Source organism: Bacillus swezeyi (assembly GCF_001969815.1).
GTDB classification, from domain to species: domain Bacteria; phylum Bacillota; class Bacilli; order Bacillales; family Bacillaceae; genus Bacillus; species Bacillus swezeyi.
The window spans coordinates 1-57,671 of the sequence record NZ_MRBK01000002.1 but is presented as its reverse complement, the minus strand read 5'-3'; the positions used below and the strand labels follow the sequence as shown (position 1 = coordinate 57,671).

General features: G+C 45.6%; 42 protein-coding genes and 2 pseudogenes (1 of these 44 running past the window's edge). 28 read left to right on the top strand and 16 right to left on the bottom strand.

All coding sequences use genetic code 11. The features are described from left to right. Together BTA30_RS01665 and BTA30_RS01660 are read left to right on the top strand one after the other, a co-directional pair. Nucleotides 1-697, top strand: the 3' end of a protein-coding gene (locus tag BTA30_RS01665; RefSeq protein ID WP_076758455.1) for a YndJ family protein. 923 nt of this gene lie to the left of the window's left edge; only the last 697 of its 1,620 coding nucleotides appear in the window; its start codon lies off the left edge, out of view; the stop codon is at nucleotides 695-697. A 58-nt stretch (nucleotides 698-755) separates the two neighbouring features. Further along, nucleotides 756-1,241 carry a DinB family protein gene (locus BTA30_RS01660; protein WP_076758452.1) on the top strand — a complete coding sequence of 162 codons (486 nt, stop codon included), beginning with the start codon at nucleotides 756-758 and terminating at the stop codon, nucleotides 1,239-1,241. A gap of 138 nt (nucleotides 1,242-1,379) precedes the next feature. Here BTA30_RS01660 and yqeK read toward each other — a convergent pair whose 3' ends face one another. Further along, nucleotides 1,380-1,997 (bottom strand): bis(5'-nucleosyl)-tetraphosphatase (symmetrical) YqeK, encoded by a 618-nt coding sequence (gene yqeK, locus BTA30_RS01655; protein ID WP_076758450.1) that lies wholly within the window; start codon nucleotides 1,995-1,997, stop codon nucleotides 1,380-1,382. A 150-nt stretch (nucleotides 1,998-2,147) separates the two neighbouring features. Here yqeK and BTA30_RS01650 point away from each other — a divergent pair, with 150 nt between their 5' ends. From BTA30_RS01650 to BTA30_RS01640, 3 genes are all read left to right on the top strand, one after another. Further along, nucleotides 2,148-2,639: a MarR family transcriptional regulator gene (locus tag BTA30_RS01650; protein WP_076758513.1), complete on the top strand. Its 492-nt coding sequence runs from the start codon at nucleotides 2,148-2,150 to the stop codon at nucleotides 2,637-2,639. A gap of 151 nt (nucleotides 2,640-2,790) precedes the next feature. Beyond that, nucleotides 2,791-3,396 carry a TetR/AcrR family transcriptional regulator gene (locus BTA30_RS01645; protein WP_076758448.1) on the top strand — a complete coding sequence of 202 codons (606 nt, stop codon included), beginning with the start codon at nucleotides 2,791-2,793 and terminating at the stop codon, nucleotides 3,394-3,396. Between the two features lie 12 nt (nucleotides 3,397-3,408). Further along, on the top strand, nucleotides 3,409-3,810 hold the full coding sequence (locus BTA30_RS01640; protein ID WP_076758446.1) for a DUF5367 family protein: 402 nt from the start codon (nucleotides 3,409-3,411) through the stop codon (nucleotides 3,808-3,810). A gap of 74 nt (nucleotides 3,811-3,884) precedes the next feature. Here the strand turns inward: BTA30_RS01640 and aprX are convergent, their stop codons facing one another. Beyond that, a complete protein-coding gene (gene aprX, locus BTA30_RS01635) occupies nucleotides 3,885-5,213 on the bottom strand; it encodes a serine protease AprX (RefSeq protein WP_076758444.1) in 1,329 nt (442 codons plus the stop codon). A gap of 263 nt (nucleotides 5,214-5,476) precedes the next feature. On the opposite strand from aprX, the gene csaA reads away from it, so the two are divergent. Continuing rightward, the gene (gene csaA / locus BTA30_RS01630) at nucleotides 5,477-5,809 is read left to right on the top strand and encodes a chaperone CsaA (RefSeq protein WP_076758441.1); all 333 of its coding nucleotides are present in this window, start codon (nucleotides 5,477-5,479) and stop codon (nucleotides 5,807-5,809) included. A 131-nt stretch (nucleotides 5,810-5,940) separates the two neighbouring features. Here the strand turns inward: csaA and BTA30_RS01625 are convergent, their stop codons facing one another. The 3 genes and pseudogenes from BTA30_RS01625 to BTA30_RS01610 all read right to left on the bottom strand — a co-directional run bounded on the left by BTA30_RS01625 (nucleotide 5,941) and on the right by BTA30_RS01610 (nucleotide 10,235). Then, nucleotides 5,941-7,926 (bottom strand): methyl-accepting chemotaxis protein, encoded by a 1,986-nt coding sequence (locus BTA30_RS01625; RefSeq protein WP_076758439.1) that lies wholly within the window; start codon nucleotides 7,924-7,926, stop codon nucleotides 5,941-5,943. Between the two features lie 141 nt (nucleotides 7,927-8,067). Beyond that, a pseudogene (locus BTA30_RS23610) lies at nucleotides 8,068-8,862 on the bottom strand (GerAB/ArcD/ProY family transporter). Between the two features lie 272 nt (nucleotides 8,863-9,134). Beyond that, nucleotides 9,135-10,235, bottom strand: a complete 1,101-nt coding sequence (locus BTA30_RS01610; RefSeq protein WP_076758432.1) for a GerAB/ArcD/ProY family transporter — start codon at nucleotides 10,233-10,235, stop codon at nucleotides 9,135-9,137. 156 nt (nucleotides 10,236-10,391) lie between these two features. Here BTA30_RS01610 and BTA30_RS01605 point away from each other — a divergent pair, with 156 nt between their 5' ends. The 9 genes from BTA30_RS01605 (at nucleotide 10,392) to BTA30_RS01565 (ending at nucleotide 21,960) form a co-directional block, all read left to right on the top strand. Further along, the gene (locus tag BTA30_RS01605; protein ID WP_076758430.1) at nucleotides 10,392-11,969 is read left to right on the top strand and encodes a spore germination protein; all 1,578 of its coding nucleotides are present in this window, start codon (nucleotides 10,392-10,394) and stop codon (nucleotides 11,967-11,969) included. 43 nt (nucleotides 11,970-12,012) lie between these two features. Further along, nucleotides 12,013-12,246: a hypothetical protein gene (locus BTA30_RS01600; protein WP_076758427.1), complete on the top strand. Its 234-nt coding sequence runs from the start codon at nucleotides 12,013-12,015 to the stop codon at nucleotides 12,244-12,246. Nucleotides 12,247-12,280: 34 nt separating this feature from the next. Next, nucleotides 12,281-13,480, top strand: coding sequence for a Ger(x)C family spore germination protein (locus BTA30_RS01595; RefSeq protein ID WP_076758425.1), 1,200 nt, complete (start codon nucleotides 12,281-12,283; stop codon nucleotides 13,478-13,480). 314 nt (nucleotides 13,481-13,794) lie between these two features. Next, entirely contained in the window at nucleotides 13,795-15,504 is a 1,710-nt protein-coding gene (gene abc-f / locus BTA30_RS01590) for a ribosomal protection-like ABC-F family protein (protein WP_076758511.1), read from the top strand. Nucleotides 15,505-15,788: 284 nt separating this feature from the next. Next, entirely contained in the window at nucleotides 15,789-17,357 is a 1,569-nt protein-coding gene (locus BTA30_RS01585) for a spore germination protein (protein WP_076758423.1), read from the top strand. 22 nt (nucleotides 17,358-17,379) lie between these two features. Beyond that, complete coding sequence (locus tag BTA30_RS01580) at nucleotides 17,380-18,483, top strand: spore germination protein (RefSeq protein ID WP_076758420.1); 1,104 nt, start codon at nucleotides 17,380-17,382, stop codon at nucleotides 18,481-18,483. Nucleotides 18,484-18,535: 52 nt separating this feature from the next. Further along, nucleotides 18,536-19,627, top strand: a complete 1,092-nt coding sequence (locus BTA30_RS01575; RefSeq protein ID WP_076758418.1) for a spore germination protein — start codon at nucleotides 18,536-18,538, stop codon at nucleotides 19,625-19,627. Next, the gene (locus BTA30_RS01570) at nucleotides 19,624-20,823 is read left to right on the top strand and encodes a Ger(x)C family spore germination protein (protein WP_076758416.1); all 1,200 of its coding nucleotides are present in this window, start codon (nucleotides 19,624-19,626) and stop codon (nucleotides 20,821-20,823) included. Before BTA30_RS01575 ends, BTA30_RS01570 begins: the two co-directional genes overlap by 4 nt. Before the next feature lie 39 nt (nucleotides 20,824-20,862). Further along, nucleotides 20,863-21,960, top strand: a complete 1,098-nt coding sequence (locus BTA30_RS01565) for a spore germination protein (protein WP_076758414.1) — start codon at nucleotides 20,863-20,865, stop codon at nucleotides 21,958-21,960. Between the two features lie 12 nt (nucleotides 21,961-21,972). On the opposite strand, the gene BTA30_RS01560 is transcribed toward BTA30_RS01565, so the two are convergent. Then, nucleotides 21,973-23,415, bottom strand: a complete 1,443-nt coding sequence (locus tag BTA30_RS01560; RefSeq protein WP_239693654.1) for an MDR family MFS transporter — start codon at nucleotides 23,413-23,415, stop codon at nucleotides 21,973-21,975. Nucleotides 23,416-23,616: 201 nt separating this feature from the next. Between BTA30_RS01560 and BTA30_RS01555 the strand changes: the two genes are divergently transcribed. Further along, nucleotides 23,617-24,096 (top strand): MarR family winged helix-turn-helix transcriptional regulator, encoded by a 480-nt coding sequence (locus tag BTA30_RS01555; protein ID WP_076758410.1) that lies wholly within the window; start codon nucleotides 23,617-23,619, stop codon nucleotides 24,094-24,096. Nucleotides 24,097-24,152: 56 nt separating this feature from the next. On the opposite strand, the gene BTA30_RS01550 is transcribed toward BTA30_RS01555, so the two are convergent. Together BTA30_RS01550 and BTA30_RS01545 are read right to left on the bottom strand one after the other, a co-directional pair. Next, a complete protein-coding gene (locus BTA30_RS01550) occupies nucleotides 24,153-26,192 on the bottom strand; it encodes a molybdopterin-containing oxidoreductase family protein (RefSeq protein ID WP_076758408.1) in 2,040 nt (679 codons plus the stop codon). A 352-nt stretch (nucleotides 26,193-26,544) separates the two neighbouring features. After that, the gene (locus tag BTA30_RS01545) at nucleotides 26,545-27,975 is read right to left on the bottom strand and encodes an MDR family MFS transporter (RefSeq protein ID WP_076758407.1); all 1,431 of its coding nucleotides are present in this window, start codon (nucleotides 27,973-27,975) and stop codon (nucleotides 26,545-26,547) included. A gap of 1,057 nt (nucleotides 27,976-29,032) precedes the next feature. On the opposite strand from BTA30_RS01545, the gene BTA30_RS01540 reads away from it, so the two are divergent. Next, nucleotides 29,033-29,749, top strand: a complete 717-nt coding sequence (locus BTA30_RS01540; protein WP_076758405.1) for a 3-ketoacyl-ACP reductase — start codon at nucleotides 29,033-29,035, stop codon at nucleotides 29,747-29,749. A 43-nt stretch (nucleotides 29,750-29,792) separates the two neighbouring features. Here BTA30_RS01540 and BTA30_RS01535 read toward each other — a convergent pair whose 3' ends face one another. Continuing rightward, nucleotides 29,793-30,986, bottom strand: a complete 1,194-nt coding sequence (locus tag BTA30_RS01535) for a cytochrome P450 (protein WP_076758509.1) — start codon at nucleotides 30,984-30,986, stop codon at nucleotides 29,793-29,795. A 385-nt stretch (nucleotides 30,987-31,371) separates the two neighbouring features. Between BTA30_RS01535 and BTA30_RS23605 the strand changes: the two genes are divergently transcribed. Together BTA30_RS23605 and BTA30_RS23600 are read left to right on the top strand one after the other, a co-directional pair. Next, the gene (locus BTA30_RS23605; RefSeq protein ID WP_239693652.1) at nucleotides 31,372-32,328 is read left to right on the top strand and encodes an alkaline phosphatase D family protein; all 957 of its coding nucleotides are present in this window, start codon (nucleotides 31,372-31,374) and stop codon (nucleotides 32,326-32,328) included. After that, nucleotides 32,285-32,938, top strand: a complete 654-nt coding sequence (locus BTA30_RS23600; RefSeq protein ID WP_239693653.1) for an alkaline phosphatase D family protein — start codon at nucleotides 32,285-32,287, stop codon at nucleotides 32,936-32,938. Before BTA30_RS23605 ends, BTA30_RS23600 begins: the two co-directional genes overlap by 44 nt. 54 nt (nucleotides 32,939-32,992) lie before the next feature. On the opposite strand, the gene BTA30_RS01525 is transcribed toward BTA30_RS23600, so the two are convergent. The 4 genes from BTA30_RS01525 to BTA30_RS01510 all read right to left on the bottom strand — a co-directional run bounded on the left by BTA30_RS01525 (nucleotide 32,993) and on the right by BTA30_RS01510 (nucleotide 38,729). Continuing rightward, nucleotides 32,993-34,819, bottom strand: coding sequence for an ABC transporter ATP-binding protein (locus tag BTA30_RS01525; RefSeq protein WP_076758403.1), 1,827 nt, complete (start codon nucleotides 34,817-34,819; stop codon nucleotides 32,993-32,995). Beyond that, nucleotides 34,816-36,543, bottom strand: a complete 1,728-nt coding sequence (locus BTA30_RS01520; protein ID WP_076758401.1) for an ABC transporter ATP-binding protein — start codon at nucleotides 36,541-36,543, stop codon at nucleotides 34,816-34,818. The genes BTA30_RS01525 and BTA30_RS01520 overlap by 4 nt, the downstream gene beginning before the upstream one ends. Continuing rightward, complete coding sequence (locus BTA30_RS01515; RefSeq protein ID WP_076758399.1) at nucleotides 36,540-37,016, bottom strand: MarR family winged helix-turn-helix transcriptional regulator; 477 nt, start codon at nucleotides 37,014-37,016, stop codon at nucleotides 36,540-36,542. The genes BTA30_RS01520 and BTA30_RS01515 overlap by 4 nt, the downstream gene beginning before the upstream one ends. Nucleotides 37,017-37,157: 141 nt before the next feature. Continuing rightward, nucleotides 37,158-38,729, bottom strand: a complete 1,572-nt coding sequence (locus BTA30_RS01510) for an alkaline phosphatase family protein (protein ID WP_076758397.1) — start codon at nucleotides 38,727-38,729, stop codon at nucleotides 37,158-37,160. A gap of 157 nt (nucleotides 38,730-38,886) precedes the next feature. Here BTA30_RS01510 and BTA30_RS01505 point away from each other — a divergent pair, with 157 nt between their 5' ends. Beyond that, the gene (locus BTA30_RS01505) at nucleotides 38,887-40,812 is read left to right on the top strand and encodes an electron transport protein (RefSeq protein ID WP_076758395.1); all 1,926 of its coding nucleotides are present in this window, start codon (nucleotides 38,887-38,889) and stop codon (nucleotides 40,810-40,812) included. 76 nt (nucleotides 40,813-40,888) lie between these two features. Here BTA30_RS01505 and BTA30_RS01500 read toward each other — a convergent pair whose 3' ends face one another. Continuing rightward, the gene (locus tag BTA30_RS01500) at nucleotides 40,889-42,520 is read right to left on the bottom strand and encodes a PhoX family protein (protein ID WP_076758393.1); all 1,632 of its coding nucleotides are present in this window, start codon (nucleotides 42,518-42,520) and stop codon (nucleotides 40,889-40,891) included. A 243-nt stretch (nucleotides 42,521-42,763) separates the two neighbouring features. Next, entirely contained in the window at nucleotides 42,764-43,666 is a 903-nt protein-coding gene (gltC, locus tag BTA30_RS01495; protein WP_076758391.1) for a glutamate biosynthesis transcriptional regulator GltC, read from the bottom strand. Nucleotides 43,667-43,813: 147 nt separating this feature from the next. On the opposite strand from gltC, the gene gltB reads away from it, so the two are divergent. The 8 genes and pseudogenes from gltB (at nucleotide 43,814) to BTA30_RS01455 (ending at nucleotide 56,448) form a co-directional block, all read left to right on the top strand. Continuing rightward, the gene (gene gltB / locus BTA30_RS01490; RefSeq protein ID WP_076758389.1) at nucleotides 43,814-48,379 is read left to right on the top strand and encodes a glutamate synthase large subunit; all 4,566 of its coding nucleotides are present in this window, start codon (nucleotides 43,814-43,816) and stop codon (nucleotides 48,377-48,379) included. A gap of 16 nt (nucleotides 48,380-48,395) precedes the next feature. After that, entirely contained in the window at nucleotides 48,396-49,877 is a 1,482-nt protein-coding gene (gene gltD, locus BTA30_RS01485; protein WP_076758388.1) for a glutamate synthase small subunit, read from the top strand. 365 nt (nucleotides 49,878-50,242) lie between these two features. Next, nucleotides 50,243-50,323, top strand: a pseudogene (locus tag BTA30_RS24365) (hypothetical protein); the annotation flags it as partial. A 200-nt stretch (nucleotides 50,324-50,523) separates the two neighbouring features. After that, nucleotides 50,524-52,224 (top strand): DUF6044 family protein, encoded by a 1,701-nt coding sequence (locus tag BTA30_RS01475; protein ID WP_076758385.1) that lies wholly within the window; start codon nucleotides 50,524-50,526, stop codon nucleotides 52,222-52,224. A 24-nt stretch (nucleotides 52,225-52,248) separates the two neighbouring features. Next, nucleotides 52,249-53,265 carry a glycosyltransferase family 2 protein gene (locus BTA30_RS01470; RefSeq protein ID WP_076758383.1) on the top strand — a complete coding sequence of 339 codons (1,017 nt, stop codon included), beginning with the start codon at nucleotides 52,249-52,251 and terminating at the stop codon, nucleotides 53,263-53,265. 92 nt (nucleotides 53,266-53,357) lie between these two features. Continuing rightward, the gene (locus BTA30_RS01465) at nucleotides 53,358-54,620 is read left to right on the top strand and encodes an MFS transporter (RefSeq protein ID WP_076758381.1); all 1,263 of its coding nucleotides are present in this window, start codon (nucleotides 53,358-53,360) and stop codon (nucleotides 54,618-54,620) included. A gap of 13 nt (nucleotides 54,621-54,633) precedes the next feature. Then, on the top strand, nucleotides 54,634-55,740 hold the full coding sequence (locus tag BTA30_RS01460) for a mandelate racemase/muconate lactonizing enzyme family protein (RefSeq protein ID WP_076758380.1): 1,107 nt from the start codon (nucleotides 54,634-54,636) through the stop codon (nucleotides 55,738-55,740). A gap of 84 nt (nucleotides 55,741-55,824) precedes the next feature. Beyond that, nucleotides 55,825-56,448, top strand: coding sequence for a YitT family protein (locus BTA30_RS01455; protein ID WP_076758378.1), 624 nt, complete (start codon nucleotides 55,825-55,827; stop codon nucleotides 56,446-56,448). 17 nt (nucleotides 56,449-56,465) lie between these two features. Here BTA30_RS01455 and BTA30_RS01450 read toward each other — a convergent pair whose 3' ends face one another. After that, a complete protein-coding gene (locus tag BTA30_RS01450; protein WP_076758376.1) occupies nucleotides 56,466-57,230 on the bottom strand; it encodes a phosphosulfolactate synthase in 765 nt (254 codons plus the stop codon). Nucleotides 57,231-57,671 lie beyond the last annotated feature (441 nt).

The window sequence follows — 57,671 nt, the reverse complement described above, 5'->3', positions numbered from 1 at the left end:
AATCGGAGCTGATTTTTTAAACAGACAGCGCCTGAAAAGCAGGGCATCTTATCAAGGGCTTGCCGATGACATGGGTATTTTCCGGACAAGCGAGTTCAGGCCTGAAATGCTTCCTCCTATGATGATCGATTTCTACGAAAATACGGCCAATTATGTTTTAAAAGCGGAGATCGCCTGGCGGCCATGGTTTAAGCCGTTTGCTTTTATCTACCAAATGTTCTCAGCCAGGATAGGCCAAATCCATCTGGGGATGAAATCGGGCTGGCAGGCTATGAACGGCTCGATTATCGGCGTCGATTCAGACAAAGACGGAAGGGAGAATGTGCGCGCCTGGGTTAGAACAAATGAGGAAGGGGAGACCATTTTTGTGGCGCTGTATTCCGTTCATACCCATGAGAAGACCACATACATGAACATTGCCCTGCCGCTCCCTTTTTCTCATATGACAGGGATTTTAAAACCAAAGGCAGAGGACGGCTGTCTCATCTTGACCAGCAGGGAGCCGCAGTCTGCTCGAGGTGATGAAGGCATTTTCCTTTCCACAAGGGCTGGAACATTTAAACTGCCTCTTGCAGAACGTTTTAAAATTAAAGCAGCGGGGCAGGACAGGCTCTTTGCGTTTCATCGCATGTGGTTATTTGGTATACGGTTCCTCGATATTCAATATGATATTGAAAAAAAGGATTCCGCATCATGAAGAGCGAAGTTAGCAAATGAAAAAGAGGACACAAATCGAATCGAACTGGAGGGTATTTATGCTGAAAAATGTCTTACTTGAACAGTTTAAAGCGTGCTATAACGAAACGACTTGGTTTGTTTGTTTTCAAACGGCTGCCGCAGATCTTACCGAAAGCCAGGCAAAGCAAAAAGGAGAAGGTGCGGAAAATTCGATTTTAGAAATTGTCAATCATTTAATTTTCTATAATGAGCGGTATTTAAAACGGTTTAAAGGGATTCCCGTCCCGGCATTTGATTATACGATCGATGACACGTTTGTCAACAAGAGCGGTCTTGGCTGGAAAGAAAGCAGCCAGGAGCTGGACCGCATCTATTCCGATTGGATCCATACGATTGCAGCATGTGAAGAATCGGTGCTGACACAGCCGGCAGAACACGATCCAAACGCTACATGGGCGGACATTTTATCCTGCCTGATTCTCCATAATGCCTATCACTTGGGACAAATCGTCCATATGAGAAAGCAGCAGAAAAGCTGGGATCCATCCAAAGGCGTGAACTAGCGCCCGCCCAGCTCCGCGTAAGGTACTATGGCGGTTAAGGGCGCACTTGCCCGGCCGCCTGCACCAAGTCATTTGACAGATTAGCATGTAAGCGATCCTTTTCTTTCCTATTGTGCGTCGGGAGCATGTGCCGCTGCCCTAACCGATTTTTTCTTTTAGATTGTGGTAGGCATCTCTCAGCCAAGGATGGACAACCTTCAGTTTGTCTCTTTCATTCCACAAATATTGAATATATTGAAAAGCACCATACTCCAAGGAAATCTCCAGCGCTTCCTGAAGTTCTTTGATGTAAGGCGGCCTCCCGGACTGATCCCATTCTATTTTATCTGCTGCAAACACCACAAGGTCGAGGGGAGAGGGATTAGCTTTAAGTGTTGTATGACATTCTATGGCATTTAAAATATCTTGATCTTGTGTATGAAACAAATCCCGGGCCAGCACTTTTGACAGCTTTTGATGGATGATCATCGGAAATACCCGTTCTTCGGGCAGGATATCAATGCCGAGCGCTTCAGCAGCAGCGATCCTTTTCTCATTTGGAATGACGGCGCTGATGTCATGCAAAATCCCGGCTATTGCGGCTTTTCGCATAGGAACATGAAACGATTTGGCCAATGTTTCAGCCGCTTTTTTGACCCTTATTGAATGTTCTGCCGTTCTATCTTGATGGTGGTGATAAAAAAATTCTAAAGCATCTGTATATACACTGCCGGTGAAGCGAATGCCCTTCTGCAAATCTTGTTCATAAACGTTCATCAGTATCTCTCCCTCTTTATGATGTTTAATCATAAACAAAAACAATTTTCTTTTTCATGATTAGTTTACCATAAGGTTGACAAGCCCTGATAAATGGAATTAAAATATTTTGTTAACTGGAAAAGAAAAAGAAAGGAATGTCGATGGACAATGTCTGAACTGGCAAAACAGCTGATCTATGATATGTATGTCAAACTGCTGCACCTTAATGAACAAAAAGCGGATACAGATCTCAAAGCGCTTCTGAAGCAGGCGGATGAGGCTGACGTCAAGCGGCTGCCCGGGAATATGACAACCATTCATGTCATCAGCTGCATCGGTCATAGTGAACCGATCAATAATACCGGAATTGCAAAGAAAATGAATTTATCTAAAGCAAATATTACAAAAATCAGTTCAAGGCTCTTAAAGGAGGGGTTGATCAAACGTTTTCAACTGACAGACAACAAAAAAGAAGTCTACTTCCGGCTGACGCCAAGCGGGAAGCAAGTATTCGAGCTACATGAAAAGCTCCATCAGAAAAAAGCGGAAACGTTTGACCAGTTTCTCGATTCTTTTTCAGAGCCGGAACAGAGCGCCATTTTGAAATTTCTTCAAGGATTGACGGTCATGGCAGGAAAAAAACAAGACGTGAATAAATAAAAAGCGGAAAAAAGAGATGTTGAGTCAATGATTTATCATAATGATATTATGTAAACTAATAGTATGAAATTTGAGGATTGACACGCAATGATTTCCATATTAAAATTTAATCAAATAAGTTAGTTATCTGAATAACTGAGAAGGTGAATGAATGGCAAGGCCAAATGTGACATCAAAAGAGATGCTGATTGAAGCGGCTAAACGACGCATTGCAGAGCGCGGGTTGGAAAATCTGACGTTAAAGGCGGTTGCAGAAGATGCAAATGTGACACAGGGAACTGTTTACTATCATTTTCGCACAAAAGAGCAGCTTGTTTTTGAAGTGGTTCGGGATGTTTGCTGCACGTCTTGGGAGAGTTTAAGGGCAAATCAAAAGCCTGCGGCTGAAAAAATGAAGGATGGATTAGCTTCTGCAAAGGCAAGAACTCAGGAAGGTGCATATTATCATCAGCTATTTTTAGAATTGGTCGTCTTTGGTTTTCGAAATGAGAGGATAAACAAACAATTGGGGGAGCTTTTGGACGATGAAAATACGTTTTTAGCAGATCAGCTTTCTGGGTTATGGAAGCGATCTCCTGTTGAAGGGGTCTCACTTAAAACGTGGAGCATACTTCTCAATGCACTGATCGACGGCCTTGCCCTGCAGTCTTTTATTTCATCTGAGTTTTCTTCTGATGAAATCTATCAAGAACTGGAGCTTGTGCTGCAGAAGCTGACGGAAGACGCTTTAAAGCAGCATGAAAAGGCGGATCAGTAAGGGGGATTGGCAATGTTTACGCAAAAATTAGGTTTGACTCTTCTTTTTTCTTTCCTTGTCTGGCTGGGGGCAACCATGTTTTTTGTGCTGTTTGGCGATTCAGTTCTTGCCGAACCTGGACAACATACTTTTTGGATTCATTTTTTGCTTTTGGAAACAGGAACGTTTGTTGTTTTGTATACAGTATTGCTGTTTTATCAACAACTTGATAAATCACCGTTTGCGGCCTTAAAACTCGGGATTTGGGGATCGGCGGTCGGTTTGTTCCTTGACACTTTTTCTGTATGGAACCATCCGCTGATTTTCCCTGCATTTTCCGAGGGGCAAGTGATTTCATTTGCGATTTGGATGGTATGCGCCTATGCCATGTATTTGATGATTCCGCTGATGCTGACAAGAAAAAAAGCCGCTTGAATATTGATGTATATTCGCCCGTTTAACATAGAATGAAAACGGGCGAAAGCGTTGTTCAGATTTTAGGATGCCGGTCAGTCTAGGGGAATGGAAATTTCAGCATTAATGTAACCTGCACCGTAAATATTTGGGTCTCTATCTTTCCACCAATCGGCTCCGTCCATTAAAAGCCTTTTGACTTCATCGGGTGCAGTGTCAGGGGCTTGCTGGAGAAGGAGTGCGGCAATACCTGCACAAATCGGCGTAGCCATTGATGTTCCAGACAATGTCATATAATCTGTGCCGACCCGGTTGGCTTTTTGCAGTTTATCAAGAAAAGATCCGGGTGAGCGCAGTGAAATAATATTGGTTCCCGGTGCTAAAATGTCTGGTTTGACCTGGCCATAAATGGTCGGTCCTCTGCTTGAATATGATGCGACATTATCGTCATCCCGGCTGACGGTATCGCGGTCATCCAAAGCTCCGACTGTAATAATTTTGCGGCTAACACCCGGACTGGCGATCGTTTGGGCATCAGGTCCTGAATTTCCAGCGGCAGCGCAGACGACAATTCCCGCGTCCCAAGCTGTATTAACGGCTTTGACGACAGGGTCTTCTTCTTCATTTTCATAGGAAAGAGCATCTGAACCAAGCGACATTGAGATAATATCGATCGGATCTTCCGGATGTTCTTCATTAAACTGTATACACCAGTCTATCCCTTGAATCACAGTTTCGAGCGAGCCGGACCCCATTTTGTCCAACACTTTGACACCAATCAGTTCGGCTTCAGGAGCGGGTCCGCGGTATTCTCCGGAAGAAGCGGCTCCGTTTCCTGCAACATCGCCGGCGCAATGGGTGCCATGCCCATTGTCATCATATGGTTCAGCTTTTTGGTTGACAAAGTCGGCAAAAGCTTTGATCCTTCCTTCGAGGTCTGAATGCGGATATATTCCGGTATCCACGACAGCTACCGTAACACCTTTTCCTGTCAATGTCTGATTGTTTCTGACGACTTTCTTAGCATTGCTTGATTCGACCGCAACATCGAGAAGCGCTTTAACAGTCCGATTTAAATAAATTTTTCGGATGTCGCTGCACTGTGATAGAAGCGATTGCAATACAGAAGGGGTAACTTCGGCGCTGCAGCAGTTGATCTTGGCGAAATGATGCTTTATTTTGTTCCGTCTTTGATTCGCGGCCATCTCTTTTACAAGCTGATAGCCTTTATGATGACAGTCTTTTTCGAACTCAATAATGATAGATATTTTTTTGTTTTTCATAAGGAATTTTTCAAAAAGGCCGTGCAGAAAACATGGCGTCCATTTGAAAGGTTTATAGAGCTTCAATACGCTTTCTCTCAGGGGACGGTCTAATTTATGGGCGTTGGCCCGAACCATTTGAACCATGTAGGAACCGAACATCGAGATCCACCTCTTTTAAGTTATACTTTCTGATAATCTATGAAGGAAAGGGAGATCCCGTAAAGTTGGTTGTCCTGAACAGCTGGCAAAAGGGGCCGGTTCATTATTGAAAAGCGGCTGATAGATTGATGCCAGAGTCCTTCTGACTCGCGTGCAAAAAAGAGATGTCTGTTTAAACGAAGGGGGGAGACATGGTATTCTATTCTTGTCCATGTATACTAGGGAAACAGGGAGAATAGGTCATGATGAAGGAGGAGAAAAACATGGCAGTAATTGAAGACTTTTTAAAGCTCGATATTCGGATTGGAACGATTTTGAAAGCGGAAATCTTTGCGGAAGCGAGGGTCCCGGCGATGAAGCTGGAGATCGATTTCGGAGATGAAATCGGTGTCAAGCGGTCGAGCGCACAAATCACAAAGCGCTATACGCCTGAAAAGCTTGAAGGCCGGCAGGTAACAGCAGTGGTCAATTTTCCGCCGCGGCGTATTGCCGGATTTAAATCAGAGGTTCTCGTTCTTGGCGGTGTTCCGGAAAAAGGCGATGTGATTTTATTAAGGCCTGATGAAGAAGCGCCAAATGGAACGAAGATTGGGTAATACATAAAAGGGCAGCGTATCGACAAATCCTCGCGTTCTTTGTCAGGCCTGCCTGAACGCCGCCGTCAATCACGTCTAAAAGTGATGACAAAATCTGAGAGAGGCTCCTATTCAACAGGAGCCTCTCTTTTTTAATTGACCTTAAATTTTTTCGTCAACTCGCGCAGATCTTCAGCCATTTGTTCAAGTGTGGCAGAAGATGAGCTGATTTCTTCCATTGATGCCAGCTGTTCTTCTGCCGATGCGGCAATATCCTGTATACCCGCAGTGCTTTCTCTTGAAACTTCGGCAATGTCTTCAACAGCTCCAGAGACTTCATGCGAGCCTTTTGACAGCTGCTCGACGGCTGTGTTCAGCGTTTGCAGTTTCCCGGCAATCTCATTTGTCATGTCGCTGATCTGGTTAAAGCTCTCATCTGTTTTCTCGGTAATTTTCAAACCGGACTGCACTTCATGATTGACCGATTTAAACATGTTGAGTGAGTGCTCGATTTCTTTGACGATTTCCTGAATCAACGTTTCGATTTCTTTTGCTGAGTCCGCTGATTGGGCGGCCAGTTTCCGGACTTCTTCAGCGACGACGGAAAAACCTCTGCCCGACTCTCCGGCGCGCGCGGCCTCGATTGCGGCATTCAGTGCCAGCAAATTTGTTTGGTCGGCAATTCCGTTAATGACGCGGAGGATCGAAGTAATGTCTTTTGATTTGGCTTCAAGTCCTTTGACAACACCTTCAGCTTGTTTGACCGATTGATCGATCGAATTCATTTGGCCGACGGTTTTTTGAACAAGCTCGCCGCCTGTCTCAGCGACTTCTGTCGATTTGATTGATGATGTTGTGATCGATTTTGATACCTCAGTCATTTCACTCAGCCTGTCATTCATTTGACTGAGCTGATGAGAGCTTGTTTCGACTTTCTCACTCTGGCTTTCAGCACCGCTTGAAAATTGCTCGATCGCTGAAGTGATGTGTTCTGTCGCTTTGCTCGTCTGATCTGCGCTTGCAGTCAGCTGTTCGGAAGAAGCGGCGACATTATCAACCGATTCTTGAATCATGCCGATCAGAGTGCGGAGCGATTCGGACATATCGTTAAAGCTTTTACCGAGCTGTCCAAACTCATCGTTTGACTGCACTTCGATTTGCTGTGTCAGATCTCCGCTGCTGATGCTCCTAGCAGATGAAACAAGCTGAGTCAACGGTTTGCTGATCGTACGAATAATAAAGTAAATAAGAATTCCGCCAAGCGCAACCGCTCCTGCAAATACGATAAGAGCCATATGAAAGGCCGGCTTTGCTGCATTTGTGATTTCATCTGCAAACATCGTTCCGGCGATTTTCCAGCCGGTCAGTTTGTTTGTCGCAAAAGTTATTTGCCTGTCTTTCCCTTGAAACGTATACTTGTACTCGCCTTTTTCTTTGCTGTAGACTTGCTCGACCCAGTCGCCTTCTCCTTCAGTACCGGCTTTAATCGTCGGGTGTGCAATATATTTTTTATCAGCGCTTGAAATGAACGCGAACCCGCTTTTTCCGATTTTGACATCGTTGGTTGCTTTAATCAGCTCGTCAATGTTCAAGCTGAGTGCGGCAACTCCTGATCCGTCATCATTTTGTCTGGCGATTGTGATGACCGTATTGCCTGTCGCGGCAGATTCATACGGTTCTGTGACAATCACTTCGCCTTTTTTCTCAGAGGCCTCTTGATACCAGCCTCTTTCAACCGGATCGTAGTCATCGGGCATTTTGGTATAAGGGTGCTGGACATATACGCTGTCTTTTGACCCCGTGAAGATCGCTTCTACATCTTTGTTTTGTTTTGCGTATTGTTCAAATTTTTCTCTTAATGAAGTCCGGCCTTTTTCCTTGTACGTCTTTTCGTGAATCACTTCGCTAAAATATGTAATTGCATCCGCCTTTTTTTCGACGTTTTGATCAATCATTTCATTTAATTGGTCGACACTGTTTCTTGCGCTTCTCATGATCTCATCTTCCAGCGAACTGCTGGCCTGATAGACAGAAGCAATTGAAAGGATGAGTATGGGCACAGTTAAAATCAATAAAAATGAGATCGTTAATTTTTTTGAAAGAGACGGACGCTTGATCCAGTCCAATATTTTTTTCATGGCCAAAACTCCTTTTTCTAGTTTACGACATTAATATCGGACAATTATCATATTTTTGCATTAATTTTTAGAATTTTGGCTTCGAAATAAAGTAACAGGATAAAAGGCGGCCGCTCCCAGCATGATAAGTGGTAAACAGCCTCATCGAGACGGTATAGGCGATGGCCGTCCGATTTTTTCATAGCCCGCATCTGGAAAAATGAATGTCGAAAGGTGAGGGCGATCATACCTAATGGCAAGGTATGAGGACGGACGCTTTTCAAATTTAAAATTTGCAGAAGCGTAAAAATAAAGCTCCCTCTTCGTATAGATAGTCATCATCCACATGCTGGTCATGATCACTTCGATTCTCGTCAAAAAGTTGCCGATCTGAATCTTCTCGGCTAACGCATCACTCGGATACAGCAGTCTGGCTGTAGCGTCCGCAAAATACTGAGAAAGGTCGTGATTAAAACGATCACCCCGCCAATGACACTCCCGATGATAAAAAGATTTCGAGCTTTTTCAGGCTCATTGAGAAAAACTGGGTAAATCATTAATAACACGACGGAATGGATAGAAGACGTAGGGCACCATGTCCATGGAAGCCCACAGTATGGTTTTCAGATCTGTTTCAAAAATGGGCTGAATGTTGTTAAAGTCGATTTCCGGTGTGATCAAAACCATAAAAATGATAAACAGCGCGATGAACAAGACGACGAAGATTTCAACGGCGCGGCTGATCGTCTCAAATCTGACCCGCACGCCCAGCAGCAAAATGACCGCCATTAAAATCTTAAGTGGTGTGATCGGTGTTTCCGGCATCATTTCCGTCTTGACAACATTCCCCGCTGAATACAAGAGATCGGCTGTATCAATGAGCGGCATGGTCACAAATAGAAGAGAAACCGTCTTGCCTATCCATTTACCAAACAGTTTTTCATTGATTTCGCACAAAGGTAAGCCAGGGAAACGGACGGGATAAGGCGATAAACAGCCATATGACGCATACCCCGATTCCAATCCCCATTATCGCTGCAATTCAGACATCCTGTTTTGCCTCCGCGGGCCAATCCCGCCGGTATCTCTAAAATACTTGTTCCAACCGTAAATAAAATCACTAAAGTCAGAAATTGACTGTAATTGATTTTAACATCGGTAATGCCTTTCACCTCAAAATCGCGAAGTATTGGCAGTGTAACCGGATTTGGACCATAGCCCCAGAAGAGCTAGTGCTGATTGCCGCCGCCGACACGCTTCCGAACAAAAGCGACCGTGACTAACAGCAATGGGATAATAAATGCAAACAGGGGAAAGATCGAATATAGTGCAGCTTTTCCCTGTTCAATATGTGCTGCATAGCTGCCAGCAATGATCACTGAGAGAGCTAGGATCACCAGCCCGATCGGCAGGATAAATTTACTGGAATTTTTAACATGAAATAAATCTGCTGAACAAGCCACTGCTGCATAGGAAAAGACTGTCACCTTAACAAAATCCCCCACAATGAGTGCGATCATTGCAACTCCTTGTAACCCTTGTATAAATCCGCCAAAATTTATCTTTTCCACAAATTTCAAAAATGGGAAGGTAGAAGTTGACCATCCATGAACACCTAATACCGCGATTTCCATGATTATTGTCACCGTTAAAACCAAACCGCTAAAAATGGTGGCAGCCAGCCCAAATGCCATCCCCATTTTCTGTTGATTTAAGTAAGGTAATATCGTAGTGAAGCATATTAATTCACCGTAAGGGAAAAAAACACGTTCAGGAAAAGCGGTTGTGATAACAGGCTTCCACCCATTTTCTAAGACTGGGAGCAAATTTTCAAGACGGATAACATTTGAACCGATTATGGAGAAAAAAGTCACTAGGATCATGATAAATACCAGTCCAAAAATAATTTCTCCAGTTCTTGCCAACGTCTCTATGCCTTGATAAAGAGCATAGCAAACAATAACCATTAAGACCCCGCTCAGGATAAACATCGGGGTTTGATCATATTGAAGTAATAAAAGTTCGCTGGCGTCACGAAGATCTCTTGATGCTCCATAGATAAAAAATGCAATATATAAAAGACCTATTAAATAACCAATGGATCTTCCTAATATATTTTGTATATAACGAGTCAATAGCATATTCGGATACTGCCTGTATAGATAATAGTAGTGGAGCAATAGTATGATACCACCTGTTAAACCAAGCAATTCTGCCAGCCATGCGTCCTGTTTCGCTTCTACTCCCAATGGAACAATCAGCGCAGTTCCAAACTCGAATAATACGATCAAAGAAAATAGCTGGTGAGGGCTGATTTTGGCTTTCTCCATTTTCCCGCCTCCCAAAACCAACTTTTGTATAAACATACTTAGTCATTAACAAAAGAGATTCATTATAAACACCATCCTCAAGGTATAAAAAAATTGAATCAAGGCAAATTAAAACCAAATACAGGAAACCTCTATGAACAATGGCAGGGGGAAGTTATGAGATTTTTTAAAAACCGATACTATCAACCCTTATCAGGAAAGCATTCCGAAGATCGAGTTTCTGATGAGAAGGATGGGCTGAAAGCAAACCTTAAAGAGAATGTCCAAAAAGTCAAAGAAATGCTCGGGGGCAGCGATGATATTATCGTCCGGGAGTTTCGAATCGGAAAAGACGGGGATTTGAAGACGGCGATCATTTATACGGACGGCTTAATCGATGAGTCAGCGGTTCAAAATTTTATACTTGAATCTTTAATGTTTCATATTCAGAAAGGCGACATGTCTGCTGAAGAAAGCTCATTCAGCCGGTTAAAAGACTCTGTTTTGACTGTTGCCGACTTAAAAGAATTTTCCGATTACAGCACGCTTTTCAGCTCGCTGTTAAGTGGGAACGTCATTTTTTTGCTGGACGGCTATCCTCAGGGATTAGCTCTTGGAATGAAAGGCGGCAAAGACCGCGGCGTAACCGAAGCGACAGTTGAAAACACAGTGCGCGGTCCAAAAGAGGCTTACTCGGAAAGTCTGCGGACGAACACGGCGCTGCTCCGGCGCATTATCAACGACCAAAATCTCTGGTTTGAAACAAAGAAGCTCGGCACCGTTACAAAAACGAATGTATCGATTGCTTATATAAAAGGAATCGCCAATAACAAAGTGGTCGAGGAAGTTCGAAAACGGCTTGATCGTATTGAAATTGACAGCATTCTAGAAACCGGCTATGTCGAAGAGCTGATTCAAGATGAAACCTACACGCCATTCCCCACCATCTTTCATACAGAACGCCCTGATGTCACGGCGGCGAATCTGCTGGAGGGGCGGGTCGCTATTTTTGTTGATGGAAGTCCAAATGCTCTGCTGGTTCCGTCCCTGTTTGTTCAGTTTTTTCAAACCGCTGATGACTATTATCAGCGCGCGGATATCACAACTCTGCTCCGTTTTCTCCGTTTTGTCGGCTTTTTTATCGCGCTGCTCGGACCATCGCTGTATATCGCCATCACGACGTTTCACCAGGAAATGCTGCCGACGCCGCTGCTCCTTAATCTGGCAGCACAGCGCGAGGGCGTGCCTTTTCCAGCTTTTGTTGAAGCTCTTTTAATGGAGGTCACTTTTGAAATTCTTCGCGAAGCCGGTGTCCGAATGCCGAAAACGATCGGACAGGCGGTTTCGATTGTGGGGACGCTTGTCATTGGGACGGCGGCGGTTGATGCCGGAATCGTTTCCGCTGCCATGGTTATCGTCGTCGCGATAACGGCGATTTCAAGCTTTATCGTCAGCTCGTTTAATCTATCGATTTCCGTGAGAATGCTTCGGTTTATTTTTATGGGACTGGCAGCTTCGTTCGGATTATTCGGAATAATCGTCGGCTTGATCGCTCTCACTCTTCATTTATGCAGTCTGCGGTCGTTTGGAGTGCCGTATATGTCTCCGTTCGGCCCCTTCATTGCCGAAGATCAAAAAGATGCGATTCTTCGGATGCCGCGGTGGAGATTATTTTCTCGTCCGCGTTTAATCAGCCAAAAAAACGTCGAGCGCGAAGACACCGCTTCGCCAAAGCCGCCGAATTCGAGAAAATAATTCCGGTTCAACAGAATCCGGGAAAAGCAAGGAGCTGTCTGATATGCAGGTTGTCGCAGGAATTCTTCTCATAGCGGGTTTGATCATCCTTCTGGAGCTGCCGACGCTATGGAAGAAAAAACAGAAAAAAGAGATATGGGTCTTTTCGCTGCTGCTCGCATTTGGCGTTGCGCTAAACATTACGGAGGGGCTTGGTGTTGAGGTTCCAAACCCCCTCGATTGGCTCGCTGTCATTTATAAACCGCTCAGTGATGCAATCATGTCTTTATTGAAGTGAGCAGGAAGAGAGGGCGAAGAAAGGAGGTTAAGACTTGCGGAAACACATCGGTTTGTTTGCTGTTCTCTTCCTTACCGTTATTGTGTTATCAGGATGCTGGAATCGGCGGGAATTAAATGAGTTGGCCATCGTGGGCGCAATGGCGTTCGACAAGTCGGATGGTAAGCAGGTTATAACCACTCAAGTCATCGATCCCGGGCAGGTTGCAGCCAAGCAGGGCAAAGGCCTAGAAGCACCGGTTATCACATATCAGGAAAAGGGAGACACGGTCTTTGAAGCGATCAGAAGAATGACAACCCTGTCAGCCAGAAAACTTTATTTTTCCCATTTGCGTGTTCTCGTCATAGGTGAGGAAGTGGCTAAAGAAGGAATCGGCGACACGCTTGATTTTTTATCAAGGGATCATGAGCTGCGGCCCGATTTTTTCATCGTTGTCGCCAAAGATGCCAAGGCGGAAAACGTACTCAAAGTGATGACGGGACTAGAAGACATTCCCGCAAACAAACTGTTTACGTCGCTTGAAACATCGGAGAAGGCGTGGGCTCCTTTGATGACCGTCACATTGGACAAACTCATCTCCGATATCGTCAGTGAGGGGGTACAGCCCCATTTGACAGGACTCCGGCTGTTAGGGGATGGAAAAAAAGGTGAGAGTAAAGAAAATGTTCAGGAAATTGATCCAGATGTCAAACTGAAATACAGCGGGTTGGCGGTTTTTAAAAGCGATAAACTGATCGGCTGGCTGAATGAAAGGGATAGTAAAGCTGTTAACTATGCGTTGGGAAATGTCAGAAGCACGATCGGTGAAGTGCCTTGTCCAGACGGCAAAGGAAAAGCGGCAATGGAGGTCGTTCGCACAAAATCGGAACTGGCGGTCGACGTCAAAAACGGCTCTCCGAAGGGAAGCGTTCAGATCAATGTGGAAGCCAATGTCGGAGAAGTGCAGTGCAAGCTCGATTTGACGAAATCCAAAACAATCGCCGAGCTGGAAAAGGAGGCGAATAAACGGGTAAAAAGTCTGATGGAAAAGGCGCTCAAAACGGCTCAGGAAGAGTACAAAGTCGATTTTTTCGGCTTTGGCGAGGTGCTTCACCGTTCAAACCCCGACTATTGGAAGAAAGTCAGGAAAAATTGGGACGAGACATTCACGACGATGCCGATCGACATTAAAACAGACGTACAAATTCGGCGTGTCGGCACAATCGGAAAATCGCCGCTTGAAGGTTTGAAGTAAATGGCTTGCATATTGACAAAGCACTCCTCCGTTTCATATACTGTTTGATAAATACAGTGAAAGGAACAGGTATAGGGGACATGAAGCAGTAATCTTATTTTCCGTCGTTTTTTGAATATGAAAAACGGAAACTTGGAGAATAGGATCAGTCTGCCCTTTTATACCTTGCATCATCTCTTATGTTTATTTGCCGTGCAAATGAAAAGAGGCCAGTTCATACTGCTTTCACGATGCACGTTTTGGCATGATATCCTCTCCGGGTTTCCGTGAGAGGTTTTTTGTTGTCAGCCAAAAACAAAACAGAGGTGAGCGGTATGACGATTCTAATGAAAATAAGAGGCTTGCAAAAAAGCTTTGGTGAGCAAACGGTTTTAAAAAATATCGAATTTGACATATCAAATCAAGAGCGAATCGGTTTAGTCGGATATAACGGCGCGGGGAAAACAACCCTTGCAAATATTTTGTCCGGTCACACCGAAGCAGATCAAGGCACAGTGCAAACAGAACGGACGCTTAAAATCGGATACCTTCTTCAATCGATTGAGTATTCCCTCAACGATTTCAGCAGCATTTTAACCGGGGATGAGAGCGGGACATTATATCAGCTGACGAGCCGGCTGGGCTTGTCAAAGGTGCAAAGCTGGAATGCCGAACGGCTAAGCCATATGAGCGGCGGGGAAAAACTGAAGCTCGCACTGGCACACGTCTGGAAAACGATGCCCGATGTCCTCATCCTGGATGAGCCGACAAATCATTTGGATGTAAAAGGGATCAACTGGCTCCTTGAAGAGCTGGAAAAATATCAAGGGGCCGTATTCATCATTTCCCATGACCGATACTTTTTGGATCGATCGATTTCCAAAATATTGGAGATTGAAGATGGAGAATTGCACACTTATCAAGGAAACTATACTGCATATCGCCAGGAGAAAAAACGGTTAAATGAAGCCCGCATGCATCAATACGAAGTCCAGCGGAAGCACAAAGAAAGAATCGAATCACAGATTGCAGGTCTCAGACATTGGTCGCAAAAAGCCCATCGCGACTCCACAAAAGAAGGAACGACGGGCTATAAAGAATACCACAGGGTAAAAGCCAAAAAGCTCGATAATCAAGTCAAATCAAAACGAAAGCGCCTTGAACAGGAGCTTGAAAAAAACAAAGCGGAAAAGCCAAAAGAAGAAGGAGCAGTCAGGTTCCAATTTTCTTCAGGAGAAAGAAGGGGAAAACGAATCATCGAAGCGCAGGACCTGACAAAATCATTTCACGGACGAACTTTGATTAAGGACAGCCATTTTTACATCAAATACGGGGAGAGAATGGCGCTGGTCGGAGACAATGGATGCGGCAAAACGACACTTGTCAAAATGATGTTAGGGATAGAACCTGTGACTGACGGAACGCTATGGAAAAGCCGGTCTGTCAAAACCGCGTATTTGAGCCAGGATGTCAGTGACTTAAGAGCTGACCAAACAGTGGCAGAAGCGCTGAACTTGTCTGACAGGGACGATATTGCAAATGCGCGGACAATTTTGGCCAGTATGGGCATCAAAGAAGACCGCTTTCATCAGGAGATCGGGACGTTCAGCCTCGGGGAGCGGACGCGGATCAAATTGGCCGGTATGATTTTAAAAGATTACGATCTGTTGATTTTAGACGAACCGACCAACCACCTTGATTTACCGAGCAGGGAGCAGCTCGAGCAGACATTGCTGGAATTTCAGGGAACGATCATCATTGTTTCGCATGACATGTACTTTACGGAAAAATTGTGTGATAAGCTTCTTGTTTTTGAACAACAGCGCATCACCCGGATCGAAACCGGACTGAAAGACTACCGGAACAGGAAGAAACAGATCCATGCAAAAAGCGGTGAAGAGGAGCGGCTGAAGATCGAAAACCGAATGACCGCGGTGCTCGGAGAGCTGGCCGGGCTTTCTCCTGAAGAGCAGAGATATCATGAACTCGATCAGGAGTTCTCAGATCTGCTGAAGCGTAAACAAGCGCTTTTAGAAAAAGAATAAATAAAACAAAGCCATCTGTGTCAAACACAGGTGGCTTTGTTTTATTTGCTAAAGGAGCATGTGGTTTAAATTACCACAAATTATAGATGTCATCCAAGGCAATAATAGGATAAAAAAGATGGACTTACTAAAGCAATGAAAAAGGGTGATAAACATGTGGAAAACCATTGTTTCTTATTTTCCGGACTGGCCGATCTTGTTGCAGGCTTTTTTTGTATTTTTTATTCCCTATGCCATTTCAAAATTTTTTCTTTGGATTCGCGCGGCAGAGGGTGAGTGAGTAAATGAGATGGTGGAAATCGAAAACGCGGAGAATGACGCAGCCGTCCAATAAGCGCGACACGCCAAAGGAAGAAGTGCCGTCTTTGGAGTCAACCGGTTACTTTACCGGTGATTTCAATCATGATCTGAAAATGGTCAAAACAGCTATGGAGAATAACTCAGATGTTAATTTTCGCCAATTTAACTTAGGGCGCACCGGCATAAGTGCGGCAATTATGTTTATCGATGCGCTTTCCGATAAAGATCTTATCGACAAACATATTATGAGGTCGCTGATGGCCGATTTTGCCGAGGAATATAAAATTGATCCCTCTTCATTAAACAACAATGCGCCTGAATTGATTAAAAAGCAGATTTTATCAATTAGTGAAGTGTCAGCGGTAAAGCATGTCGGTGAAGTGGTGCCGGAAGTTTTGATGGGTTCGACCATGCTGTTGATCGATGGTTCAGCGGAAGTCTTATTGCTGGGCACCATCAAGAAAAACACGAGAAGCATTGAAGAGCCTGTATCAGAAGCTTTGGTAAGAGGAGCGCGGGTAGGCTTTACAGAAACTTTGGGAACAAATACCGCGCTTTTGAGGCAGCATGGGAAAAATCAAAGCTTGTCCATGAGTCAGTTTCAAGTGGGAAAAAGAGTCGTCAAAAATCTTGTCGTGGCCTATATCAAAGATGTGGCCGAACCGGGGCTGGTGGAGGAAGTCAAGAAAAGAGTCAAAAGGATTAATATCGATGATGTCCTTGAATCCGGCTATGTCGAACAGCTGATTGAAGACAATTATCTCAGTCCGTTTCCGCAGGTGCAAAGCACCGAGCGTCCCGACAGGGTGATGAGCGCTTTAATGGAAGGCAGGGTGGCCATTTTACTGGACGGGACGCCTTTTGTTTTAATCGTTCCGGTTACATTCAGCATGCTGCTGCAATCGCCTGAGGATTATTATGAACGATGGCTTCCAAGTTCTCTGATCCGCATTTTGCGGGTAGGCGCAGCCGTGATTTCTTTGCTGGGACCCGCTTTATATATTTCTTTTATCTCGTTTCATCCCGGCCTGATTCCGAGCGAGCTGGCGATCTCCATCACCGGGACGAGGGTAGGGGTGCCTTTTCCATCCCTGATAGAGGCGCTCATTATGGAAGTAGCGATCGAAATTTTGCGTGAGGCCGGCCTGCGGCTGCCAAAACCGATTGGTCCGGCGATGGGGATCGTCGGCGGTATCATCATCGGAGAGGCTGCCGTACAGGCAGGCATCGTCAGTCCGATCATGGTCATCGTCGTTGCGGTCACCGCCATTTCTTCATTTGCGATTCCGCAATACAGCGCCGGAATATCACTGCGTATGCTGAGGTTTGCGGCGATGTTTTGCGCAGCTGTATTTGGATTGTACGGTGTGATTATGTTTTTTCTCATGCTTGCCAGCCACGCGGTGAAGCTGAAAAGTTTTGGTGTTCCATATGCCAGTCCAGCCGTCCCTTATCGTTTAGGCGATTGGAAAGATTTCATCGTCCGCATGCCGATACTGATGATGAAAAAGCGGCCGAAAATGATGAAAACAGACGATTCGACACGCCAATAGCATAGAGAGGAGGAAAACATTCATGATGATCGGGGCGAATGAGCGCATCACCACTTTACAAACAGCAGTCATCATCACCAATTTCCTGCTTGGGACAGGGATTTTGACGCTGCCGCGAACGTCTGTCGATGAAGTCAAGACACCTGATGTCTGGATCACGCTCGTTTTAGGGGGGATGATCGCACTGGCAGCATCGATCATCATGGTGAAGCTGAACCATCAGTATCCTGAAAAAACCTTTTATGAATACACCCAGGATATCATCGGCAAATGGATCGGCGGGTTGATCGGCCTGTTTTTCGCTTGTTATCTGTTGGCCCATTCCGGTTTTCAGGTTCGCTCAATGCTGGAGATTATCCACTTTTTTTTACTGGAAGGAACACCCCGCTGGGCAACCGCAATGATTTTTTTGTGGGTGGGGCTATATTTGATCATCGGCGGCTTAAGCTCGATTGCCCGTCTGTTTGAAATCGTTTTCCCTATTACAGTCATCCTTTTTCTGCTGGTCGTTTTGATGAGTTCAGGAATTTTTGAAATGGACAATTTGCGTCCTGTGCTAGGGCAAGGGATTGGGCCTGTATTAAAAGGAATAAAAGTAACCGCCCTCTCCTTTTCGGGGATTGAAATCGTCCTGATTCTGATGCCTTTTATGAACCAGCCGCATAAAGCCGTTCAAACGGTTGTCATCGGAACGGCCATCCCATTGCTTTTCTATATGATCACCGTCGTAATGGTCATCGGCGCACTGTCCATAGACGGGGTGGTTGCACGAACATGGCCGACAATTGATTTGATGCGAAGCTTTGAACAGCCGGGGCTCATATTTGAACGGTTCGAATCATTGCTTTTGGTCATCTGGATCATGCAGCTTTTCAACACGTTTGCCATCTCTTTTTATGGTGCGGCATTGGGGCTGTCCCAGCTCTTTAAAACAAATATTCAAAAGGTAATGTTCGTTTTGCTTCCGGTGATTTATCTCATTGCAATGGGTCCGAACAATATCAACAACATGTTTGCGTTTGGAGACTTGATTGGAAACAGCGGCGTTTATTTAGGCGGCTTGATACCGATTTTGCTACTGGTGATTTCAAGGATCAAAAGGGGAAAACATAGGACCAATCATTAAAAATGAGGATCTCATACCGGCTGACAATTGAAAAGGAAAGGGGCCCCTACCCATGGTAATCAGTCAACAAGACAAAATTACCGTTTCACAAACCGTCATTATCGTCACGAATTTTCTTCTGGGAACGGGAATATTGATACTGCCGCGGACATCTGTAGAAGCAGTCAAAACGCCGGATGTCTGGCTGTCCGTTATATTCGGAGGACTGGTTGCCATCATGGCGGGCTTCATCATGGTGGAATTAAGCAGGGAATATCCTGGCAAAACCTTTTATCAATACAGCCGGGACATTATTGGCAAGTGGATGGGTGGTGTGATCAGTCTTTTGTTTATTTGTTATTTCCTTGCAACATCGGGGTTTCAAGTTCGATCAGTGACTGAAGTGATCCAGTTTTTTTTGCTTGGAGAAACCCCGATCTGGGCGACGGCGATGATTTTTTTATGGTGCGGGATCTACCTTTTAGTCGGCGGTATCAACCCGCTCGCCCGCCTCTATGAGATCGTCTTTCCAATTACGGTTCTCATTTTTTTAACGGTTGTGTTTATGAGCGCAGGTATTTTTGACGTGGATAACCTGCGTCCTGTCTTAGGAAAAGGAATCACGCCGGCGATCCAAGGGATCAAGACGACGACTCTCGCTTATACAGGCATTGAAGTCGTCATGATCATCATCCCTTTTATGAAAAAGCCGGATAAAGCGTTTAAAGCTGCTTTAATTGGTGTTTGTTTTTCTGTCATCTTTTATGCGATAACCGTCATCATGGTCATCGGGGCACTGTCGATTGACGGAGTGAGTACAAGAACATGGCCGACGCTCGACTTGATGCGAAGTTTTGAACTGCCGGGGCTTATATTTGAACGGTTTGAATCATTGCTGCTTGTTATATGGATTATGCAATTATTTGCAAATTTTACTATTAGTTGTTATGTCGCTGCTTTAGGACTCTCCCAGCTTTTCAAAATCAATATTCAGCCGCTTTTGTACATCTTGCTGCCGGTAGTCTATTTGATTGCGATGACGCCCAAAAATATCAATCATCTTTTTCAATTAGGGGATCTGATCGGCGACAGCGCGATCTATTTATTCGGATTGACCCCGCTAGTGCTTCTGGCGATTTCAAATGTAAGGAGGAAGAAAACATGAAAATAACCGGAAACATCCGCTTTCTATCGGTTTTTTTACTCTTGTTTTTATTAACCGGATGCTGGAGCAGCCGTGAAATTGAAGAGCTTGGCTTAACATTCGCCATTGGGATCGACAAAGGCAAGGAAACCGAACTCGAAAAAAAGTTTGATGAGATGGGGGGAGAATATCGGAAAAAGGATCGGGTCACCATGATCTATCAATATGTAAACCAACAGACAGCCGGTTCAAAGGCGAGCGGGGGAGGAGGGTCCGATCAAAAAGCTTACATCAACATTTATGAAACAGGGGATTCACTCCAGCAGATCAACGCTGAGGTGGCGTTGAGGAAAGACAGGCCGATATTCAGTCCCCATTTAAAGGTTATCGTAATCGCGGCCGAGCTTCTTCGGACCTATTCACTGGAAGAACTGCTCGATCAACCTCTCCGCGATAATGAAATCAGGCCAAGCAGTCTCGTTCTCGTGACAAGAGGCAGAGCGAGAGACACGCTTGAACTAAAGGAAACCGGTGAAATGCCGGCGTTTCGCCTACGCAAAATCCTTGAAAATGAGTATAAGGCGAAAAAAATTCTGCCTCCTGTAACACTTGCCAAACTGACAGGCAAAATGAGGTCTGGAGCAAGCTTTCTGCTTCAAAATGTGGTCGGCGCTAAAGGAGAAGTCAAATATGCGGGCGCCGCTGCAATCAATGGAAAAAACAATAAGCTGATCGGCTATTTGGATGAACACGATTTAGAGGGGATTATGTGGATTACAGGACAGGGACAGGGCGGTGTGGTCAAAAACTATGATTCAAAAGCAAAAAAGCTGAACGCATTTGCAGTGGAATCCATCAAAAGTGACATCAAGCCCATTGTCAAAGGAAACCGCCTCTCATTTGAAGTAAACATTGAGTCAGAAGGCCACCTTGCCGAAAACTGGATGACAACCGAAAAAGCGTTTGACAACAAATTCTTAGAAAAAGTTGAAAAACAAACCGCACAAACGGTGAAGAAATCAATGAAGCAAATTACAGAAAAAATGCAGAACGTATACAAAGGAGACCTCGCCGGCTTCGGAAACGAGCTGAGAATCAAGCATCCCCGGCTTTGGGAAAAGCTGAAGAAAAATTGGGATCAGACATTTACCGAAATACCGATCAAATATCATGTTCAAGTCAATATTAAAGATTACGGTACTGTGGGTGATCAGTAACAGCAGAATGTCTAATCACGAAAGGCGGAGAAGCACGCAATGATCCGTTCCGAAGATAAAATAACGACTTTTCAGGCTATTGTTGTCTTTGTCAGTTATACTATGGCGGCGGGCATTCTCAGTTTGCCGAGAACCGCCGTAGAAGAGGCGGGTACACCGGATGTGTGGATATCCGTCCTTTTAGGCGGGCTCATCACAACAGCCGCCGGTGTGATCATGACAAAATTAAGTCAGGATTATCCGGGACAAACATTTTTTCAATACGGCGGAGACATTGTTGGAAAATGGCTTGGTGCTTTGATCGGTCTGTTCTTTATTGAGCATTTTGTGACGATTGCGGCTTTTGAAGTACGAATCATGGCTGAGGTCATCAACTTTTTTTTGCTGGAGGAAACACCCCTTTGGGCGATCATCATGACGATGATGTGGGTCGGATTTTATTCAATAAAAGATGGGATGGGATCGCTTGCCCGTTTATTTGAAATTATCTTTCCGATTACAATCATAATCTTTTTAACGGTTGTTTTGATGAGCTTTGGACTATTTGAACTGGATAACCTGCGTCCTGTACTTGGAAAAGGCGTCATGCCGGTGTTAAAGGGAACAAAGGCAACAACCCTTTCTTTTATCAGCGCCGAAGTTATGGTCTTTCTTTTGGCGTTTATGAAAAAGCCGGAAAAAGGCGTCAAAGTTGTTGTGATGGGGATAACTATAGCCATGCTCTTTTATTTAACGACGATCGTATTCGTGATCGGGGCGCTGTCAGTTGACGGAGTGACAGCGATGACATGGCCGACGCTTGACCTGATCCGCAGCTACGAAGTCTCAGGCTTGATATTTGAACGGTTTGAATCATTGCTGCTGGTCATCTGGATTATGCAGCTGTTTGCGACATTTTCCATTTCGTTTTACGCTGCATCACTGGGGCTTTCACAGATCTTCAAAAATAAGAGCAGACCGATGATGTACGGTCTGCTTCCGGTGATATATTTGATTGCAATGACTCCCAAAAGTGTCAATGAGGTATTTTCTCTAGGTGACATAATCGGCTATATTGCGGCCGTTTTATTCGGCATAGTGCCGATTCCGCTCTTACTGATCTCAAAAATCAGAAAAAAGAAAGCTTTGGGGAGCTAGAATCGACTTCATTCACTTGCTTTTTACATTCACTTTAACACGGTCTTTCGGCATGAAGAAAACCAATAGAAAAGCAGCCGATGCAGGCAAAATCGCCCATGTAAACGTATGGACAATCGAGCTTGACAATGCTTCAGTGATGCGATTTAGAACCTCCGGCGGAATCTCAGCTCTCGCGCTTGACAGTATTTGATCGGTATCATGCGGAGAGGAAACACCAGGCGTCGCTGCCCCTTGAAAATGACCTGTCATTTGGTCAGAAAAGCTGTTTTTTTGAATCATGCCAAATATGCTGGCACCGACTGTCATTCCGAGCGAACGCATAAAATTGCTCGTCGAAGTCGCTGACCCGCGCTGTTCTGGGCCAAAATGATGTATGGCCGCCATGCTTAAAACGGAGAAAGAAAAACCTACCCCCAAGCCGACGACGACCATATAAGCCGTTAATAAAATCCGGGGAGTGTCAATATTCAGCGTGCTTAATAAAGAAAACCCGGTGACCAATATCAATCCTGAGATCAGCATAATATTCCGGTAGCTCATTTTCGTCGTTAAGAAACCGCCGAGCTGGGCCGAGATGACGGAGCCGAGCATCATCGGCAAAAGAACAAGCCCTGAGTTTGTCGCTGATTCTCCGTATACGCCTTGGACAAAGATGGGAATCTGGATCGTCGCCGAAATAAAAGTTCCCCCGTAGAACAGGGCGACAAGCGTGCTTCCGGCAAACAGCCGATTTTTAAACATATCAAGGGAAACAATCGGTTCTCTCACCCTGTGTTCAATGATGAAGAAGCATATAAATAAAATTGCTGCACTTCCAAAAAGCAGGAGGATCATACTTGAATCCCAAGCGTATTTTTCGCCGCCAAGCTCGAGCGCAAACATGAGACATACGACAGCGCCTACAAGCGTAATGGCGCCCAGCCAATCAATATGATGCTTTTCATGCCGCTTCGTTTCTTTATAAAACAGAAGAATCAATATGAAAGAAATGAGACCAAGCGGAAGATTAATGTAAAAAACCCAGTGCCAGCTGATGTAATCTGTAATGTATGCACCGATCAGCGGTCCAAAAATACTGGATAATCCAAAAACAGCTCCAAACAGACCCGTTATCTTGCCGCGTTTTTCAAGCGGAAAGATGTCAAAAATAATCGTAAAGGCAATTGGAATCAGCGCCCCTCCGCCAATTCCCTGAATAGTACGGTAGATGCTGAGCTGTTCAATGGTCGAAGCCGTTCCGCACAATGCAGAGCCGGCCATAAAAACAAAGCTGCCAAACAGAAAAAAACGTTTTCTTCCGTACATATCAGATAGTTTGCCGAAAATCGGCATTCCGGCCATTTCTGCAACCATAAAAGCGGATACGACCCAGACAAAGCTGTCAAGACCGCCAAGATCGCCGACGATCGTGCCCATAGCCGTGACGACAATGGTGTTGTCCATAGAGGCCATGAGAATGGCCAGCAGCAATCCCGCTACAATGAATCCTAATTTTTTGTTTTGAGTATTTGACAAATGAATCTATTCTCCTTTTATCAGATTCGGCCTCACTAAAATTTGGCATGAGAGCTTCATCCTGTTATCATGATTTTATATTAGTTGATAAATATCTTAGCTGCTAAGATATAATGATTTTATAGAAGGGTGTTACCGATGTCAAGAACAAATCAGAAAGAAAGGGAAGAGCTGATCAGGGAGCTGATTCAGCAGCTGAGATTTCAGAGCACCGCTACGGTTTTCATGCATCAGGCTATCGGCGAAAAAATCGGATTGAACGGAACCGATCATAAGTGTCTGGAGATCATCTCGCGAGATGGAAAAATAACAGCAGGGGAATTGGCGGAAAAGAGCGGCCTGACAACAGGCGCCATCACCGGGGTGATCGATCGTCTTGAAAAAGCGGGATACGTCAGAAGAATCAGAGATTCGGCAGACAGAAGGCGGCTTTTGATTGAACTGATTCCGGAAAACATGGAGGAAATCTATACATTATTTGAAGATTTGGCTCAAGAATCCGCCATGTTTCTCAGTCAATATACCGATCAGGAGCTTCATATCATCACAAGATTTATCAAAGACAGTGCAGATTTCACTTCCGGCTATGTCAAAACGATAACGAGAAGAAAAAAATAGAGCGGAGGTCCTCTCCATTAAAACAGACCGGTGAAGCAGACCGGTCTGTTTAGCGCCTAAGCTTTTTCGATTTGAACTTTTCCTGAAAAGAAGGTTGCACCGCCGCCCATATCGGCTAAACGATCAGGAGTCAAAGCATTCACCAAATAATGTTTGCCTTTCGCATCAGCCCACAATCCTTGGCTTACGGCTACGCCAGGGAGGACGTTTTCTCCGATGGCCGCAGGCAGGACACATTCGCCGCGGTCATTCCAAACCCTTACCATATCTCCATTTTCAATGCCTTTTTCTTCAGCGTCTTTTATGTTCAAATGAAGCTTAGGCTCCTTTTCTAATTTTTTATGTTTATCATTATTTGAAAACGTCGAGTTTAAAAAATTATGATTCGGCCCAGGTACGAATAAAAACGGATAATCGCTTTTCTCTGCAAGCGGGGTATGGGTCGGCAGGGCTGGATAGCCGTCTTGTTCCATCTTTTTCGAATACAATTCGATTTTTCCGCTAGGCGTCGGCAGCCTGTCGGGAAAAACAGTCTCTCTTTTTGCTTTCACAAAATGCTTTTCAGACAGGTTATCGTAATCAATTCCTTCAAGCCATGGATTGTCTGGATATTCAAGAGCCTGTCTGATCATATCTTCATCAGAGTCTTTGAGCGGTTCATCATCAAAGCCCATCGCCTCAGCAAGAAGACGGAACACTTCCGTATTCGATTTGCTCTCGCCATACTTCTCAATAACCGGCTTTTGAATTTGGGTATAATGGTGCCAATATGATGTATAGAAATCTGTATTTTCAAAAGCTGAAGAGGCCGGCAGAACGATATCGGCATACCGCGCGGTTTCTGTCAGAAATAAATCATGCACAACAGTAAACAAATCTTCACGCTCAAGCCCTTTTCTGACTTTGTTCGCTTCAGGTGCGACAACGGCCGGGTTGCTGCCGTACACAAACAATGACCTGATCGGCGGATCGGATTCCAAGAGGGCTTTGCCGAGCTGATTCATATTGATCGCCCGGGGCGTTCTGCCATTTAACAAATCTGGGCGCTGCAATGCCTTTGTATTGTAGGCTAAAAAAGCGGTGTTCCCTTTAATCGCGCCCCCGCCTTTTACCGTCCATTGCCCCGTAATGGCGGGCAGACAAGCAATGGTTCGGATGATCATACCGCCATTGTCATGATGCTGCAGACCGTTGCCGATGCGGATCAAGGAAGGGGAGGTTTGACCATACAAACGGGCGAGTTCAACGATATCTTCCCGCGGAACGCCGGTCACTTCCGCCGCCGTATCCGGATCATATTGCAGAACATGGCGGCGCAGCTCTTCATGTCCGACTGTATATTCGCGGAGAAATGCTTCATCAGCCATTTTCTCCTTGAATAATACGTGCATGATCCCGAGGGCAAGTGCGCTGTCCGTTCCGGGGCGGATCGGGATGAACCAGTCAGCCATTCTGCCGGTTTGATTTTTATGTACATCGATCACAACAATTTTCGCGCCGTTTTTCCGCGCTTTTTGGGCGATGGTGATTTGATGCATGTTCGTTGAGACCGCATTGATCCCCCAAAAAATGAACAGTTTTGTCTCTGTTGTATCTTCCGGATCAGTGCCGATGCTTCCACCCATCGTGTATTTATAGCCTGTTGAACCCGCAGGCGTGCAGATCGCCCGGTCAAGCTGGCTGGATCCGAGGCGGTGGAAGAAGCGCCTGTCCATTCCCTCGGCCGTCAAGTTTCCCATGTTGCCGTAGAAGCTGTATGGCAGAATACTTTCAGCCCCCTCTTTTTCAATGAGCTCCTGCCAGCGGGAGCGAATCGTTTCAATCGCTTCATCCCAGCTGATCGGTTCGAATGCTTCTTCTCCTTTTGCACCCGTCCGTTTCAGCGGAGTCTTTAGCCGTTTGGGATCATAAATGCGCTCTGTCATATTGCGCACTTTGTTGCAGATGTTGCCCTGTGTGACAGGATGCTCCGGATCACCTTGAATTTTAACGATTTTACCGTCTTTTTTTTGAATCAGCAGCCCGCATTGGTCAGGGCAGTCAAGCGAACATACGGATTTGAAAATGCCGTCTTTTTGATCAACATAAGGCTCCATGGAAAACGTTCCTTTCCGATAAAATGAATATGATTCTAGCATTATATCATGTCACAAAATCTCGTCAATTCTGAAAAAATATGATCGGCATGAGGTTTAATGAAAAATATCGTTTTTTTCGACCATTTGATAAGCGGAGGGAGTATCGCTTGAAAGATAGGTAAGCGTAAGCAAGGATGACTGCAAAAACTCGCTTAGTTGGCTTGGCATCTTTGAAAGGGAGGGTGTCAACAGCGCCTTCAGCGAAAAAGGGCGCGATGAACTGAGAGAGCTGTTTGGAGTGAAGATATACCAGTCATGAAAAAAACAAGCCCTCGAGCTTCTTTAACGAAACATCGAGGACTGGAAAAAATTATTCTTTGTCAAAATCAGGCGAAACCGCCTTTTTAATAAATATCGCGGCCAAGAAAGCAATGCAGCTTAAGGCCAGTGCAAACCAATAGGCATGATGAACTCCATGTGTCATCGCTTCATTCATGAGCTGCTCGCCGGCAGCAGCCCCTTTATGTTCAGCCAGAAAACTTTTCTGGCCTTGGTTCATGATGCTCACAAAAACCGAAACACCCAGTGCACCCGCAACAGGCTGTAACGTATTGGAAATCGCCGTTCCATGAGGATATAAGTGCTTCGGCAATTCATTTAATGCATTCGTTTGCGCAGGCATCATGATCGCTGAGATGGACAGCATCAAGATGATATAAACAATGATGAACGACCACATCGGCACCGATGGATTAATTCTGCTAAAGAATACCATAACGCCGATTAATACGATTGTGCCCGGAATGATCAGTTTTCTCGGCCCGAATTTGTCGAATAAAGCGCCCATAGCAGGCGACATAAGGCCGTTTAACAATGCACCAGGCAAAAGCAATAAACCTGCAGTTTTCGCAGTAAAGCCGAGCGGTCCTTGCAAATACATCGGCATTACGATTTCAGAAGCGAACATCGCCATAATGACAATAACAAAAATGACGACCCCGCGGGTATAATTTTTATAGGCAAACACACGGACATCCAATAGCGGTTCATCCAGCTTTAGCTGACGAAGCACGAATAATACCGAGCTGATCAGGCTGATGGCAATCACAGCAATGATCTTGGCAGAAGCAAATCCGTCCGGATCTTCTCCTGCACTGCTAAATCCGTATACGATACCCCCGATCCCAATGGTTGAGAGAATGATCGATAAAAGATCCGCACGCGGGCGTGTCACTTCACCGACATTTTGCAAATATTTCATCGCAAAGAGGATTGAAAATATCGCAAAAGGGATCACGATGATGAATAGCCAGCGCCAGCCGAGAAGATCAACAATGACGCCTGATAAAGTAGGGCCGATAGCAGGGGCAAACATGATCACAAGCCCGAACGTTCCCATAATTTTCCCTCGGACTTCCGGCCGATAAAGTAAAAGCAAAGCATTCATAATGATAGGGATTAACAGCCCCGTACCGACAGCCTGTATCATGCGTCCGGTCAAAAGCATCGGAAAATTCACCGCACAAGCAGCAATCACTGTCCCGAATAAAAACACCGTCATGACACCGATAAACATTTGTCTTGTCGTAAACCATTGAATCAATAATGCAGAAACAGGCATTAAAATACCCATGACAAGCATAAACCCGGTAGCTAACCATTGAACTGTCGGGGCATCAACGCCAAATACCGTCATTAACTCTGTTAAAGCGATATTGAGCAAGGTTTCGTTTAATATTGCAAAAAATGCACCAATCATAAAGGTGATAAGTATCGCCTTGGAATTAAACTTTTTTTCCATATCAAACCTCCTGTAACGACAATTAACCCAAAAAACCAAGAATTAAATATTGATCATATGCAGGACATCCTGAAAATCAACGTTTGCTAAAGATGAATTCAGATTCCTCATTTATTTTTGTGGTTTCTATCTTATCTGTTTACGTGTCTCCACCGCCATTTATATATTTTTTCCTTATGATTGGCAACTATATGAGTATACTCGGTCTTTCCCATATTTACAATAATTTTGTCAACTTGCTTTTTTTTACATTGGTGAATGCATGAAGTATTAAGGCCAAATGTCATATAAGCAATTTTTTAAGACGAGAAGTTATGATCACAAATGTCATTCGAGGCGCCCAATGAATATAAAACAGCCGGCGAATCGGAATTGAAAAGGTTCCGCGCCGGCTTTCAAATCAAAAAATAGACCACAAAAAGGCCGGATTTTTAGTTATCCGGCTTTTTTGCATCGATCTTTATAGATCCGTTATCTTCCCGGTTCGGTCGGTGATTACTTTTAATCCTTTTTGCGGTACAGAAATTAAGATTTCGCTTCCGGAAACTCCGTCAATCTTTTGAATGTCACTGTTCGACCCTATCAGATAATTTTTTGTTTTTTTGTGATCACCCTTGACTACAAAAACGGAGTCCTGCGTTTTAAGATGATTTCTGCTCCTGGTTTCCCATCCGTGAAAGGTCCAGGGAAAATTTTTAAATGCTTTTGAGGTGTCGCTGAAAATATAAAGTTTATATCCGACTGTGACGATTAATTCAGCACCGTCTTTGCCGTTTGTATTTGCTGCTTTGACCAGATTCCAGAAGCCTCTGTTCCCGGATGGGAAGGCATGCTCTTTTGAAGAATGAGCGCGGTCGTTGATGATCTTTTAAACAAAAAATAAATTCTCTGCCGCGGCTCCTTTTTCCTCTCGCATATTGAAAGATGAGGATTTAGAAGGGAAAGGAGGAAAGCCGCAGCCAATGACGATCTAACTGCAAGTCGTTACATTTGCAAACGAGCATTTTAGTTCTCTATAATTTAAAGGTGCTATACATACAGAAAGGAAGTTTTTGAGATGCAATCTTTACAAAACAAAACAGCTCTTATTACAGGAGGGGGCAGGGGAATTGGCCGTGCGACTGCAATTGCCCTTGCAAAAGAAGGCGTTCATATCGGTCTGATCGGACGTACAGCAGCCAATCTTGAAAAAGCGGCTGAAGAATTGAAGGCTTTCGGCGTGAAAGTGTCTGTTGCCGCAGCAGATGTAAAAGATTTAAAAGCGGTAGAAAGCGCAGTTCAGTTTGTTCAAGAGGAGCTCGGACAGATTGATATTCTCATTAATAATGCAGGTATTGGCGGATTTGCAGGCTTCCTTGAGCAGTCCCCTGAAGAGTGGGAGAACATTATCCAAGTCAACCTGATGGGCGTATACAATGTGACCCGTGCCGTTCTGCCTGATATGATGGAGCGGCAATCAGGGGATATCATTAATATTTCGTCAACAGCGGGCCAAAGAGGAGCAGCCGGAACGAGTGCCTACAGCGCATCTAAATTCGCCGTTCTTGGGCTGACCGAATCGTTAATGCAGGAAGTCAGAAAGCATAACATCCGTGTAAGCGCACTTACGCCAAGCACTGTCGCGACAGATTTGGCCATCGATTCCAAATTAACAGACGGCAATCCGGAACGGGTTATGCAGCCTGAAGATCTTGCCGAATACATGGTCGCTCAGCTTAAATTGCACCCGCGCATTTTCATTAAATCCGCAGGCATGTGGTCTACAAATCCTTAAGTCACACAGAAGGGACGGGCATCTATAGCCCGTCCCTTTTTTGCTATGATAAAAGCTGGACTGGCAGGCGGCGAACGCCGAATACAAAAGGGCTTTGAATCGCTGAGAGCTCCTCTGATTGCTCTCTTTCAATCCGAAAATGCCGCAGCAGATATGACAGTGCGACCTTCGCTTCCAGACGAGCGAGAGGGGCCCCAAGGCAAAAATGAATGCCAAAGCCGAAGCTCATGTGTGGATTTGATTTGCGGTCAAGCTTAAACGTATCAGGGTCGTCAAATTTCGTTTCATCCCGGTTAGCTGAAGCGACCCAGCTGATCACAGTAGAGCCTTTTGCAATCGGGACGCCTCTGATTTCAATGTCTTCAGCTGCAACACGTCCGATCGCCTGTACAGGCGGATAATAACGAAGCGTTTCTTCAACGAGCTGAGGGACGAGTGACAGGTCGTTTCTGACGGTTTCCTGCACCTTTTCATCTTCCGTTAAATAGCGGGCCCCATTGGCGATTAAATTGGTTGTCGTTTCATTGCCTGCAACTAACAGGAGCGTGCAAAAGCTAAGCAGTTCGGCTTCCGTCAATTTTTCACCGTCCACTTCGGCTTTTATCAAAAGGGAAATTAAATCATCTTTCGGTTCGTTTTTTCGTTCATCGATGATGTTTTTAAAGTAGCCGTTTAAAAATTCGCCGCCTTCCTCGCGCTGTTTGTTCATCTGCTTGACGGCTTCATCGGAACTGTCTTTAGCTCCAGAGACCATCATATCAGAGTAATGTTTAAAAATGCGGCGATCTTCCGCCGGGACACCAAGCAGTTCAGCGATGATAATCACCGGAAGCGGGCCGGCCAAATCGTCGACCATGTCAAATGAATCTTTGTCTTTGGCTTCGTCAAGCAGAAAGGCAGTCACTTCTTCGATATGCGGTTCCAGCTGCTTCACCGCTTTTGGCGTGAAAGCCTTATTGACGATCGCCCTCATTTTCGTGTGCTTCGGCGGGTCCATCGTGAGCATGCTCTTTCCCTTCATATCCCCGCCGCGTTTTGAAGAAAAAAGCTTGGGCGTTTTCAGCACATATTGAACATCTTCGTAGGAAAATATATCCCAGCACTCTCGATCATCATCATAGCGCACCGGATTTGTCTTCCGGAGCCGATGATAAACCGAAAACGGAAACAGCTGATCTTCGGCAGAACTTATTTCCTTCATTGGAATCCAATTGGCGTAACGATTTCCGCTTTGCATTGATTTTGTCATGGTCAAATCTCCTTTTTGTATTTATACTGGATAGAATTCCATGAACCGGTTCATAAAATTACGTTATCACTATTTTTATGTTATGTTCAACGGACATATTATGAAAAAATTGTCAATTGGACGGAAGTAGCCTTTTGAAAAAGGGAGAAAAAGCAGAGACTGCTATATGCAAATAAGACTTTTTAAGTAAGGGAAAGTGACAGATCATACATGGAATCTATTTACATTTCGAGAGATAGCTGCTACATTTAAAACAGCATCACACTTTGAGAGATGAAAGGAATGATAGCGCTTACAAATTAATAGCAAAGTAGATCCGTAAAGAAAGCCTCGGACTGTTTTTCATTATGAATAGTTAAAGGAGACGATAGTAATGAAAACAAATGTTTCAAAGAGGTATTCAGAGTCTTTTAATGAGAGAACCGCAGGAGGTACATCGGTAACAACAGAACGGAGAGCGGCCGCTGAGAAAGTGCCGAAGTTTACCGCAAATCCATTTGCATTGGGCGTCTCATCCGGCGAACCTCTTCCTGACGGTGTTGTGCTTTGGACCCGTCTCGCTCCTGAACCGCTTGGACCGCAGGGAGGCATGTCTCCGGAAGATGTGACGGTAAAATGGGAAGTCGCCCGCGACAGCAGCTTTCGGGAAATCGTCAAACAGGGAGAGAAGGTCGCCAAGCGGGAGTATGCCCATTCTGTTCACGTTGAAGTAGAAGGGCTTGAACCTGACAGCATTTATTATTATCGTTTTCATGCCGGGTATGAAACCAGTCAAATCGGCCGCACAAAAACGCTTCCTCTGCCATCCGCCAAAATGGATCACCTTGCATTTGCATTTGTTTCCTGCCAGCATTTTGAAGAAGGATATTACACCGCGTACCGCCGGCTCGCCGAAGAAAGCCTGGACTTTGTTTTGCATTTAGGCGATGCGATTTATGAATATGGGCCCGGGACTGCCGCTAAGAATGTCCGGCTCCATAAAGGCGCGGAGACCTTGACGCTTGAAGACTACAGAACGCGTCACGCTCAATATTTATATGATGCCGACTACCAGCGGGCCCGCGCGCTGTTTCCGTGGATTGTGACATGGGACGACCATGACGTGGAAAACAATTATGCCGGATTCATCCCCGAAAAAAATCAATCTCCTGATCGCTTTATCCTGCGCCGCGCAAGTGCGTACCAAGCCTATTTTGAACATATGCCGCTCAGACAATCGTCGATTCCAAGAGGCGCGGAGATGAGCATGTATCGCCGAGTCACATATGGCGATTTAGCCGAGTTTAATATCCTCGACCACGCGGCAATACCGAGACGACCAGGCCAATAATGACGGCAATAAGCCCCCGAGTTTTGATTCAACAGACCCTTCAAGAACCATTTTAGGACAAGAGCAGAAAAGATGGCTTTATGACGGGCTGCGCCGCTCACAGTCGATTTGGAATGTGCTCGCCCAGCAAGTCTTTTTTTCACAAGTCGACCATCAAGCAGGCGAAGTGAAAATTTTGCCGATGGATGGGTGGGACGGATATTCCGCTGAACGAAACGAGGTTGTCGAGTTTTTACAGAAACAGCATATCTCAAATCCGATCGTCCTGACCGGCGATGTGCATACCAATTGGGTATTTGACATCAAAAGCGACTTTGATAACCCAAATTCCACAACGGTGGGCGCTGAATTCGCCGGAACTTCTATAAGCTCGGGGGGAGACCGTGCGAGTTCGTTACATCCTGACACCCTTTACATCGAAAATCCTCATTTGAAATTTTTTAATGATCAGCGCGGCTACGTACGCTGTACGGTTACTCCGCAATATTGGCGGAGCGATTATCGGCTGCTCGATTATGTATCAAGACCGGGCGCGCCGATTACCACTGCCGCCTCATTTATTTGTGAAAATGGACGGCCGGGCATCCGCCGCGTGTCTGAAAACGTGTAATGCAAAAAGGCTGTGCCGAAAAGCGTTTTGAACGCTTACGGCACAGCCTTTTTCTTAACTGACGGCTTCTTCCCGGGAAAACTGGCTGTTATACAAGTCAGCATAAAAACCGTCCTGCCGAAGAAGCTCTTCATGATTTCCTTTTTCAATAATGTCCCCGTTATTCATGACGAGAATCAGATCAGCGTCTTTAATGGTCGAGAGGCGGTGGGCGATCACGAAACTTGTGCGGTTATCCATCAGCTTGTTCATTGCTTTCTGGATATTCATTTCGGTGCGCGTATCAACGCTGCTTGTCGCTTCATCCAAAATTAAAATCTTCGGATCGGCCAATATGGCCCGCGCGATCGTCAGCAGCTGCCTTTGACCTTGTGAAATATTTTGCGCATCCTCGCTCAATATCGTGTCATAACCGTCCGGCAGAGTGCGGATAAAGTCGTCGGCATAGGCTCCTTTTGCCGCCTGAATGATGTCCTCGTCTGTCGCGCTTTCCCGTCCATAAGCGATATTATCGCGAATTGTGCCGTTGAAAAGCCAAGTGTCCTGAAGAACCATCGCAAACATGCTTCTTGCCTGCTCGCGTGACAGTTCATTAAGGTCCGTGCCGCCAACCTTGATACTGCCTCTGTTCAATTCGTAAAATCGCATCAGCAAGTTGATAATCGTCGTCTTCCCCGCACCGGTCGGTCCGACGATCGCAATCGTCCGGCCCTCATTGACATCAAGATTTAAATCACGGATAACCGGCACATTTTCATCATAGCCAAATGCAACATATTCAAATGAAACATCACCTTTTAATGCTTCAGTATCGACATCGGCAGGGGATTCTTGTTTTTCCTCTTCTTCATCCAAAAGGCTGAAAACCCGTTCTGCCGAAGCAATCGCAGATTGGATTGTGTTTGCGATTCCGGCAGCCTGGACAAGCGGCTGGGAAAACTGCTGTGTGTATTGAATAAAAGCCTGAACGCCCCCGATCAGCAGGGTGCCGTTTAAGACAAAAATTCCGCCCGTAATGCTGACAAAAACATAACCGAGGTTTCCGATGAATGTCATCATCGGCATCATCAGTCCGGAAATGAACTGCGCTTTCCAGCCAGATTGATATAAGCGCTCATTCACTTCATCAAATTGCTGAATCGCTTTTTCCTCATGCCCGAACGCTTTCACTTCCTGATGCCCCGTAAACATTTCCTCAACATGGCCGTTAATTGCGCCAAGCTCATTTTGCTGTGCGCTGAAATGTTTTTGCGAGAAGGATGCGATCAGTCTGACGGCCAGCATGCTGAGCGGAATGGTGATACATACGACAAGCGTCAGCACTGGACTGATGAACAGCATCATCATAATGATTCCGACAATGGTAATCACGGATGTGATCATTTGCGTCAGCGCCTGCTGAAGCGATGTGTTAATGTTATCAATATCGTTTACTGCACGGCTGAGTGTGTCTCCGTGCGAATGTCTGTCATAGTATTTTAAAGGGAGGCGCGCCAGTTTCTCATTGACTTCCTGGCGCATTTCAAATATCGTTTTTTGCGCGACTCCGGCCATGATGTACTGCTGCAAAAATGTAAAGAAAGCCGAAAGGAGATAAAGCCCAGCCAATATCAACGTAATCCGGCCGAGAAAATCAAACTGAACTCCTGTTCCCTCAGTAAAGCTCGCAAAAAGGGAAGATGTCGCATCCCCAAGAAGCTTTGGACTGATGACATTAAATAAGGTGGCTAAAATCGCTGCGATGATCACCAGCACCAGCTGAGAAGTCCGCGGCTTTAAGTAGCCGGCCAGCCGCAAGAGCGTTTTCTTAAATTCCTTCGGTTTTTCCTGCTGCATGCCTGCGGGCAAAGAGCCTGGGTGTTTTTGTTCTTTTTTAGTCATGCGCTCTCCTCCTCAGCTTGCTGGGATGTGACGATTTCTTGATAAATCTTGTTTTCTGCAAGCAATTGTTGGTGTGTGCCGATTCCAGCTATTTTCCCTTCATCTAAGACGATGATTTGATCAGCTTCCGTAATCGTGATTACCCTTTGGGCGACAATGATAACAGCGGCGTCGACAGTTGTTTTCTCCAACGCTTTTCTAAGCTTTTGATCTGTTTTATAATCAAGCGCTGAAAAACTGTCGTCAAACAAATAGATTTCCGGTTTTCTGACCAACGTTCGGGCGATCGAAAGCCGCTGCTTTTGTCCGCCTGAAAGGTTGGCGCCGGCTTGCTCAATATAAGAGTCGATTCCGTTTTCTTTGCCTGCTATAAACTCGGAAGCCTGGGCGGTTTCAAGTGCTTCCAAAATGTCTTCGTCTGCCGCATATTCCTTACCAAAGCGGATATTGTCTTTGATGGTTCCGCTGAATAATGAAGCTTTTTGCGGCACATAGCCGATTTTTTTGCGAAGCTCTTGCTGCGGCATGTTTCTCACATCGATTCCATTGACAAGAACGGCGCCTTTTTCTATATCAAAAAACCTCGGAATCAATTGAAGAATAGTAGTTTTCCCCGCACCTGTGCTTCCGATAATCGCCGTGGTTTCACCTGGTTTTACTTGAAAAGAAATGTCTTCAAGAACGGGTTTCTCAGCTCCGGTATAACGGAATGTGACATCTTTGAATTCAATATAGCCGTGCAAGCCGTTTTCTTCTGCGGGCTGCTTGGGATCTGTAATTTGAGGATCGATCATCAGCAGTTCATTAATGCGGCTGGCCGACGCTTGAGCCCTCGGAATCATCACGAATGTCATCGCCAGCATGATCAAAGCGATCAAGATCATTGACGCATATTGGAGAAAAGCCATTAAGTTGCCGACCTGCATGCTGCCTTCATCAACCCGAATGCCGCCAAACCAAATGATAGCGATGTTTGTAAAGTTCATCATGATCATCATCACAGGGAAGAGGAACGCCATGATTTTGTTGACGGCAATCCCTGTATCCCGAAATTCTTTGTTCGCTTGCTGGAAGCGCGTTTTTTCTTCATCGACACGATTAAAGGCGCGGATCACACGGACGCCTGTCAATCCTTCACGAAGCACAAGATTGAGGCGGTCCGTCTTTTTTTGCAGGACGCCAAACAGGGGGACGGCCTTTTTTGTGATCAAAAAAATCAGTCCAGCCAGTATCGGAAGAGCGGCCAAAAAGATGATGGACAGCTTGGCGTCCCGGGATACGGCCAGCACAATACCGCCGATCAGCATCAACGGCGCTCTCGTCATCATCGAAAGCATCATATTGAGCACATCTTGCACTTGTTTGACATCGTTTGTGGTCCGGGTGATAAGGGAGGCGGACCCGACTTTCCCAAACTCCTCCATTGAGTAATGTTCAACTTTAACAAACAGCCTGCGCCGTACATCCCTCCCAAAGCCAAGGGCCGTTTTGGATGCGAATAAAGCTTTTCCCACAGTCATGATGATGGCAAGGAGGGAACAAACAATCATCCATACACCGGTTTTCAGGATAAATGCCATATCAGAGTTGACAATTCCGACATCGACAACATCTGCCATCAATGTAGGCAAATAAAGCTCAAGCACACTGCTGAACAGCGTAAACACTGCAACCAGAATCACCTGCAGCTTATAGGGCTTTAAATATTTTAAGAGAGAAATCATTTTTCAACCTTCTTTTCATCTTTTTTTTCACCAAGCTCTAAAAAGTCGGACATTTTATGGATCAAACCGGCGAACTGAGTGCTTTCAGCTCCGCCAAGATAAGCGGCAAGCTGAAAGAACCATTGATTTAGCCCTTTCTTCACTTCGTTTGCTGTTTTTTTTCCTTCATCGGTCAAAAAGATGCGGACAATCCGCCGGTCATCCTGATCCATGCGCCGATAAATCAGCCCTTTTTTATCAAGTCTGTTTAAAAGCTGTGTCGCAAAAGGTGAGGTGACATGCAGAGCCTGGCTGATTTCCGATACCATTTTTCCTTCGCCTTCGGCAGTGTCGTCCAGAAACATCAATGCTTTGCCCTCGTTCTTTTTCCAATCTTGAGAAGGGAAAGAGAGTTTCATTTCCGTGTATCGCAGCCTGTTAAACGCATGAATTAATTGCTCAACCGTATCACGGCTGATTTCATCCTTTTTCATAACTGCACCTGCTTTTCGAATTTAATTAAGTAAGTAAGTAAACTAAATGACTATCAACATATTACAAAGAACAACAAAAAAATGTCAACGAAGAACCCTTGTAAAAGGAAGAGACCTGATCGTTTCTACATTCAGATCAGGCTACTCAGTCAATTGAATGAAAAAATCCTTTAGGTCAATGTGGCGAAGATGTCTTGGGGTTTTCTCAGAGCCGACAATGATCATCGGCGCTAAACTATCCGTTTTATAGAGGGAGCCGTGTCCGCCTCCGCCGAGGTGGAGAGGAGATTTTTCAGCGGCAAATTGATAACCCGGTTTCGCATCAGCGACAACATATCGTCCGCTGTGGGAATGAAGAACGCTGTAAAGCCGTGCAAGGGCATCAGGGTAATTCCCATACCAGAGGGAAGTCCTGTTTGCTGAAAGATCCAATACAGAGAGATCCCCGCTGATCGTCCAAGATTGTCCGTAAATATCTGTATAGTCTCCAGTCGGACGGAAACGGAGTGGTTTTGCAGCCTGTTTCGAATCGGCATACACCCAGCCGTTTTCTTTCCAAGCGGTGAAGCCGATCCGGCCGTCTTTTTTCAATTCTTTAACCGTCTCTTTGACAGACACGTTTTGATCCAAAACATAGATAAAGGCCATTCGATCGTTGACGCCAAACAGCAGCTGGTCCTTTTGACGTGGACCTTCTATTTTTGCGGTCCGGTAATTTTTAAATAATGAATGAAGTCGGATAACGGCCTTGTCTTTATCACGACCGATCACCGCCTGGCCGCTGTCGCCCATAATCACCCAGACCGCTTGTTCATAAGCGGCACTCCATGAATCATAAGTGTTTAACATCCGCTGAAGCGCTTCATCCATTTTTTCAAGCCCTTTCATGTCGCTTGGTCCTTTTTTATGAGCATCACGGTCAAAGTCAGGCAAATAGGCTACCGTCAGTGCCGGGAGCTTGCGCTTTTTAATCAAATAAGACAGCTCCTCTGCCGTAAACTTGTCATTTACACCATAGCTCTGCCAAATATGATTGTAGCGGTTATGCGAATTCAGCTGGGCAAACCTGCCGAAGGAAAAGAGCGCCGGACCATTGATACTCATGTTTTCAGGCATCAGCCCAAGACGTCTGAGCGGAGGCGGAATGTTTAAGTCATGTTGATCATCGCCGCGGTAAATAAGTCCATTTATTGAGGCTGACTGTTTTCCTTTCTTTTCTAGAACTTCATGGATCGTTGCCGCGCGCTCATTTAAATGTTTATGATTTAACAAATACATGCCATCCTTGATCGTTTGCTTCACACCGAGCGCAGCGATTTCTTTCTTGTCGCTGCCATAATTGACGAGCCGATTTTCCTTCTCATTATACCAAACAAGACCGGGGATGCGGTGGACGTGCGGATAGGTTCCTGTCAGGAGGGTGCTGTCAATTGTCACAGACATCGTCGGATAGGCGCTGACGACTTCAGGTTCATACCGGCCATTTTCAAGAAAAAATTGCAGTGCCGGGGTACGGCCTTCTTTGACGGCTTTTTTCAAAGGCTTATCCATTAAAGAATCAATGATCAACACGATGACGGGCTTTTCTGAAGGCTTGACAGCCGAGCTTTCTTCATTGGTCAGTCCCAGTTTTTCATCACCGGCATTGAGCCATATGACAAATAAAGTAAGCGCACATACGAAAACGATGAGAATGATGATGAGTTTTTTCAAACGGCTTCATTCCTTTATTTCAAGAAATACTGAACACATATTTTGTCATAAGCGCATGAAATATATAGCTGGTAATAGGTTCTAAATCTTTTTGGGCTTCTTTGATACAACCTATAGTGAAAAAGGGGAAGCCTTTTGATTTAGAAGGAGGATCAACGTGAGAAAACAGAAATGGCTGGCCGCACTGGCGATCATTGCGATTGTAGCGGCAATTGGCTTTATCACAATCAGATATCTTGAACCTGAATACGCATACATGCCGCCGAAAGAAAAAGTGATGTCAAAAGAAAAACGCGTATACGGATATGACTTTTGGGGACGATTTGTTTCGAATGAAGAGGCAGAAGGGATGCGGCCTTCTGAAGGTGCTGTAAAGGTTGATGATCAGCTTCTTGATTTGGGACGGGAAACCTTTTATAAAGAAACGTTCGGCAATGAAGTATTTTTAACCGACATCCTCGGACTGACTGACGGTCCGATTACGGTTGCAAATATGACAAAAGCCATTGCAGCGTTAAAAGGAAAAGGGACGACAAACTTACAGGTTGAACTGGCAAAAACGGCGACCGTCGGGGGAAAGACGTTTAAAAAGGGCGAGAAGATTGATACCGGAATCGATGTGCCAAAAGGGGCCTACGCACCTTTAGGCATGCCTGTGAAATATGCCGGCGGAAAAGTAAAAGTCGGCATCAGCTGCGCCGCCTGTCATGCCACAACAGATCCAAAAACGATGAAGGTGATCGAAGGGGTGACGAACCCGGATTTAAACACCGGACTGATGCTTGCGCTCGCGACAAACTCAGCCGCTTATTTTACACATGCTGAAATGGCAAGCATTAAACAATATATTCATGACAAGAGCCCTGTGATCACTCGAGCAAACGGAAAAAAAGAACGCCTCCCTGATCCTGATCAGCTTGAAGATGCAGTCGATCGGGTGTTTCTCAAATGGCCGAGGGGATTTTTCGATTCAACGATCGATATGAAAAGCAATCCAACGCAAATACCGGATGCATTTACATTGGGGGATCACCCATACAGCTGGAGCGGAGCCGCAATGGCCGGTCCGTTTAAAGGACTGAGTGTGTTCAGCAATAATGTTCATGCACAGAATTCAGACAGTCTTTCACAGTCTCCGGGAAGCCAGGCGCTCTTTGGAATGAGCGAAGACGTTTACGTTGGGACCATTCTTCAGCGCGCTGCAGATCAAAAATATCGATACGATCCAAAAAAAGGTGAGAATCCTGGCGCTTTTTTTGAAAAAGCCGATCCTACACCCGGCGTTCCTGGCGTCAATCAAATGATCAAACCGCCAAGCTTTCCGAAGATCACCCTGGCCGCCCCGGACGGCGTGCATGTCGGATCGCCTGACCGAAAAGCGAATGAAGAAAACAACGCGGTTTCCGCTTGGCAAAATACACTGGAACCGCCCGCACCGCCCAAAAACGCCGACAGTCAAACCGTCAAACTAGGAAGAGGCGTTTTTGAGAAAGCAGGCTGTATCTCTTGTCATGCTGGGCGCTATTTGACAAACAACAAGGTCATTTCAGCCAAAGAAATCGGAACTGAACCGACAAGAGCGCAATCTTTCAAAAAAACGGAAAAGATATTTGGCAAAAGCCGCATATATGCACCGAATACAGAGGTGCCAATCAGAGAAAAGGCAAAAGTGTTGAAGGTGCCGACGAACAAATTCGATCGAGAGCAAATCAAACTGGCCTGGGCAAAGGACGGATCGCCGGGCGGCTATAAGGTCCCAAGCCTCATCGGACTGTATTGGAGCGCACCGTACATGCATGACGGGGGTGCTGCCGTTGGAAGCTCATTGAAGGAAGCAGGCATACCCGAGACGCTGGCTAAAGGAAAACCGGCCGATCCCTACAACAGCTTGCTGTCCGTGATCGACAGGGATTTAAGACAGCGGGTGATCGAAAGCAATTCAGCTTCCCGGGATTTACAAACCGTCAGAGTGACAGGAAAAGGGCATGAATTCTGGGTCGATGACAAAAATGGCTTTTCTGAAAAGGAACAAAAAGCTTTAATCGACTATTTATTGAGTGTCGACAAGCCGGAAAATAAATGAGAAAGCCGAGATTAATTGCAAAATCCTAAAACTTTAAACTGTTTTAGGATTTTGTCATTCTTTAAGGCGGCTTTTTTTAAAATCCGCTAATCGCAACAACGCTCGGCCGCGGCATATGGTCATCTTTGCGGTGAGGCCACATGCTTGTCGGATTGGCAAGGTTGGCGGTTTCTTCACCAGGGTGCTGAACTGAAAGAAACAGCGTTTTTTCGTCTGGCGTAAAGCAAGGTCCGGTTAATTCGGCATCCACAGGCGCCGAAGCAAATTGAAAAGCTTCGCCTTCCTGTTTGCCGTCTGTCGGAATGACAAACACGCCATTGTTCCCAAAAGGCTTCCAGATGGCGGTATTGATACTGCTGCTTGAAATGTCTGTGACTGTCCAAAGGTTGCCATCCTCATCAAACGTCAAGTTATCCGGCGCACTGAAACCGTTTTGAATGCCGCCGGCAGCAAAGATTGCAAACTGGAATTCCATTGCTCCGTGGTCATCATCTTTCTCATAAAACCTCGTAATATGGCCATGAAAGTTGCCATGCTTGTCATTGTTCGTATGAGCGATGAAAATTGTTCCGTCAAAAGGACTGATCTCTACATCTTCAGGACGGTCAGTCGGTGTTCCGCCGAGCAAAATCGCCGCCTCGTGGCAATTGACAACAACATCTGCCTGCGTTTTAAATTTTTCAAGCAGGGCGCTGTTTCCTCCGGCTTTTTTCCGCACAGCTTCAATCGTCAGCGGCACCCATTGACCTTTGGCAAAGTTTGCAGCATATAATGTGCCTTCTTCCAATAGCTTTGCATTCTTTTTTCCGGCCTTTTGATCATACTTTTCTTTGCTGATGAACTTGTACACGCAGGCATCTTTTTTGTCATCGCCCATATAGACAACGACACGGCCGTCCTTGGCAAGGCCCATGCACGTATTTTCATGGTTGAATCTGCCGAGCGCTGTGTGTTTGCGGATTTGAAAATCCGGATGAAATGGATCGACTTCTACGACCCAGCCGTAGTGTGTTTGATCCAGTTTGGCTGCCTTTGAAGTCGATTCGAAGTTTTCCTCACAGGTCAACAATGTATTCCACAATGTCCTTCCGCCTGAACAATTGGCAAAAGTCCCCTGAACCTTCACAGCGCCATTCACGGCAGCGCTTCCTTTTGCAGGACCTGTCAGCGCAATTGGCGTCAGCCCAGTGACGCGGCGGGCATATTTCGAAGCAGGATCCATTTTCCAGCGGCCTTTTTCCCGGTGTACTTCAATGACAGAACCGCCTTGATTATACAGCAATGCATTGATTTGTTCCGCTGTGTAGCCGTTCTCTATCGTTTTTCCGAAGATGAACAGGTCTGAAATATACTCATGGTTGACCCATAAAAGTCCGCGGTCTTTTTTGTTTTCCATCGGGAAAAAGAGCGTATAGTCATTGTTATACCCGAAAGTATCGCCTTTCGGATTGATTTTGTCGCCGTATGAGGCGATGACATCGTAACGGTATCCTTTTGGAAGCACCAGCTCGTCCTTTGTCGAAGGCTCAATCGGCGTAAATTTTAAAGGACCGTATTTCGGTTTTTTCAATCGATTGGACTGATGGAACATTCCTTTTGCTTCAGCTGTTTTGACCAATCCGTCAAGTCCGGTCCCGGCTGCGGCCAATGCGGCTGTTCCTGTTCCGAGATAGGTTAAAAACTTGCGGCGGTTTAATACAGGAGACATATGTAAACACCTCATTCTAATAGATTTGCTTCTATGGTAAAGGAAAAGTGTTAAGCTTAATTTAAAGGAATATGAAGTGTTTGAAAATTCAGCATCATATCTTTAAATGAATCATATACATTTAAGATGCGTCTATTAGAAGGAATGTGAAGAAGAAACAAAAGACTAAAAATTCCGACATTAAATTTGTTTCATGATAAAACAAAATCAGCCAAGCTATCCGCCCGGCTGATGCAAACCCCTCTATTGATATTGCTGAAGCCGTGAGAAGAATTTCTTTACAAACTGATAAAAATCTTTTGCAGAAGGGGAAAGCTCTCTGTTTTTTGGTGCAATGATTCCGACTGTCCGCTTCACTTGAGGATAATCAATCGGAATTTTCCTTGTGAAACGGGGAGTCGTCTCATTAAAGGCGGTTTCCGGCAAAAGCGTGACTCCCATATCTGCTGAAACCAGCCCTTTGATCGCATCCAAGTCTTCTCCCTCAGACGAAATTTTCGGTGTATACCCCACTTGTTTGCACGCGTCAACAGCCATTTTGCGAAGGATGAACCCATCCGGAAACAGCACATATTGATCATTTCTGAGATCGCCCAGATGCAGGCTTTTTTGTCCCGAAAGCGGATGATTGACCGGAACGAGGGCAAAAAGGCTTTCCGTAAACAAAATGTCTCCTTTAATGTCAGGATTGTTCGTCGGAACAGGACCGAGAAAGGCTAAATCAATATCCCTGGTTTTTACCGCTTCAATTAAAAATTTATATGATCCTTGTCTTAGAAGAAAAGCGACATTTGGATGCTCCTCTTTAAACGCGGAAATGACGGTCGGGAGAAACTGACTTGCAAGGCTAGTCGGAAAGCCGATTTTGACGGTTCCTCTGTCAGGATCTAAATACTCATCGATTTGTTCCTTCGCAAAATCGATCGCTTTCATCGCGGTTTTAATGTGATCCAAAAACTGCTTTCCGATCGGGGTCAATTTGACATTGCGGCCTTCGCGCTCAAATAAATCGACGCCGAGCTCTTCTTCCAGGTTGGCAATCTGCCTGCTGATCGCCGACTGAGCGACGTGAAGATGCATGGCGGCTTCTGATACGTGCTCTCTTTCTGCAACTTCCATAAAGTAATGTAATTGGCGTAATTCCATCGTGTTTCACCTGCTTATCTCAAAATGAGATTGTTTTAATCTAAATTATATATTGTTTGTATAGATTTGAAAACCTACAATGGGATTAGAGTTTGTAAGATTTTAGACCGGGGATAAAACGGGAAAAATGAACGGGGGAGAGGAACTATGACTTATAATCAACTACCGAAAGCACAAGGTCTCTACCGTCCTGAATTTGAACATGATGCATGCGGAATTGGGCTTTATGCTCACTTAAAAGGCCTTCCTACTCATGATATTGTCAAAAAAGGATTGCAAATGCTTTGTCAATTAGACCACCGGGGCGGTCAGGGCAGTGATCCGCATACCGGAGACGGAGCAGGGATCATGATGCAGATTCCTGATGCTTTTTTCAAAAAAGCTTGTTCTGATTTTCACTTGCCTGAAAAAGGGCGCTACGGCGTAGGCATGGTCTTCTTTTCAAAAGATGACGGCGAGCGCGGGCAAATTGAAGCACACATGAATCAGCTGATCGAACAAGAAGGACAGTCAGTGCTCGGATGGCGAACTGTACCAATAAATGTCGGAAAAATCGGAACAGTCGCACAGGAAAGCGCACCTGTCGTCCGTCAGGTTTTTATCGGTGCAGGCGAACAGATCAAAGACAATTTGGCGTTCGAACGCAAATTGTATATCATCCGCAAACAAGCGGAAAACTGGGCGCATGAACGAGAAAAGTCATTTTATGTTGTCAGCCTTTCCAGCAATACGATCGTCTATAAAGGGCTCCTGACACCTGAGCAGGTTGATGCATTTTATGAAGATTTGCAGGATGAAGCTTTCGTCTCAGCGTTTGCACTTGTTCATTCCCGTTTCAGCACAAACACGTTTCCGAGCTGGGAACGGGCTCACCCAAACCGCTATCTCATCCACAACGGAGAAATCAATACGCTCCGCGGCAATATGAACTGGATGAAAGCGAGAGAACAGCAATTTGTATCTGAAGCTTTCGGAGACGACCTGCCGAAAGTTCTTCCGATCCTTGATGAAAACGGAAGTGATTCTTCCATATTGGATAACGCTTTTGAATTCTTTGTATTGGCCGGGAGAAAACCGGCTCATGCAGCCATGATGCTGATTCCTGAGCCGTGGAACGAAAATCCTTATATGTCAAAAGAAAAGAAAGCATTTTACGAATACCACAGCTCTTTAATGGAGCCATGGGACGGTCCTACAGCGATCTCGTTTACAAATGGAAAGCAGATCGGAGCGATTCTTGATCGGAACGGACTCAGACCTGCCCGTTATTATGTGACAAAAGACGATTACATCATTTTTTCTTCTGAGGTCGGCGTCATTGACGTTGAACAGGAAAATGTTTTATATAAAGACCGCCTTGATCCGGGAAAAATGCTCCTGGTTGATCTTGAAGAAGGACGAATTATCTCTGATGAAGAGGTCAAATCCGAAATCGCCGGAGAATTTCCATACCAGGAATGGCTCAGCAAAGAGCTGGTCCATGTCAGCAATGACATTCAGGAAACGGAAGAAAAACCGGTGCCAGAACTTTTAACGCGCCAAAAAGCGTTCGGCTACACGTATGAGGATATTCATAAATATTTAATTCCTGTCATTACAGAAGGAAAAGATCCGCTCGGTTCAATGGGTAATGATGTCCCTCTTGCGGTTTTATCTGACCGTCCGCAATCGCTGTTTAATTATTTCAAACAGCTCTTTGCCCAAGTCACCAACCCGCCGATTGATGCGATCCGCGAGCAGATCGTCACATCAACTTTGACATGGCTCGGAGCGGAAGGCGATATTCTTCATCCGAATGAAAGCAGCTGCCGCAGGATTAAACTGTATACACCTGTATTAACAAATGCACAGTTCAACTCCCTGAGGGGGCTCGTGCACCAGAACTTTAAAAGCAAAACGATTCACACGCTCTTTACAGATGACTTGAAAAACGGACTTGAAGATATGTTTAAAGAGGCCGACAGAGCGATTGCTGAAGGTGTAACACTGCTGATTTTATCCGACCGCAAGATGGACGGACAAAAAACGCCGATTCCTGCACTTCTTGCTGTGAGTGCTCTGCATCAATATTTGGTTCGTGCAGGAAAACGCACGAAAGTCAGCATCATCGCCCAATCAGGCGAAGCAAGGGAAGTCCATCATTTTGCCGCGTTAATCGGTTATGGCGCAGACGCGATCCATCCGTATTTGACGTATGCGACTTACAAGCAGGCGATTGAAGACGGAGCTCTTTCAATCAGCTATGAAGAAGCCGTGACAAAATACAGCAAAAGCGTAACCGAAGGCGTTGTTAAAGTTATGTCCAAAATGGGCATTTCGACTGTGCAAAGCTACCGCGGCGCGCAAATTTTCGAAGCGGTCGGCATCAGCAGGGACGTAATCGATCAATACTTTACCGGAACGGCCTCACAGCTCGGCGGCATCGGATTGGACACGATCGCTGAAGAAGCACAGCGCCGCCACCGGGAAGCGTACAGAGACACATTCAGCGAAACGCTTGATTCAGGAAGCGATTTCCAATGGAGGAAAGGCGGCGAACATCACGCTTTTAATCCAAAAACGATCCATACTCTGCAATGGGCGTGCCGCAAAGGTGATTACAGCCTGTTTAAGCAATATTCAAAAGCGGCGGATGAAGAAAGAATCGGATTTTTGCGCAATCTCTTTTCATTTGATGAAAAGAGGAAGCCGCTGCCGCTTGAAGAAGTCGAATCGGTTGAATCGATTGTGCGCCGTTTTAAAACGGGCGCCATGTCATTCGGTTCTTTAAGCAAGGAAGCTCATGAAGCGCTGGCGATTGCAATGAACCGTCTAGGCGGAAAAAGCAACAGCGGGGAAGGCGGAGAAGACCCACGGCGCTTTATTCCAGATGCGAGCGGCGACAACCGCCGCAGCGCCATTAAGCAGATCGCATCAGGCCGCTTCGGTGTCAAAAGCCACTACCTTGTCAATGCTGATGAACTGCAAATTAAAATGGCTCAAGGAGCCAAACCTGGAGAAGGCGGACAGCTTCCCGGAAATAAAGTGTACCCATGGGTTGCCAATGTTCGTGGTTCAACGCCCGGCGTCGGTTTGATTTCACCGCCGCCGCACCATGATATCTACTCGATTGAAGACTTGGCTCAGCTGATTCATGATTTGAAAAACGCTAACCGCGATGCACGGATCAGTGTTAAGCTCGTCTCAAAAGCAGGCGTCGGCACGATCGCAGCCGGTGTTGCAAAAGCGACGGCTGATGTCATCGTCATCAGCGGATATGACGGCGGAACCGGAGCATCTCCGAAAACGAGTATTAAGCATACCGGACTTCCTTGGGAGCTCGGTCTTGCTGAAGCACACCAAACGTTGATGCTGAACGGTTTGCGCCAGCGCGTTGTATTGGAGACAGACGGCAAATTAATGACCGGCAGAGATGTCGTCATGGCCGCGCTTTTAGGCGCCGAAGAATTCGGTTTTGCTACAGCGCCGCTCGTCGTCCTTGGATGCGTCATGATGAGGGCATGCCATTTGGATACATGCCCTGTCGGAGTGGCGACGCAAAACCCTGAACTTCGCAAAAAGTTTATGGGCGACCCTGACCATATCGTCCATTATATGCGCTTTGTCGCCGAAGAAGTGCGCGAGCTGATGGCGCAGCTCGGCTTCAGAACAGTTGATGAAATGGTGGGACGCACCGATGTCCTCCGCGTCAGCGAGCGCGCCAAAGCACATTGGAAAGCGGGTCAATTGGATTTATCCAACCTGCTTCATCAGCCAAAAGGCGCACGCACATTCCGGACGCCGCAAAATCATAAAATCGATGAATCTCTTGATGTCACCGAGATTTTACCGGCAGTCAAAACAGCGATTGAAGACGGCATTCCGACGGAGGCAGCATTTGAGATCCGCAACATCAACCGTGTGACAGGCGCCATTACCGGAAGCGAAATTTCCAAGCGCTACGGTGAAGAAGGACTGCCTGACGATACGATCAAACTGCGCTTTACAGGCTCAGCCGGCCAAAGCTTCGGGGCGTTTGTGCCGAAGGGGATGTCGCTTTACTTGACGGGAGATGCCAATGACTATATCGGCAAGGGCTTGTCCGGCGGAAAAATCGCCGTCAAAGCTCCTCGCGAATTCAATCCTGCTTTCCGTGAAAATGTCATCGTCGGTAATGTTGCGTTTTACGGTGCGACAAGCGGTGAAGCCTATATCAACGGTCTTGCCGGAGAGCGGTTTGCGGTCAGAAACAGCGGGGTAAACGTTGTGGTCGAAGGAATCGGAGACCATGGACTAGAGTATATGACAGGAGGACGGGTCGCCGTTCTGGGGGATGTCGGCAAAAACTTTGCGGCAGGAATGTCCGGCGGCATCGCTTATGTCTATGCTGAAAACAAAAAAGCATTTAAACGAAAATGCAACCATGAAATGATTGAGTTTGAAACGCTTGAAGCGCCGGAAGAAATAGCAGAGCTGAAAGCGATGGTCGAAAATCATTACCGATACACAGACAGCGCTAAAGCTGCCTCCATACTGGATGATTGGGAAGCAGCGGTCACTCGGTTTGTCAAAGTGATTCCGAAAGACTTCAAGCAAATGATCGAGCGGATAAAAGAACAAAAAGAAGCCGGTTTATCAGATGAAGAAGCGATGATGTACGCATTTGAAGCCGGAACGAAGCAAAAGATTCAAACTTCTGCGGCTGCCTCGTCAAAAGAAGCAGTGGCACAGTAAGAAAGGGGAGGGGAAAATGGGCAAAACAACAGGATTTATGGAATTCAAGCGGGAAAAGCCTGCTGAACGCGATCCTCTCACGCGGATAAATGACTGGAACGAATATTCGTCTCCATTTTCTGAGGAAGTTTCAAAAAGACAAGGAGCGCGCTGCATGGACTGCGGCACACCTTTTTGCCAAATCGGCATGGATATCGGCGGATATACGTCAGGATGTCCGATTCATAATTTGATTCCTGAATGGAATGATCTCGTCTATCGGGGAAGATGGAAAGAAGCGCTTGAGCGCCTCCTCAAAACGAACAACTTTCCTGAATTCACCGGACGCGTCTGTCCGGCGCCTTGTGAAGGCTCTTGTACGGTGGCGATATCTGATCCTGCTGTATCGATCAAAGGCATTGAACGGACGATTATTGACAAAGGCTTTGAAAACGGATGGATTCAGCCGAGGATTCCGAAAGAACGAACCGGCAAGAAAATTGCAATTGTCGGCTCAGGTCCGGCAGGTCTTGCAAGCGCAGACCAGCTGAATCAGGCCGGGCACTCTGTTACCGTATATGAACGCGCCGACCGCCCTGGCGGCCTCTTAACTTACGGAATTCCGAATATGAAGCTTGAAAAAAGCGTCGTGGAACGCCGCATCAAATTATTGAGGCAAGAAGGCATCGATTTTGTCACCAATACGGAGATCGGCAAAGACATTACAGCAGAAGAACTTAAAAGACAATATGATGCGGTCATTCTTTGCACGGGGGCGCAAAAGCAGCGCGATCTTTTGATTGAAGGCCGTGAAGCAAAAGGCGTTCACTTCGCAATGGACTATTTAACAGGCACAATCAAAAGCATGCTGGATTCAAACTTTAAAGATAAACAATTCATCAATACGAAAAACAAGGATGTCATCGTCATCGGCGGCGGTGACACCGGGGCTGACTGTGTTGCGACGGCTTTGCGCCAAAAAGCGCGGAGTGTCGTCCAGTTCGGCAAACACCCGAAGCTTCCTGACATACGGACGGCTGAAAACATGTGGCCTGAACAGCCGCACGTCTATTCGCTTGATTATGCTTATGAAGAAGCACAGGCGAAATTCGGCAGCGACCCGAGAGCATATTCCATCCAAACAAAGAAACTGGTCGCAGATAAAAACGGCAACTTAAAAGAACTGCATACGATTCAAATGAAAAAAGTGAAAAACGAACAAGGGAAGTTTGAATTTCACGAAATTCCGGGAACGGAAAAAGTCTGGCCTGCCCAGTTCGTCTTTATCGCCATCGGCTTTGAAGGCACAGAACAGCCGCTCTTGAAGCAATTCGGGGTCGAAACGGTCAGAAATAAAGTTGACGCAGCATACGGGGAATTTAAAACAAATGTCGAGGGAGTCTTCGCCGCAGGGGATGCGAGAAGAGGCCAAAGCTTAATCGTTTGGGCCATTCACGAAGGACGCGAAGCCGCCCGTGAAGTTGACAAGTATTTGATGGGGAGTTCTGTATTACCGTAAACAAAGGGGTATCATTATATAAATTACAGCCTGTCTCACGGCCTGCCTTTAGGTTGATGGGGCAGGCTGTTTTTCTGTCCGGCGGCTGCTTCACAAAGTGACAGGTCCTTTGCGCCCTGAGATTTGCCGAAATGAATTGTTTTTTATTGAGCGCGGACCTTCCTGTTAATGTACAATTGACAGCTTCAATATTTCGCGTGTACATACTCCATTTTATGGGGGGCGGCATAGCCTAAGAGTATTCAAACCACCGAAAGGAGGCTATGATGTTGGAGGAAATCTATCATATTAACCATGGTTACGATGAAAGGCAGCAGCCTTATTCCTATTCTTATCCCTATCCATATCCGAGACCAAGGCCAAGGCCGAGACCAAGACCAAGACCGCCGTTTTATCCTTATCCATTCTATTATCCGTTTTTCTTCCCTTTTTATCCTTTCTATCCTTACTCATGGTAAAAACGGGGCTGTCTGGGTGTCCGGACAGCTCTTTTTCGGCATGATCAAATCCATAACGATCTCGCAGGACCTTTTTTTATTTTGATGAATTTTTCAAAAGGCTTCCAGCAATAATAACAACAAAGTAACAGCGGCTCCATATATTTCTTCTTTTTTTCAACTAGAACAAAAATGGATGTGTTGTTTTTATGTTGTTGCCCGTCAAAAAGATCAGCCGGGAGAAAGTGTTTCTCTTTATCGCTTTCACCATCATCTTATTGTATGTTTTACCGCTTTACATATTAAATGAAAATGCCCATATCCGCGTTCACGACAACCTGGATTCTAATATCGCCTGGTACAAGGTGCTCGCGGAAAGCGGACAGCTGCTCGGCGGTGTGAAAGCTGTGATTCCCCAGATTATCAACGGCCTGCCCCGTGATGCTTACGGAACGGAGTGGAGCGGAATTGTCTGGCTTCACGCCTTGTTTCCGTCAATGACCGCGTATGCTGTAAGTCAAACGGTGACAAGGGTTTTCGCCTTCATCGGCATGTACGTCCTGCTGAAAGCACATGTGATCCGCGATGAAAAAGCCTATTTGATCAGAATCGGCGTCTCTCTCGCCTTTGCCCTCACACCGTTCTGGCCTTCCGGCATGCTGAGCACACTTGGACACCCGCTTGCATTATGGGCTTTTTTAAACATAAGAGCGCGGAATTTTTCCTGGAAAGAGTGGATTACGCTTGCCCTTTTGCCGCTTTATTCAAGCTTTGTGCTCGGTTTTTTCTTTTTTCTTGCCGCTGTTTCCATGCTTTGGCTTTACGATTTGATTGTCAAGCGCGATTGGAACCTTCCTTTTCTGGGGAGCATCGCTCTTATGACAGGGGTTTTTCTCGCCATAGAATACAGGCTCGTTTATTCGGTTTTCGCGTCAGGCGAAACGATGCACCGTGTTGAATTTATATCATCAAGACATGATATACTGCATTCTTTCCGCCTGTCTTTTAAAAATTTCGTTCTCGGCCATAACCATGTGATGACCGTTCATACAGCCGTGATCCTTCCTGTGGTCCTGCTGACGTTTATGATCGTCATCGGCAGGCAAAAACAAAGGCGCCCGAAAGAAGAAAAGCTATTTATTTTTTTGATGATTTTAAATTATGCACTTTCATTATGGTATGCGTTTTGGTTTAACAAACTATGGGCGCTGCCGAAGGAAAAAATCAGCTTTCTGTCGGCATTCAATTTTGCACGGTTTCATTTTTTGCGGCCGCTTGTGATCTATGTAAGCTTTGCAGTGGCATGCTATATCTTGTGGCGGATCGGCAAAAGATGGCGGCGGTTTGTCTATGCGGCGCTTCTCGCACAGCTGATCGTTCTCATCCCATTTCAGGAAGAACTGACCTATGGCGCTTATTATAAAGCGCCGACATTCCGGGAGTTTTATGCGTCTGAACAATTTAAAGAGATCAAACAATTCATCAGACGGCCTGAGCGATCATATCGGGTGGCGAGCATCGGACTGCATCCGGCGATTGCACAGTACAACGGTTTTTACACGCTGGATACGTACGCTAATATTTATCCGCTTAAATATAAGTATCAATTTCGAAAAATCATCGCCAAAGAACTTGAGAAAAATGCCGTCCTAAAGCGCTACTTTGACGAATGGGGGAGCCGCTGCTACCTGTTTGTCGATGAGCTCGGAAAACATTACGCCTTTAAAAAGAACTCGAAGAAAAAAATTACCAACCTGGAATTAAATACTGAAGCATTCAAAGAAATGGGCGGGCGTTACATTTTTTCTTCAGTACCGATTATGAACGCCCGACAAAATAAACTGACGTTTTTAAAGCGATTCAGCCATTCGCAGTCCGCCTGGAACATCTATTTATATGAAGCAAAATAAGTTCGCTAAAGAGGAGGAGACAAATTGAATCATTCACAGCCTTTATTGACGATCGTTGTTCCCTGTTACAACGAAGAGGAGGTTTTTTCTGAAACCGCCAAACAGCTGACTGCTGTATTGAAAGATCTGACAGAAGACACTCTGATTTCATCCGACAGCAAGCTCTTATTCGTAGATGACGGATCGACAGACCGTACATGGCCGCTGATTGTTATGGAAAGCACAAGAAACCGTTATGTTACAGGCTTAAAATTGGCTCACAATTCAGGACATCAAAAAGCGCTTTTAGCAGGGCTGGATAAAGCAAAACAAAAGTCGGACTGCGTCATATCAATCGATGCTGATCTTCAGGATGATATTTCAGCGATCCGCAAGTTCATTGAGAAGTATCATGAAGGATATGAGATCGTCTACGGTGTGCGCCGGAGCCGAAAAACCGACACTTTATTTAAGCGGACGACAGCAGCGTGGTTTTACCGCTTAATGAACAAGCTCGGCATTCAATTAATTGATAACCATGCCGATTTTCGGCTTTTAAATAAAAGGGCGCTTGATGAGCTCAGCCGTTATGCCGAAGCCAATGTTTTTTTGCGCGGGCTAGTGCCGCTGATCGGTCTTCGATCGGCAAAAGTGCTCTATGACAGGAAGGAGAGGCATGCAGGAGAGACAAAATATCCACTGAAAAAAATGCTGTCTTTTGCTTTTCACGGCATTACGTCTTTTAGTGTGGCACCCATTCGTTTTTTTACCTTTATCGGCTTTTTCTTATTTTTCTTAAGCGGCATTGCAGGCATCTATGCGATGATTCAAAAGCTGCTCGGCTATACGAATGCGGGCTGGGCGTCTTTGATGATTTCCATCTGGTTTTTGGGAGGCCTGCACTTAATGGGAATCGGCATTATCGGCGAATACATCGGCACAATTTTCACCGAAGTGAAAAAGCGGCCGAGATATGCGGTTGATATCGATTTGTATACTGAACGGCTGGGCCGGGCGGAGCGGCGCGAGCCAGAAAACATACACGGTACAAGGCTAAGTTAAGGCGGATGCTTGAGGGAATAGCATTCAGCCGTAGCGGACAATCTAATCTATAATCTCAAGTTTATTAAGTACAAGGAAGGATGTTCAAGCTTATGGCAGAAAAACAAAGCTCGGGTCTGACCGTAGTGGCCATCGGTTCGATTCCGCTGATCATGACATTGGGAAATTCCATGCTGATTCCGATTTTGCCGAAAATGAAATCTGAACTCAATTTGTCTCAATTTCAAGTCAGTCTTGTGATCACCGTGTTTTCCATAACGGCGGCACTCTTTATTCCGCTGCTCGGATATCTGGCAGACCGATTTTCACGGAAAGTGATTATTATCCCGTGCCTGGTTCTTTACGGAGCAGGGGGAATTCTTGCGGGATTCGCTGCTACGACATTTGAAAATGCATTTCCATGGGTCCTTTTCGGCAGGGGGCTGCAAGGCCTCGGGGCAGCCGGAACGGCGCCGATTGCTATGGCGCTTACAGGAGATCTTTTTAAAGGGTCTGATGAAAGCCGGGTGCTTGGACTTGTCGAAGCTTCCAACGGTTTCGGAAAAGTGTTGTCGCCTATATTAGGTTCCCTGATTGCATTGATCGCTTGGTTCTGGGTATTTTTTGCTTTTCCGGCTTTCTGTATTGCTCCTATCGTACTGACTTGGTTTTTTATTAAAGAAAAAGACAAAAAGAAAGATCCTCCGCCCTTTGGAAAATATGCAAAAGGGTTAGTCAGCGTTTTTAAACATGAGGGCAGATGGCTTTTCACAGCATATTTGGCAGGTGCTGTCTGTTTGTTTACATTGTTTGGCATTCTCTTTTATTTATCTGACATTTTGGAAAAAGACTTTCATACGGATGGGGTGAAAAAAGGGTTGATTTTAGCGATCCCGCTGCTTGTCATGTGTACGACTTCCTACATAACAGGCAGTAAAATCGGGCAAAATCAGCGGCTCATGAAAAAAATGATGGTCATCGGACTCGCATTTATTACGATTTCATATGGGACACTGTCATTTTTCTCCGCGCTCATTCCTTTTATCTCGATTCTTGTTATCAGCAGCATCGGCACAGGGTTTGTATTGCCGTGTGTCAACAGTTTTATAACAGGCGCTGTCGGCAAAGAGAGACGGGGCTTTGTGACATCGCTGTACGGCTCGGTCCGTTTTTTGGGGGTTGCCATCGGACCGCCGATTTTCGGGAGGCTGATGGAATGGTCAAAAATCGGCATGTTTATGACCATCGCCGGACTTACTCTCGTTGTCGGCATCCTCGTTCTGACATTGATCCACGCCAAAGATGAAGGCCCGACAAAAAAAGGGGAGAAAGGGCCAAAAGGGCCAAAAGGGCTGCAAACCGCTGATGCAAGGTGAAAGGGAGAAAAACATGCGCATTGAAAGAATTGATACATTTCCGCTGTTTTATAAGCTTTCCGCCCCTTATGGAGATGCGAACGGGTTCAAAAGCTACAGAACATGCTATTTGATTCGGGTGACGACCGCATCCGGCCTGACGGGGTGGGGCGAATGTATGGACTGGCTGCCCCTGTTGGATGCGGGCTTCAAGAAACGGATCATCCCTTATTTAATTGGAAAACAAGCGACTGACCGCTTGCGGCTTGCCGGCGTCATTAAAAAGTGGCATCAGCGCGCCGCTGCTGCTGTCAGCATGGCTTTAACAGAAATCACGGCCAAAAAGTCCGGCCTTTCTGTATGTGATTTATGGGGAGGAAAGCTGAGGGAGCGTATACCGGTTTATGCTTCATTTCAATCCTATTCGGACAGAACAGACTGGATCAATCATTCCATTCAGTTGATCGAGAAAAGCGTACGTAATGGATTTGACACCGTAAAGCTGAAAGTTGGAGGAAGACCGTTTTCAGAAGACTTGGCACATATTCAGGCTTTTCAGAAGATGTCAGAGCAAAACATCCGTTTTATTATGGATGCCAACCAAAGCTATGACTTGGCAGCCGCCCGCAGATGGGAGCGCTTCGCTCATGACTGGTGCAATCTGCTTTGGTTTGAAGAGCCTATGCCATTTGATGACTTGGCGGAATATCGCAGGCTGCGCTCGCTTTTTTCTGTTCCAATTGCCGGGGGAGAAAACATGAAAGGCGCAAAACAATTTTTGCCGCTCCTTCTTGAACACGCCCTCGATATTATTCAGCCCGATGTCATGCATGGCTATGGAACCGACGACTTTCAGAGCGTACTGCAGCTCGCCCGGCATTTTAGGAAACGGGTTTCCCCGCACAGCTATGACGGAACACTTTCAAGATTGTACGCGGCTTTCGGCCAAGCCTGTTTATCACCTTGGACGAAAATGGATGGGGAAGATATCGAACCTCTCGAATGGGATGCGATGGAAAATCCGTTCACACAAATTGTACATGTTCAGGTAAAAGACGGGCAGCTCCATGTGCCTGAGAAAATCGAAGTTGATACAGAATTGGTGAAAGCACACCTGTGGGACGGAACAAGCTACAGGTAATAAGCAAAAGATGTGATATTTTTCATTTCCCCTTTCATATAGTAGATAGAGGACAAGTTTTCATTTAAAGGGGATTATATCCATATGGGGAGAACATTCAAAATCGTACAGGCTATTTTTTTGGGCAGCGTATTACAGGGACTCGGTATGGCGCTCTTTTTATTTCCAAACCATATTCCTTCAGGAGGGGCGGCCGGGATTGCCGTCTTGCTCAATTTTTGGTTTCAGGTTCCGCACGGATTAACGGTCTGGGCCGTAAACTTTTCATTGCTTCTGACGGCTGTCAAATGGCTTGAGCCGATCACGGTAATCGGGACGATGGGCGCCATCACCATGACGTCTGTTTCAGTGCAGATTTTCGAAACCTGTTTGCCTGTTATGACGACGAACAACATATGGCTGGATTTATTTTACGGCGCCGTCCTTTTAGGAACCGGTGTCGGGATATTATATAAATACAACATTTCAAACGGAGGATTCGGCGCCTTGGCTTTGATGATTTCGATATATCGCGGCGGAAAGCCGGGGACGTCCTTATTTTTAATGAATGCTTTTATTTTTCTGCTGACGGCTTCTGTCATCGCATGGGGCATCGTCATCCAGGCCCTAATCTGCCAATGGATTTCCACCAGGATCATCGATGCCATTTATCAAATTCGGCTGCGTCCGTTTTTGCTGCCCCTTGCCGGCTATCGCAACAAAAAATAGTCCGCCGCCCGGCGAACCTATTCGAATAAATAAAATGTATCTGAGCGAAGGCCAAGCCGCAGTGTCTCCAAAGGAATGGCATCTTGAAACGGAATGTTTGCCATATTGACATCAGATCCGATTTTTTCAATAAAACACGTTTGCATTTTTTTAGTCGGCGCTTCAAAGATTAAATCGTCAGGCTTGATGCCTGATCTAAGAATGTCCTCAATCAGCAGGGAACGCATCTCCCCATCGCTTTTGCACAAACCGCTCGTTCCGCCTTCTCTCGTTTCTGTGATCACTTTCTCTGCCCCTGCTTCAAGATCTTCGAGAATATAGTCAATCCAATCTGATGACTGCTGCTCATTGCTGATCGCACTGTCTTTGCTGCCAACCTCGCTGAACACGTGAAACTCTTTTGCAAAATCAGAGATAAAGCTCGCTTTTTCTCTGTTGGACAAAAGGATCGTACCATTTGATATTTCCACATACTGACATCCGTATGTTTTACAATAACGGTAATAGTCTTCAATCTTATCCTGGCTTAAAAACTTCTCAAACAGTGTGCCGCCGAAAAAGAATTGAACATCATTTTGCTTTAAGCAATCGATCTTTTCCTCCAAATATTTTGTAACTAAAGACGTCCCCCAGCCAAACTTCACAAAGTCTATATAATCGGCTGCCCCGTTAATCGTGTCTTTAAACAAGTTTAAGGGAACTCCGTTATCAATCAGAATAGTGATCCCTTTCGTTCTCGGTTTAAGCTGCCGCACGGGCAGTTTTAATTCAGAAGAAATCATGATTACCCCTCACAATCTTTAACTATATCATTCACACCTCGGAAAAATGCCTCTATACAACCAATTTCAGCTGCCGTTCTAAAAGATTGACCTTTCTCTGTTTTTTCAAATATGTTTTTCGATTTGGCAAGGAGTTATCCAATTCACCTCCTCATGGGCAGCGTATTTTTCAGCAAACGCAAAAGACCAGACTTCGCGGCAGTCGCAGCGTTCGGCTGACATCGCTTTTTTGCGTTTTGAAGATAGGTATTTATCCATATTGTGAAGTCAAAGTAAGTATATTCGCCGTCCTTTTATAAGGTTCCATTCTTTATCCGTTATCAAAGCGCCGCAATTTTAGAAAGAGAAGCTTGTGACAGATTTGCGAACTCGATAAAAAGTTCACCATTTTTTAACATTTAAAGATATTTCAATATATTAAAATCCGGATTGTTTAGATTG

What these genes read in the sequence shown, in the direction of transcription:
- BTA30_RS01660 (WP_076758452.1), top strand. Translation starts at nt 756, where the DNA reads ATGCTGAAAAATGTCTTACTTGAACAGTTTAAAGCGTGCTATAACGAA.
- yqeK (WP_076758450.1), bottom strand. Translation starts at nt 1,997, where the DNA reads ATGAACGTTTATGAACAAGATTTGCAGAAGGGCATTCGCTTCACCGGC.
- BTA30_RS01650 (WP_076758513.1), top strand. Translation starts at nt 2,148, where the DNA reads ATGTCTGAACTGGCAAAACAGCTGATCTATGATATGTATGTCAAACTG.
- BTA30_RS01645 (WP_076758448.1), top strand. Translation starts at nt 2,791, where the DNA reads ATGGCAAGGCCAAATGTGACATCAAAAGAGATGCTGATTGAAGCGGCT.
- BTA30_RS01640 (WP_076758446.1), top strand. Translation starts at nt 3,409, where the DNA reads ATGTTTACGCAAAAATTAGGTTTGACTCTTCTTTTTTCTTTCCTTGTC.
- aprX (WP_076758444.1), bottom strand. Translation starts at nt 5,213, where the DNA reads ATGTTCGGTTCCTACATGGTTCAAATGGTTCGGGCCAACGCCCATAAA.
- csaA (WP_076758441.1), top strand. Translation starts at nt 5,477, where the DNA reads ATGGCAGTAATTGAAGACTTTTTAAAGCTCGATATTCGGATTGGAACG.
- BTA30_RS01625 (WP_076758439.1), bottom strand. Translation starts at nt 7,926, where the DNA reads ATGAAAAAAATATTGGACTGGATCAAGCGTCCGTCTCTTTCAAAAAAA.
- BTA30_RS01610 (WP_076758432.1), bottom strand. Translation starts at nt 10,235, where the DNA reads ATGGAGAAAGCCAAAATCAGCCCTCACCAGCTATTTTCTTTGATCGTA.
- BTA30_RS01605 (WP_076758430.1), top strand. Translation starts at nt 10,392, where the DNA reads ATGAGATTTTTTAAAAACCGATACTATCAACCCTTATCAGGAAAGCAT.
- BTA30_RS01600 (WP_076758427.1), top strand. Translation starts at nt 12,013, where the DNA reads ATGCAGGTTGTCGCAGGAATTCTTCTCATAGCGGGTTTGATCATCCTT.
- abc-f (WP_076758511.1), top strand. Translation starts at nt 13,795, where the DNA reads ATGACGATTCTAATGAAAATAAGAGGCTTGCAAAAAAGCTTTGGTGAG.
- BTA30_RS01585 (WP_076758423.1), top strand. Translation starts at nt 15,789, where the DNA reads ATGAGATGGTGGAAATCGAAAACGCGGAGAATGACGCAGCCGTCCAAT.
- BTA30_RS01580 (WP_076758420.1), top strand. Translation starts at nt 17,380, where the DNA reads ATGATGATCGGGGCGAATGAGCGCATCACCACTTTACAAACAGCAGTC.
- BTA30_RS01575 (WP_076758418.1), top strand. Translation starts at nt 18,536, where the DNA reads ATGGTAATCAGTCAACAAGACAAAATTACCGTTTCACAAACCGTCATT.
- BTA30_RS01570 (WP_076758416.1), top strand. Translation starts at nt 19,624, where the DNA reads ATGAAAATAACCGGAAACATCCGCTTTCTATCGGTTTTTTTACTCTTG.
- BTA30_RS01565 (WP_076758414.1), top strand. Translation starts at nt 20,863, where the DNA reads ATGATCCGTTCCGAAGATAAAATAACGACTTTTCAGGCTATTGTTGTC.
- BTA30_RS01560 (WP_239693654.1), bottom strand. Translation starts at nt 23,415, where the DNA reads ATGGCCTCTATGGACAACACCATTGTCGTCACGGCTATGGGCACGATC.
- BTA30_RS01555 (WP_076758410.1), top strand. Translation starts at nt 23,617, where the DNA reads ATGTCAAGAACAAATCAGAAAGAAAGGGAAGAGCTGATCAGGGAGCTG.
- BTA30_RS01550 (WP_076758408.1), bottom strand. Translation starts at nt 26,192, where the DNA reads ATGGAGCCTTATGTTGATCAAAAAGACGGCATTTTCAAATCCGTATGT.
- BTA30_RS01545 (WP_076758407.1), bottom strand. Translation starts at nt 27,975, where the DNA reads ATGGAAAAAAAGTTTAATTCCAAGGCGATACTTATCACCTTTATGATT.
- BTA30_RS01540 (WP_076758405.1), top strand. Translation starts at nt 29,033, where the DNA reads ATGCAATCTTTACAAAACAAAACAGCTCTTATTACAGGAGGGGGCAGG.
- BTA30_RS01535 (WP_076758509.1), bottom strand. Translation starts at nt 30,986, where the DNA reads ATGCAAAGCGGAAATCGTTACGCCAATTGGATTCCAATGAAGGAAATA.
- BTA30_RS23605 (WP_239693652.1), top strand. Translation starts at nt 31,372, where the DNA reads ATGAAAACAAATGTTTCAAAGAGGTATTCAGAGTCTTTTAATGAGAGA.
- BTA30_RS01525 (WP_076758403.1), bottom strand. Translation starts at nt 34,819, where the DNA reads ATGACTAAAAAAGAACAAAAACACCCAGGCTCTTTGCCCGCAGGCATG.
- BTA30_RS01520 (WP_076758401.1), bottom strand. Translation starts at nt 36,543, where the DNA reads ATGATTTCTCTCTTAAAATATTTAAAGCCCTATAAGCTGCAGGTGATT.
- BTA30_RS01515 (WP_076758399.1), bottom strand. Translation starts at nt 37,016, where the DNA reads ATGAAAAAGGATGAAATCAGCCGTGATACGGTTGAGCAATTAATTCAT.
- BTA30_RS01500 (WP_076758393.1), bottom strand. Translation starts at nt 42,520, where the DNA reads ATGTCTCCTGTATTAAACCGCCGCAAGTTTTTAACCTATCTCGGAACA.
- gltC (WP_076758391.1), bottom strand. Translation starts at nt 43,666, where the DNA reads ATGGAATTACGCCAATTACATTACTTTATGGAAGTTGCAGAAAGAGAG.
- gltB (WP_076758389.1), top strand. Translation starts at nt 43,814, where the DNA reads ATGACTTATAATCAACTACCGAAAGCACAAGGTCTCTACCGTCCTGAA.
- gltD (WP_076758388.1), top strand. Translation starts at nt 48,396, where the DNA reads ATGGGCAAAACAACAGGATTTATGGAATTCAAGCGGGAAAAGCCTGCT.
- BTA30_RS01475 (WP_076758385.1), top strand. Translation starts at nt 50,524, where the DNA reads ATGTTGTTGCCCGTCAAAAAGATCAGCCGGGAGAAAGTGTTTCTCTTT.
- BTA30_RS01465 (WP_076758381.1), top strand. Translation starts at nt 53,358, where the DNA reads ATGGCAGAAAAACAAAGCTCGGGTCTGACCGTAGTGGCCATCGGTTCG.
- BTA30_RS01460 (WP_076758380.1), top strand. Translation starts at nt 54,634, where the DNA reads ATGCGCATTGAAAGAATTGATACATTTCCGCTGTTTTATAAGCTTTCC.
- BTA30_RS01455 (WP_076758378.1), top strand. Translation starts at nt 55,825, where the DNA reads ATGGGGAGAACATTCAAAATCGTACAGGCTATTTTTTTGGGCAGCGTA.
- BTA30_RS01450 (WP_076758376.1), bottom strand. Translation starts at nt 57,230, where the DNA reads ATGATTTCTTCTGAATTAAAACTGCCCGTGCGGCAGCTTAAACCGAGA.